The sequence below is a fragment of the Wohlfahrtiimonas chitiniclastica DSM 18708 genome (genome assembly GCF_000375345.1).
GTDB lineage: Bacteria > Pseudomonadota > Gammaproteobacteria > Cardiobacteriales > Wohlfahrtiimonadaceae > Wohlfahrtiimonas > Wohlfahrtiimonas chitiniclastica.
In genome coordinates this window covers 634385-691385 of sequence record NZ_AQXD01000001.1, presented here as the reverse complement: position 1 = coordinate 691385, position 57001 = coordinate 634385, and the positions used below count along the sequence as shown (strand labels likewise).

The window sequence follows — 57001 nt, the reverse complement described above, 5'->3', positions numbered from 1 at the left end:
ATAATCGGCAAGGCGCTCGCTCGCCACAATCAATGGGCGATCTGTTCTGTGGGCATCCACTGAAAACGCAGCGTCATGATAAGCGCCAAATGCCTCTTGGCTTGACACTAAAATGGTGACAGGATGATTGTTGGCATAATCCATCACAGTTGTGAGATCAATATGCTCAGGGCGATCACGGCGATATACATCGACATATTGTGCGATCGCGCCCATTGCTGTCGTGGCATTGGCCAATAAACGACGACCACCTTCACCGCTGTAAATGTTAATGGCTTTGCCGCCTAAATCGAAGGTGCTGAGTTTTTCTAAGAGTTTTTCAGATGTATACGGCGCATCCCCTTGAATGATGGGTGCACTCGTTAATGCTTCTAAACGCTTAGTGGTGCCTGCACCAATGGAAATACAGGGGATGTTTAATGAAAAATCCAAGCCAAAACGCACTGCATAATCTACTGCATTTGGGCTGGTGAATGCCCAATAATCAGCAGACTTAGCCGATTGTGTGCAGCCTTCAATGGCAGCGTTTGTATCATGCGGCTCTAAAATCACAAGGCAGGGCACATTGAGTGCATGTCCATGATGCTCTGTAATTTGCGTCACTAAAAACTCAGATTGATCCGCAGGGCGCGTAATCACAACGCCCAATTGTTGTAAATCAACAGACTGAGTAGTGATCACTTCTTCAGGCGCTGAGATGATTGGCGCAGCATTTTTTTTCAGTGCGGATTTTTTATTTTTTTTCGCCATAAATACTCCTTAAAAATTCATCCGCGCCTTTGCTGAGTAACTCTTCGGCTAAGCGATGACCTAAATTTTGCGCATCTAAAGGATCGCCCACCATTTCAGCATAGATGATTTCATTGGTGTCAATGTTACCCACTAAACCACGAATCCATAGCCCTTTTTCTGTGAGCTCTGCATAGCCTGCAATCGGTGCTTGGCAGCCGCCATTTAAGGTTGAGTTAAACGCACGTTCTGCGGCAACACACACAGCGGTGTCATCATCATTTAATAAGGAGATGATTTTGCGCACTGCTTCATTATGACGATTGCACTCAATGCCAATGGCGCCTTGGCCAACTGCTGGCAATGAGATGTCTTGAGAGATCTCTTCGCTGATGCGATGGTCAAACCCTAAACGTTTAAGGCCAGCGGTGGCTAAAATGATGGCATCAAATTCGCCGGCATCTAATTTCGCTAAACGGGTATTGACGTTGCCGCGTAAATCTTTGAGCTGTAAATCAGGGCGAAGCGCCATCAATTGCACACGACGGCGCAATGAGCAAGAACCCATTACAGCATTTTGTGGCAATGTTTTGATGGTGTAGTTGTGGTTGCTCACTAAAGCATCGCGTGGATCTTCACGCTTCATCACCACGGGGACAATTAAGTCCTCTGGCAACTCTTTTGCCATTGGTACGTCTTTCATGGAGTGAACAGCAATGTCTGCTCTGCCATCTAATAACGCAACTTCCAATTCTTTGATAAATAGACCTTTGCCGCCAATTTTACTGAGCGGAGAGGATAGCATTTGATCCCCTTTGGTGGTCATGCCTAGTAATTGAACATCCATCTCTGGGAAAAATTCTAGGATTTTACTTTTCACATGTTCAGCCTGCCATAGTGCGAGCGGACTTTCTCGAGTTGCAATTGTTAGGGTTTTTAAAGACATCTCACATTCTCTTCATATAAAAATGGTATAACCCACATAGAATACAATAATTGGAGCAAAACTTATAGCCTTAGTTATATAATGGCGTTTTAGGTATGATCAAGCGAATTTAAGGAGGCAACATGAAAAAATGGTTACTCACTTTAGCCGTTGTGATGACTGCAATTTTAGCATCGGGCTGTGCATCAAATGGCGTTGCGCCAAAAAGTGATGTCAATGTCATCGGTGGCAGCGGCAGTGGTCCGCAGATGTATGGCAGCATTCGCATGGGCGGCGCTTATCAATTATGATCGACAAGATACAAAGGACAAGCATGACAGTTCCCATCATCACCATCGATGGTCCAGGCGGCGTTGGTAAAGGTACGCTCGCATTAACACTTTCAAAAAAATTGGGTTGGCACTTATTAGACTCTGGCGCCATTTATCGGGCATATGCCATTTTTGCGATGGATCATCAGATTGATTTAGACGATGAAGCGGCTTTAGTGGCCATGAAAGATCAATTTTCCATGCGCGCAAACCCAACGGACAAGGGCGTTGAGATCTTTGTGAATGATGAGAATGTCACAGAGCGCTTACGCATGGAAACGACGGGCAGCAGTGCATCCATCATTGCTAAGCATCTTAAAGTGCGTGATGCGCTGTTTCATTATCAAAGGGATTGCGCCGTCATGCCAGGGCTCATTGCTGATGGGCGCGACATGGGCACAGTGGTTTTCAAAGAAGCGCCCCTTAAAATATTTTTGACAGCCACGGCTGAAGTTCGCGCCGATCGTCGATATAAACAGTTGATCAGCGTGAATGAATCTGTTAATATTGCGCAGATTTTGAGCGAGATTAAAGCGCGAGATGAACGTGATCAAAACCGATCAGCCTCTCCACTTGTGCCTGCTCAGGATGCTGTGATCATTGACACTTCAGATTGCACGCAAGAAGAAGTGTTTGGTCAGGTTTGGCAGTTGGCAAAAGATCGTCAATTGGTGGGCTAGCATCAGTCGGGTGGTGATAAGGAATTATTACCTGTTTTATTTTTTAAATTTTAACCGGTCAATTTGAATATTTTTAGATTTGAAAGATATTTAGAGCGATCATCTACAGAGTACATATTATTATGCTAAGTTTTGCTGAGTTATTTGAACAATCCATTCAAGAAAAACCAGAAGTTGGTTCTATCATTGAAGTTACCGTTGTTGCGATTAGTAAAGAATTCGTAATCGTTGATGCGGGTCTTAAAAGTGAAGGCCGTATCCCTGCTGAACAATTCCAAAACGAAAATGGTGATTTAGAAGTACAAGTTGGCGATAAAGTTGACGTTATTCTTGAGTCTGTTGACGATGGTATGGGTGAAACTCGCTTATCTCGTGAAAAAGCTAAGAAAGCAGAAATTTGGGCTCGCCTTGAAAAATCTCTTGAAGCTGACGAAATCATCAAAGGTGTTATTTCTGGCAAAGTTAAAGGTGGCTTTACTGTTGACATCGGTGAGATCAAAGCATTCTTACCAGGTTCTTTAGTAGATGTTCGCCCAGTTCGCGATGCTTCTTACTTAGAAGGCAAAGAATTAGAACTTAAATTAATTAAATTAGATCCTAAGCGCAACAACATCGTTGTATCTCGTAAAGCAGTGGTTGAGAAAGAATACTCAGCAGAACGCGAAGAGTTATTAGCGAACTTGAAAGAAGGCGATAAGATCAAAGGCGTTGTTAAGAACTTAACTGATTACGGTGCGTTCTTAGATTTAGGCGGTATCGATGGTTTGTTACACATCACAGATATGGCTTGGAAACGTGTTCGTCATCCTTCTGAAATCGTTGAAATCGGTCAAGAAATCGAAGTTGTATTGTTGAAATTCGACCGCGAACGTAACCGTGTTTCTTTAGGCTTGAAACAATTAGGTAACGATCCATGGCACGAATTATCAGTACGTTTCCCTGCTGGCGCGAAAGCAAAAGGTGCAGTGAGCAACATTACTGATTACGGTTGTTTCGTTGAAATCGAAGATGGTATCGAAGGTTTGGTTCACGTTTCAGAAATGGATTGGACAAACAAAAACGTTAACCCGGCTAAAGTTGTAACAATCGGCGAAGAAGTTGAAGTTGTGATTTTAGAAATCGACGAAGAACGTCGTCGTATCTCTTTAGGTATGAAACAAGTGACACCTAACCCATGGATCGAATTTGCTGACAAATACAGCAAAAATGATCGTGTGAAAGGTCAAATCAAATCCATCACTGATTTCGGTATCTTCATCGGTTTAGATGGCGGTATTGATGGTTTGGTTCACTTGTCTGACATCTCTTGGAACGAATCTGGCGAAGAAGCTGTTCGTAACTTCAAGCGTGGCGACGAAGTGGAAGCGGTTGTATTGGCTGTAGATGCAGAACGTGAGCGTATCTCTTTAGGCATCAAACAATTAGACCAAGACCCATTCTCTAACTTCTTAGCAGATCACGACAAAGGCAGCATCGTAACAGGTACTGTCATTGCAGTAGATGCTAAAGCTGCAACGATTGATTTAGGCGAAGGCGTTGAAGGTTCTTTACGCGCTGCTGACGTTTCTAACGAGAAAATCGAAGACGTTCGTAACGTATACAATGTTGGCGATAAAGTGGAAGCTAAATTCGTAAACGTTGATAAGAAAAACCGCACAATCGTTTTATCTGTGAAAGCAAAAGATCAAGCTGAAGATGCACGTGCAATCGCTGATTACTCTTCAAGCAAGAGCTCAGTGGGCGGTACTTTAGGTGATTTGTTGAAAGAGCAAATGAAACAACAGTAATCTAAAGCAATTTAGGTGAATGAATAAAAGCCATTACGAAATGTAATGGCTTTTTTTACTGATGTGGGACGCATTGGTAGTGCGATTGAGTGATTGAAAATGATTGGTTTGAATTAAAGAGTAACTTTATGATAAAGTTATGCCTTATTTCAGATTAAGTGGTGCCCAATCACTGAATCATGAGGGGATTTTAGAAGAATTGTGTACTAGAATAGTACTGTCAGTGTGTATAAAGAGGTTTATAGGAATGACTAAGTCTGAATTAATTGAAAAACTAAGCGCTAAATACCCACGTATTCCAGCGGCGGAAATTGAAAAAGGTGTGAAACTCATTTTAGAGCACATGAGCGACACATTGGTTTCAAACAACCGCATTGAAATCCGTGGCTTTGGTAGTTTTTCTTTGCGTTATCGTGAGCCAAAAATTGGCCGCAACCCTAAGACTGGGGATGCCGTTGAGTTGAGCGGTAAATACGCCACTCACTTTAAGCCTGGTAAGCTCTTAAGAGAACAGGTGAACGATAGCCGCAACAAATTTAAAATTCACTAAAATCAAGTCCCTTCTTACGAAGGGATTTTTTTATGGTATAACGTGTATTCGTTCGTTTGAGTCTGATAATTTCACTGAAAGAAGTAAAAAAATTCAGTATAATTATCGGATTTTGTTATGTTGTGAGTTTGTTTGAGGAAAACATGCCAATTTATCAATATAAATGTGACAATTGTGGTCACGAGTTTGAAGCATTACAGAAAATTTCTGCAGATCCATTGACTGAATGCCCAGAGTGCAAGGCGCCCCGTTTAGCGAAACAAGTGACAGCGCCAAACTTTCGTTTGAAAGGTTCAGGCTGGTATGAAACGGATTTTAAATCTAGCAACCAAAAGAATTTGGCCAGTCAAGATTCCGGCAGCTCTGCTCATCAGTGTGGTTCTAGCTGTTCTCACAAACATTAATTTAATTCAAAACGTTTAAAGGTAAACTTAATTATGATGCGTTCTCATTATGCGGGCTTAGTTTCAGAAGCTCTATTAGATCAAACAGTCACGTTGACCGGCTGGGTTCATCGCCGCCGTGACCATGGTGGTGTTATTTTCATCGATTTACGTGATCGTGAAGGGATTGTTCAAATCGTGATCGATCCAGAAGTAACCCCAGCGGATCAGTTTAAAGAAGCAGAACGCATTCGTAATGAATTTGTGATTCAAGTGGTGGGTAAAGTGCGCATGCGCCCTGAAGACATGTTCAATGACAAATTGGTGTCCGGTAAAATTGAAGTGATCGCCACAGCTTTGACCATTTTAAACAAAGCCGATGCGTTACCTTTCCAAGTCGATGATGAAAACACTTCTGAAGAAGTGCGCTTGAAATACCGCTATTTAGATTTGCGCGGTAAAAAAATGCAATACAACTTGATGCTCCGCTCTAAAGTGACGCGTGCAGTGCGTGATTACTTAGATGATGCGGGCTTTTTAGACATCGAAACGCCATTTTTAACCAAAGCCACACCAGAAGGCGCACGTGACTATTTAGTGCCATCACGCACATATCCAGGTGAATTCTTTGCCTTGCCACAAAGCCCTCAGCTCTTTAAACAAATTTTAATGATGAGTGGTTTTGACCGTTACTATCAAATCGTGCGTTGTTTCCGCGATGAAGATTTACGTGCCGATCGTCAGCCTGAATTTACGCAAATCGATATCGAAACTTCTTTCTTAGAAGAAAAAGACATCATGGCGATGGCAGAAGATATGATTCGTAAAGTGTTCAAAAAAGCCATCAATGTTGAGTTAGCAGAAGCATTCCCAGTGATGACATATGCCGATGCCATGTACAAATATGGTTCAGATAAACCAGATTTACGCATTCCGTTAGAATTCATTGATGTGACAGAAATCATGAAATCAACAGAATTTAAAGTGTTTAAAGATGCAGCAAACATGGCAAAAGGCCGCGTGGTTGCATTAAACATTCCAAATTCAGCGGATAAATTGTCTCGTAAAGACATCGATGAATTGACGAAATATGTGGGTCGTTATGGCGCACGTGGTTTAGCATACATCAAAGTGAACAATGTGGCTGAAGGCCGTGAAGGTTTGCAATCCCCAATCACTAAATTCTTAGATGATGCAACGATTGAGGCATTGTTAAAAGCAACGGATGCAAAAGACAATGACATCATTTTCTTTGGTGCAGATAAAGCAAAAGTGGTGAACGATGCCATCGGTGCACTTCGCATTAAATTGGGTGAAGATTTGAACTTGATGACCTGTGAATGGGCACCAATGTGGGTGATTGATTTCCCAATGTTTGAATACGATGAAGATGAAAAACGCTATGTGGCGGTTCACCATCCATTCACCACGCCAAAAGATGGCATTGAATCATTGAAAAATGATCCTGAAAATGCTGTGGCCAAAGCGTATGACATGGTGTTGAACGGCACTGAGTTAGGCGGTGGTTCTGTGCGTATTTATCAACCTGAAGTACAATATCAAGTATTTGATTTATTGGGAATTTCTAAAGAAGAAGCCGAAGAGAAATTCTCCTTCTTATTAGATGCATTAAAATATGGTGCGCCACCACATGCAGGTTTAGCGTTTGGCTTAGATCGTTTGATCATGCTCATGACGCACGCAAAATCCATCCGTGAAGTGATTGCATTCCCGAAAACACAAACAGCTTCTTGCTTGATGACTGATGCACCTTCAGTTGCCAATCCTAAGCAATTGAAAGAATTATCCATTGAAGTGAAATTACCTGAAGTGAAAAAAGAAGAAGCTTAATCGTCCGCTTTCATCACATCAAAATTAAAGCCATCGCAAGATGGCTTTTTTTATGGGCGCAATAGAGAAAATTAACTGCGATTGTGGGTGAGAATGTTTCACATTCAGCAGAATTCATGCATAATGGTGCACTTTATTGATTAGATAGGAACCAAGACATGGAAGGCCGTAAAATAGGTGTTTTGCTGGTGAATCTTGGCACACCGAAATCACCGACAGCAAAAGATGTTCGTCCATATTTGCGCGAATTTTTAAGTGATCCGCGCGTGATTGAAGTGCCTAAATTTATTTGGTTCTTCATTTTAAACGGTTTTATTTTGACCACGCGCCCAAAGGATTCGGCAGAAAAATATGCCACCGTTTGGACGGATCGGGGTTCACCGCTTTTATACATCACACAAGATCAAGCCACAGCCCTTGAAAAAGTCTTACCAGAGAATTATGACGTTGTCGTGGCGATGCGTTATGGTGAGCCATCGATCGAGCAGGGCTTAGATCAATTGATTGCTAAAAAAGTCGATAAAATCATCATTTTGCCGCTTTATCCGCAGTATTGTGCGGCGACAACGGCCACTGTGTTTGATGCGGTTGCCGATACCTTAAAAGCGCGCCGTTATTTCCCAGAAATTCAGATGCTCAGCGATTATTATGATCATCCTGTGTACATCGATGCGTGCCGCGCAAAAATTGAGGAAGGCTTAGGCGATACAGCGATTGATGAGCTTGTGTTATCCTATCACGGTATGCCAAAATCAACCTATGAGAAAGGTGATCCCTATTATGATCAATGTATGGCCACCACAAAACTCATTGAAAAGGCGTTGAATCGTCCTGACTTAAAAATCACCACGGTGTTTCAATCAAAATTTGGTAATGTGGAATGGTTAAAGCCCTATTCCTTTGAATATTTGCCAAGTTTGCCGGCTCAAGGCGTGAAAAGAGTTGCCGTGTTTTGCCCAGGCTTCAGTGCGGACTGCCTAGAAACCATTGAAGAAATGGGCGTTGAAAACAGAGACTACTTTATGGAGAAAGGGGGTGAATATTATCAGTTCATTCCATGCCTCAATACAGAAGCTCTGCACATTGAGATGATGAAGCAATTGATTGTGGATTCTCATTAATCTTCCATCAGGAGTAAACATAGATGAAAAAAATTAATGCTATTGTTGTAGGTTCCGGTAACGTGGGTTTAAAAGTTATCGATGTCTTATTACAAACGAAAGATTTTAATTTAGTGGGCGCCATTCGCCGTAGCGGTGAGCCAATTGCCCAATACCCAAATGTTGTGGTGAAAACATCTGTGGATCAGTTCAGTGAGAAGATTGATGTGGCATTTTTAGCCATTCCAACGCGCCAAGTGCCAACACAAGCGAAAGCCTATTTAGCCAAAGGCATTCATACGGTCGATAGCTATGACATTCATTCGAGCATTTTAGACGTGCGCAATGAACTGAATGAAGTGGCGCGTGCAAATAATGCTGTGGCCATCGTTTCTTCTGGCTGGGATCCTGGTACAGATTCCATCGTGCGTGCCATGTTGATGGCAATGGCGCCAAATGGCATGACATACACCAACTTTGGTCCAGGCATGAGCATGGGGCACACGGTTGCAGTCAAAGCCATTGAAGGCGTGAAAGATGCCTTATCCATGACCATGCCAACGGGCGCAGGCGTACATCGCCGCATGGTTTATGTGGAATTATCAGAAGGTGCAACCCCTGAAATCGTTGAAAATCTTATCAAAACGGATCCTTATTTCATTCATGATGAAACACATGTTAAATTTGTGGATGATGTGAATTTGTTAAAAGATGTGGGTCACGGCGTGGAATTGACGCGTAAAGGTGCATCAGGGACATCTGGCAATCAGAACTTTATGTTCAAAATGTCCATCGACAATCCTGCATTGACGGCACAAGTGATGGTTTCAAGTGGTCGTGCTGCCATGCGTCAAGAGAAAGGCGCATACACTTTGATTGAAATTCCAATGGTGGATTTCTTAGAAGGTGAGCGCGAAGATTGGATTAAGGCGCTCGTATAATGAAAGCGTGGATGGCGGTGGGTTTATTGTCGCTCTCATTATGGGGGCAAGGATATGCCAATGACACCGTCATTCACGGCAGTTACGCCAACGGCTGCTTTGCCGGTGGCGTCACCATTCCCATTCGCGGCATCGGTTATGAGCAAGTGCGCCCAAGTCGCGCGCGCAATTATGGCGATGCCGCTTTATTGTCTTTGATTGAACATTTAGGGCAGTTTGCCAAAACACAACAAACCACGGTGATTTTAGGCGACATGTCACAAGCCCATGGCGGTCGCATGCCGTATGGTCATGCAAGTCATCAAATTGGACTTGATGTGGACATTTGGTTTGAGCGCGTTGGTGTAGCAGGCTTAAAACCGAATGAAAAAGAGTCCTTAGACACCCCTTCTGTGGTCAATGCCAAAACTGGGCAAGTGGTCAATTGGCAGCCTTATTATCGTGATTTATTGCATCAAGCGGCATTGTATCCACAAACGGAACGCATTTTTGTCAATCCTGTGATCAAAGCCCATTTGTGCGCTACAGAAAAAGATCCCTCGTGGCTGTATAAAATTCGCCCTTGGTTTGGGCACGATTCTCATTTTCATGTGCGTTTAAAATGCCCAAAAAATCAACCCCATTGTGTGCCGCAAGCTCCCGTTGCCAAAACATCAGGCTGTGATGCGGATTTAAACAATTGGATCAAAGATCAGCAAGACATTGCCCTTGGCCGTAAAAAACCGAGTGGCAATAAAAAAGCACCGCAGAAACCTGCGATGCCTAAAGCTTGTGAAACAATTTTATTGAACCGTTGATTTAGCCAATAACTCTTTAACTAGACGCACGCGGCGTGCAATCTCTGTCCAATTGCCTTCATTGATCAAACGTTTTTCCACCATCCAGCTCATGCCGCAGGCAATCACGCGGTGAATGGCTAAATAATCTCTAAAGTTACTGTCATTGATGCCGCCCGTTGGAATCAACTGAATCTCTTGATAAGGCGCTAAAATCGCTTTAATCATCTCAATGCCGCCGGATGCTTCCGCAGGGAAGAACTTCATAGTCGTCACACCATAATTGAGCGCCATTTCAATCGCCGTTGGGCTATTGACGCCGGGGACAATCATCACGCCTAAATCTTGCGCCGTTTGAATGGTGCGTGGATTACAGCCTGGGCTCACTAAAAAGTCAGCATCCGATGTGTAGGCCAATTTTGCTTGCTCAGGATTGATGATGGTGCCCGCAGCGACTGTTAAATCAGGGTAATGGTCTTTGATGGCCTTTAAAATGTCTGAGGCATTTTTTGAGAGAAAGGTCACTTCAAGGATGGGTAACGCCTCTTTGATTAAAATGTCAGCAAGTTTTAAGCCATCTGAGATGCTGTCAATGACAGCCACAGGAATGACAGAGTTGTTTGGTAAAAGATCAGAGCGTTTTTTCATCATATTTCATCTCTTATTATGGGTTCGGTGAAACTTTCGATGTGTCATCGAAAGGGTATTTTTAATTGGGGATATTGTCCACATAAACTGTGGATAAACCTGTGGATAACTTTAATTTATGGCCCGCAGGGCGCATGGTTGAATCAGGTCAAGTATTTGTCTATAAAATGATCAAAACGAGAAATTTTGGGGTGTTTCTATGTTGACAGTCGTTTTGTGTGGGTCGCTTGACTTCCATATATTGTGTATGATTTCTAGCCTATAGAGCATTTAGAAATAAGTCAATAGGGTTTTTGTATAAATAGTATGCGAATTATAGGCGGATGCGTGAGGGGTTTTTTTTAAAGGCACCTCTGCTAGAATAGGCGCTTTATTGTCCTTAATTAGGTTGATGTTATGAATGATTTTGTCATTGTGATTCCGGCGCGTTTAAAGTCCACGCGTTTGCCGAATAAAATGATGTTACTGATTGGTGAGCAACCCGTGATTGAGCACACATGGCGCCAAGCGATGTCTGTGAAGGCTAAAAAAGTGATTGTGGCGACAGATGATCCCACGATTTATGATCACATGCGCAGCATCGGAGCGGAAGTTGTGATGACATCGAGTGATCATCCAACGGGAACGGATCGCTTAGCAGAAGTGGCGAACATCTGCGGTTTTCAAGATGAAGAAATCATTGTGAACTGGCAAGGGGATGAACCCTTTTTACCGTATGAATACATTCAAAAGGTGGCCACGAAATTGGCTTGTCATGAAAATGCTGCCATGAGTACATTGGCCACATCGATTGCCACTTGGGAAGACTTTTTAAACCCGAATGTGGTGAAAGTGGTGCACAATCATGTGGATGGTGCATTGTATTTTTCCCGTGCGCCCATTCCATATCCAAGAGGCGTTGAGCAAGGTGAAGGCGCATTGCCAGATGATTTAACGCCAGAGCGCCACATTGGCGTGTATGCATATCGTGCTTTTTTCTTAAAAGCGTATCCAAAATTACAGCCATCTCACTTAGAACAAGCCGAATCACTTGAGCAATTACGCGCATTATCCAATGGCTATCAAATTGTGGTGGAAAAAATGAACACGGTGCCACCTGTTGGCATTGATACAGAGGCAGAGCTTACCGCCGCGCGCGCATGGTATGTCAAAGAGAAGGGGCAATAAAATGTCGATCCAATATTTTTTACCACAACGATTGAGCTCATGGTGCATGCGTAAATTGACGCGCATTCGCACCCCTTGGTTTAAAAATCTGTTCATTAAAGTGTTCTCAAAGCTCTATGACATCAACTGGCAAGAGAGCGCCGTGAAAAAACCTGAAGAGTTTAAAACGTTTAATGAATTTTTCACGCGTTCATTAGAAAAAGGCGCACGCCCAATTGCAGATGCACCTTTAGTGTCACCTGCTGATGGTAAAATTGCCGCCTGTGGCAACTTAGAGGATACCCAATTCATTCGTGCCAAAGGGCATGATTTTACGGTGGAAAGCTTAATTGCTGATCCTGAGTTGGCACAAACTTTTAAAAATGGCAGCTTTGCGACGGTGTATTTATCTCCAAGGGATTATCACCGCGTGCACATGCCAGCTGCGGGCACGTTGCTGCGCACCATTCACATTCCGGGCAAGCTTTACAGTGTGTCATTGAAAACAGCCGGACAAATTCCCACATTGTTTGCAGAAAATGAGCGTTATGTCTCTGTGTTTGATACGGAATATGGCAAGATGATTGTCATTTTAGTGGGTGCGATCAATGTTTCAAGCATGGAAACCGTTTGGGCAGGGGAGATCACACCGCCTTATGGCAAAGTGTTGGCATATCAAAATTATGAAAATGGCATCACCTTAGAAAAAGGTGCAGAAATGGGGCGCTTTAACATGGGCTCGACGGCGATTGTGCTCCTTGAAAAGAATGATCGCGTTGCCTTAAATCCTGAGTTAAAAGAGGCAGCGCCTGTGCAAATGGGCGGGGCACTTTATAATCTTTGCAATTTGTCTCAAGATTGATTATAATTCAGCGCTTGTATTTTTAACAAAATACATTCCTTGTCTTACAGGTATCCTGAAGACTTTATTGTTAATAAATCCATAAGGAATTATGAATATGCGTCATTATGAAGTTGTATTCCTTGTTCATCCAGATCAAAGCGAACAAGTACCAGCGATGATTGAACGTTATCGTTCAGTTGTAACGAACGAAGGTGGCCAAATCCACCGTTTAGAAGATTGGGGTCGTCGTCAATTGGCTTACCCAATTCAAAAATTACACAAAGCTCATTATGTGTTAATGAACATTGAATGTAACGAATTGGCTCTTGAAGAATTACAAGGCATTTTCCGTTTCAATGATGCGATTTTACGTCACATGGTTATTCAAAAAGAAGAAGCTGTGACTGAGCCATCTGTATTAGTTAAGCCTCAGCGCGAAGACCGTTCTAATGAAGAGTCTGCTGAAGCGGGTGAATAATCTCATCATTCAATAAAGGAATTTAAATATGTCACGTTATTTTCGTCGTAAAAGATTCTGCCGTTTCACAGCAGAAAACGTAAAAGAAATTGATTATAAAGATATCAATACCTTAAAAAATTATATCACTGAAACTGGGAAAATCATCCCAAGTCGTGTTACTGGAACGCAAGCTCGTTATCAGCGTCAATTAGCAACTGCGATCAAACGCGCTCGCTACATTGCATTGCTTCCATATACTGATCAGCATTAATTTTAAGGAGCAATCATGCAAGTTATTTTATTAGAAAAAATCGGCAAGTTAGGTCAACTTGGTGATACTGTTGAAGTAAAATCTGGTTATGCTCGTAACTACTTATTACCATTAGGTAAAGCTACAGAAGCAACACCTGCGAATTTACAAAAATTAGAAGAGCGTCGTGCAGAATTAGAAGCAAAACAAGCGGCTATTTTGGCAGATGCAACTGAACGCGGCGAAAAATTAAGCGGCATCGTGATCACTATGTCTGTTAAAGCAGGAACAGAAGGCCGTTTATTCGGTGCTGTGACTAGCCAAGACATCGCTGAAGCGGTAACCAACGCTGGCGTTAAATTAGACAAACGCGAAGTTCGCATCGCTGACGGTTCTATCCGTAGCATCGGTGAACACGCTGTTGTATTAGCATTGCACCCAGATGTTGTTGTAGACATCCAAGTGAACGTAGTGGCTGAATAATTTCAACCCCTCAATGCATTAAAAAACCCGCTGATTGCGGGTTTTTTGTTGTCTTAGTGTTTGTGTGCAAAGGATCGCCATTCGATTAAACCATACACTGCATTGAACAGATAAATGCAATATTGTGCACCAATGACAGGATTAGGCTCAGGGCCAAAAAAGTTTAACCCCACCACAAACACATTCATGATGATCCAAAGGTACCAGTTAAAGTCATAACGCATCACCAGCAGCGTTTGTGCAGGTACCGCTAAACCAAAAATGATGCTATTGACGATGAGTTGCCCGAGGGTATTATCCACGCCCATCACTTTTGTGATCCAGATGCTCAAACCAAAAATGGCAAAAAAGGCAGAGATGACATAGAGCATTTGCATCCATGTTAGGCTACGCGTGATGACTTTATCATCTTGATCATGATGTTTGCGCCAATTGAAAATGCCATAGATGTGCGTGCTGAAGTTATACAGATGGGGCAATCCTGCGCCAATGTTACCGCCCAAAAAATTGCCCATGCTCTCACCAAAGGTGGCCAACAAGCCAAAATAGTTACCAAGCTGACTTCTGCGCGTAAATAAAATGACACAAATTAAGCCCGTGATCGCGCCAAAAAATGAGATGGCATAACGAAGATTGAGGGCTTTAAAAGGTTCTGTGTACAAAAATGCGCCAATCACCAAAATAAAACAGACAAACGGATAGGCCTTGTGCCGACCGATGGTTAAAATGAGCGAACGCATGTCTCCTCCTTACAGTGAGTTTTTCAATAATCCATCCACTAAATCAATGCATTGTAAATAGCGCTCATCGTATTGATCTGAGGTGATCTCGACATAGGGCACATTATTTTCCGCAAGTAATGACTTGAGTAAGCACTGAAACTCTTTGCGCACATGATTTGAGCCTAAATGGCGTAGGCCATCGGCCACCCAGGGCGTATTATTTTCCAATAAAATCACTAAATCAAAACGATAGGTGTCGATCATCGCTTGTACAAATGGATTCGATTTACCTTCATACTTCATACAAAAGGCTTGTGTGGTGATGAAGTCTGTATCAATAAAGGCGATCTTATTGGCATGTTTGACGGCAAAATCAATGTATTGCGCATGACCTAAGGCAATTTTGTCATAGTCCGAAAATTGTAAGGCACGTTCATCGCCGCCTAAATGTTTAAACACATATTCACGCCCATATTCCCATGCGCTTGTGGTGTTGAACATGTTGGCCAATTTATTGACCATCGTGCTTTTACCACTTGATTCACCGCCTAAAATGGCAATGGTTTTGACAAAAAATGGGCGCACTTCTGTGGGGATGTATTCCCAATGATGTAGGGGCGAGCGACGAATGTCTTCGCTGCAAATGTTCATAAAGGTGCGTTCAGGATCAATGATTTTAGTGGGCAACCCTAAATGTTTTTGGTAAAAATCCACATCACGGGTTTCACTGCTATAGATGACATTTGGGTCAATATTGTGGGATTGCAAAAACTCATCGACTTTATGTGCCCATTTAATTTGATCATCCATGGATTGAGTGAGGTTTTCTTCATCAATGTAATGGATGTGAATATTTTTTTGGTACTTAAAGGTTTGCAGTAACCAGCGCAAGCGATCTTTTAAAGAGGGTTGGCGACTCATGGCACTGTCTTTAAAGGTCTGTAAATCGCGCGCTTCGTTGTAGCGTAAAATGATGTGCAGTTCATCTAATTGACTGATGGCGCGCTGAATGAGGTAAACATGCCCTGTGTGCAATGGGTAAAATGCCCCAAAGATTAAACCCACAGTTTTGTCTTCTGTTTGTGGGTTAATGTTGAGGTATTGATACAGGGCATTGAGCTTTGTGGCGCTTGGGTTTTGCACTTTATTATTGAGTAACTGGCTTAAATAACCCTTGGTCATGTCGCAGTGGTCTGCCACATTCTGTAAGGTTAAACCTTTATCTTTGATGACTTTTTTCACATAGGCCATATTGATCATAGCACTGTCTCCTTAAACAATTATTATTAATTATACATATTTTGTTTAATATATAAAACCTTTATTCGCCGCGCACCAAGCCAATGAGGGCAGGATTGCTGATGATGTCCGCTAAGCAGTAGCCATCGAGCACTTGTAAAAAGCTTTTGAGGGCATCTTGCATGATGCGTTTAATGCGACATTGTGGCGTCACTTGGCATTGATTGGTACTCGAAAAGCACTCAATGAGAGGGAAATCTTCAAAATCCCGCACCAACTGACCAAGGTTAATGTTCAGAGGATTCTGTCCTAATTTTAAGCCGCCTTGATTGCCGCGGATGCTGGTTAAATAACCCTGCTTATTGAGTTTGGCAATCACTTTAGTTAAGTGGCTTCGGGAGATGGTGTAGTAGTTGGCAATCTCACTGATGTTGACGAGTCGATCTGGGTAGCTCGCCACATAAATCATAGTTTTAAAGGCGTAATCCGTTTGTTGTGTGAGTTGCATGGTTGTGTTCAGTCAATGGGAAATAAAAAATGATCCAGTGCAATGCACTGGATCTTGTGGAGGTGATCAATGGGTTATTTGACCGCATCTTTCACTTTGTCTTTGGCATCGTGGGCCGTTTCAACCACCGCGTCTTTGGCATCAAAGATGTGCTCTTTTGCCGTCTGTGTGGCATCTTTTGCGGCATCTTTTACGTCAGAGGCTTTCTCTTTTGCCTGCTCGATGGTTTGTTCAGCATGGGCTTTGGCATCCTTTTGAGCGTCATCGATGGCAACTTGTGCTTGCTCGATCTTATCTTGTGCAGCTTTTTTCACATCTTCAGACTTTTCTTTAGCGGCAGCGACTTCTTCTTTGGCCGTTTCATGGGCATGCTCAACGGCATCTTTCACTTTGTTGCCCGCTTCTTTTGCTTTGTGGGAAATCTCATCAACTTTTGCGTCAGCATCAATCACAAGACCTTTAAATTTCTCTTTTAAGGTCGAGATCTCATTTTTGCTCATGTGTTGATATAAATCTTTTAAATCTGTGCCTAAACGGTGCAATAAATTTTCACTTTCTGTGAAATGTTCCGTTTGGGTTTTCAGTTTTTCTTTGACACCCTCAAGTTCGGCTTTGAGTTTATCAATCACTTCATTGTTTGCAGACACGCCAGAGCGGGCCACGAAATAGCCGATCACAACACCGGCAATGCCACCTAAAATGAAAAACATCACTTCTGCACCCATCGTTCACTCCTTATATCATTTAAATTATTAAAAAATATCCAGCAAATTCATTATACTATTCATTGATCATTCATTGTACTGAATTTTGCGCCATTTAGGGCTTATTTTAATTAGCTGTTGAAAACTCCCTATGAACTCCATACAATGATCTGCTTTGTTTTTATAATTGTTTGTGTCTTTCCATGAAAATACTGATTTTAGGTGCAGGACAGGTCGGTTCTAACGCTGCCAATATTCTTTCGCAAGAGGCGAAACATGAGGTGACGATTGTCGATGTTGACTCGAACATTTTAGCGAATCTACAAGAACGCTACGACATTCGCACAGTGGTGGGCAATGCCTCATTGCCACATGTGCTCGATGAGGCCGGTGCAAAAGAGGCGGACATTGTCATTGCCGTGACCTCAAGCGATGAAGTGAACATGATCGCATGCCAGTTGTCACACACACTGTTTGATGTGCGTTTAAAAATTGCGCGCATTCGTTCTCAATCTTACATTGAATATGCAGACATCTTTGGCCATGAATTAGAAAAAGCGTTCAACATTGACGTGATCATCAGCCCTGAGATTTTAGTGAAAGAACGTTTAAAAAACATTATCAATTTACCGGGTGCTCAGCAAGTGCTGCGCTTTGATCGTGGGCGTGTGTTGATTGTCGCGGCTCAAGCAGAAGAGGGCGGGCGCTTAGTGGGTTTACCGATTAAGGATTTGCCTTCCCATTTGCCTGACATTGATGTGCGCATCGTGGCGATTTTCCGTAAAGATGAGCCTTTAGAGATCACCGGAGAAAGCGTCATTGAAGTGGGGGATGAAGTTTATTATTTATGCCCACAAAAACATGCCCGTTTAGTGATGGCTGAGATTCGCCCTTCGACAAAAATTGCCAAAAAAGTGATGATCGCAGGCGGCGGAAACATTGGTTATCGTCTTGCGAGTGCATTAGAAGATGATCTACGCGTGAAAATCATCGAAATTGATAAAGCAAACGCCGCGCGCTTAACGTCCCATTTGAAAAATGCATTGGTGCTCAATGGTGATTGCACCGATGAAGCGTTACTGTACGATGAAAACATTGATCAGATCGATGTGTATTGCGCGGTGACGGAAGATGAGCAAACCAATATTTTATCGAGCATGCTCGCTAAACGCTTAGGGGCTAAACGCGTCATTACGTTAATCAATCGCAGTGCCTTTGTGGATTTGGTGGAAAATGAGTCAAATATTGACATCGCCTTCTCTCCGCAACAAGTGACTTTAGGTGTATTATTGACGTACATTCGTAAGGGTGATGTGATTCAGTTGTACTCACTTGGCACCGGTGATTTAGAAGCGTTTGAGATTGTGGCACACGGTACGCCAGACACCTCTCGCATCATTGGTAAAGTGGTTGAAGAGATCGATTGGCCCGATGGCATTACGCTTGCGGGCATCATTCGCAATCAGCAGGTGATCGTCTCCCATAAGAATTCCATCATTGAAGAAAATGACCACATGATCTTTTTCATTTCAAATAAGCAAAGCATTCCAGAGTTGGAATCGCTGTGCCAAATCAAAGGCAGTCATGACTAATACACAAGGAGAGTTTAATGAGTAAAGTGAACAAAGTTGTTCTCGCCTATTCAGGCGGTTTAGATACATCTGTAATCTTAAAATGGTTACAAGATGAGTATGATTGTGAAGTGGTCACCTTCACAGCAGATTTAGGTCAAGGCGAAGAAGTGGAACCTGCACGCGCAAAAGCTCAAGCTTTAGGCGTGAAAGAGATCTACATTGATGACTTGCGTGAAGAATTTGCCCGTGATTTCATCTTCCCAATGTTCCGCGCGAACACCATCTATGAAGGTGAATATTTATTAGGGACGTCCATTGCGCGTCCATTGATCGCTAAGCGTTTAATTGAGATCGCCAATGAAACCAATGCCGATGCCATCTCTCATGGTGCAACGGGTAAAGGGAACGACCAAGTGCGTTTTGAATTGGGCGCTTATGCATTAAAACCAGACGTGAAAGTGATTGCGCCTTGGCGCGAATGGGATTTGATGTCTCGTGAAAAATTGCTCGATTATGCAGAAAAAAATAACATTCAGATTGATCGTGGTGGTAAAAAATCTCCATACTCAATGGATGCAAACTTATTGCACATCTCTTATGAAGGTTTGGCATTAGAAAACCCATGGAATGAGCCAGAAGTTGACATGTGGCGCTGGACAGTTTCTCCTGAAGAAGCACCGAATGAACCCACTTACATCGAATTGACCTTTGAAAAAGGTGACGTTGTGGCGATTGATGGCGTTGAGAAATCACCGGCAACTGTGATGGCTGAATTGAACAAAATCGCAGGCGCGAACGGCATTGGCCGCGTGGACATCGTTGAAAACCGCTATGTGGGCATGAAAGCTCGTGGTTGCTATGAAACACCAGCAGGGACTGTGATTTTAAAAGCACACCGTGCGATTGAATCCATCACTTTAGATCGTGAAGCGGCGCACTTGAAAGATGAATTGATGCCTCGTTATGCATCTTTAATCTATAACGGTTACTGGTGGAGCCCTGAGCGTGAAATGTTACAAGCGGCGATTGATAAATCCCAAGAACATGTTTCTGGCGTTGTGCGCTTAAAACTCTACAAAGGCAATGTGATCGTTGTGGGTCGTAAATCTGAAGCGTCTTTATTTGATGAAAACATCGCAACATTTGAAGATGATGCCGGTGCATACGATCAAAAAGATGCGGCAGGTTTCATTAAATTAAATGCCCTTCGTTTACGTACGGCAGCAAAACGTGCGCATAAAAATAAATAATGTTGACGCATTGATTGAAAAAGGACTGCTTAGCAGTCCTTTTTTTATGGCTCAATGGTTATTGCGTAGAATCTTTAGGTGCTTGGTTTTGCGTAAAGGCTTCTAAATTCTCAAGTTCTTGATCATCTAATTTAGGCACTTGGGTGCAAATGTGGATGTCTTGGGCAGCGAGCTCTTTACAGATGTTTTTTAAACTTTGATCCAATGATTGAATGTGATCAAGGAGTAAATTAATCGCTGTGGCTTCAGGATCAGGCGTTACAGCATCAACACCATAAGCGGTAAAGAGTTTGCTTGCAATCTCCGTTGAAAGCGTATTTTGCTTCACAATGCGCGCAGGAATGCCAACAGCGGTGGTATTTTCTGGGATGGGTTTGGTCACCACAGAGTTAGAGCCCACTTTAGCATTGTCCCCAAGGGTAATGGGCCCCAAAATTTTAGCGCCTGCGCCAATGATCACATTATTGCCAAGGGTTGGATGGCGTTTACCTTCATTGAGGCTCGTGCCGCCTAATGTCACACCATGATAGAGGGTACAATCATTGCCAATCTCTGTGGTTTCACCAATCACAACACCCATGCCGTGATCAATGAAAAAGCGACGACCAATTTTCGCACCCGGATGAATCTCAATGCCCGTTAAAAAACGCGTCACAGTCGATAACCAACGTGCTAATAGCTTACAGTGATGATGCCATAAGAAATGGGAAATGCGATGCCCCCACACAGCCCATAAGCCGGGATAGGCAAGCAATACTTCTAAGGTATTGCGCGCGGCAGGATCTTTATAGTGAATGGTTTGAATGTCTTCTTTCATGTGTTTGAACATGTTTAGCCCTCAATTTTGCGGTTAATGGCGGTGAGAATGCCGCGCAATAAATGGATTTCAGGTTCAGTTAAATCGCGTTTTTGAAAGAGGTTACGCACTTTTTTCATGATGTTTTTCGGTTCATTGGGGTCTAAAAATTCAGTTTGGCACAAGACCTCTTCTAAATGTTGATAAAACCCTTCGCGCATCTCGCCATTCGCTAAAGGATCAAGGTCAAACTGCTCAGTGATCATCGGAATTTCTAACGCTGTTTTATGGGCCTTATGGAGCTCATAACACACCACTTGAATGGCTGAGGCAATGTTGAGTGAGTTGTAGCGATTTTCAGTGGGAATCGTCATCATGCGTTGGCAAAGTTCGATCTCTTCATTGGTGAGGCCTGTGCGTTCTGTGCCAAAGACAAAGGCAATCTGTTGATCATCCGCCACTTGAATGTCACGCACAGCTTCAATGGCAGCTTCTTCGACAGTGTAGAGTTTCGATGAAATGTAACGCGGGCGCGCTGTGGTGGCATAAGCCACATGGCAATCTTTTAAGGCTTCTTCTAATGTCGGCACAACGACGGCTTGCTCTAATACATCGACAGCGCCGCTGGCAAGTGCTGTGGCTTCTTGGCTTGGGAAGTGTTTAGGATCCACTAAAGTTAAATGGTATAAACCCATCACGCGCATTGCACGCGCTGCTGCGCCAATGTTGCCTGAGTGAGAGGTGCGCACCATAACAATGCGAATGCGATTTAAAAGGGTATCGGGAAAAGGTTTTTTCATGATGATTGCTTTTTAAGAGAGGGATTTGCCCACATAAAGTCCCACAAAGACGCAGCCTAAGCTTAAAATCAGGCTGCTCATGCTGTAAAGGAGGGCAGTGCCAAATTTACCGGCTTCAATGAGCTGCCAATTTTCGAGGGAGAATGTGGAAAAAGTGGTGTAGCCACCGCATAATCCTGTGATGAAGAAATATTTGAGTAAAGAGGATTGCGCTGTTTTAGCTGTGAGCATCGCCATCAATACACCAATCAACAATGCCCCTAAAAGATTGATGGAGAAAGTTGCCAGAGGAAAAGCATGTGGCCAAATCCGCACAATGGCAACACCGCTCAAATGCCGTAAAATCGCACCTAAACCGCCGCCAATGCCGATGAGTGTAATGATGATGAGTTGATTCATGCTCAAGCTAAAATGGTAATCAATGCGCTATTGTATGAGTTATGGGCGCACTTTAAAAGCATCCTGTTTAAGATGTTTTCAAAATCTGACCATTTTCAATCTCAATGACCGCATCGCCAAAGGCTTTGGCATCTTCTCGATCATGAGTGATGAGGATCATCGGAATCTGTAAATCTGCTTGAATGTCGCTGAGCTCTTTACGCATGATGCCACGCAAATTGGTGTCAAGGGCAGAGAATGGCTCATCTAACAAAATGGCCATCGGATTGACAATCAACGCGCGAGCAAGGGCAACGCGCTGCTTTTGTCCGCCTGAGATTTCATCGGGATATTGAAACTGAATGCCTTCTAAATGAAAGAGCTCAAGCCAATATTGGACTTCTGGCGGTACATGGTGTTTGCGGCCATTGAAAATGGATTGATGCAGTGCAAAGCTGATGTTTTGTGCCACATTTAAATGTGGAAATAGGGCATAACTCTGAAAGAGATAAGCAAGTTTGCGTTCTTGGGGTTTGAGGTTGATTTTGTTATCGGCATCAAACAAAACACGATCTTGCAACACGATTTTACCCGCATCTGGCGTAATGAGCCCTGCAATGGTTTTTAATAAAACGCTTTTCCCAGAACCCGATGCCCCAATGATCACTAAGCGTTCCGCCTCAGTTTGATACTCAACATCAAGCACAAAGGTGCGTTTATAGGCGGTTAATGTTTTATGGATGGATAGATTAATGTTCATAGCGCCCCTACAATCTTGGTTTGCGAGGGTTAAGGAACGTTGCCGTCATTAAAATACAGATACACACAATCGATGTGATGAGCACTAAATAGTTCGCGGTATCATAATCAAAGGAGTTATAGGCACGATAAATGGCGATTGAAAGGGTTTGCGTCTTTTGTGTGGCACCGGCCACCATTAAGGTTGCGCCAAATTCGCCGAGGGCGCGGGCAAACGCCAATAAAACACCTGAAAGCACACCGCGCCAAGCGAGCGGCAAAGTGATGCGAAAAAAGATGGCAATTTTAGAGACCCCAAGCATGCTTGCGGCTTGTTCATATTCGCGGTTGACATCTTCAAAAGCAGCGCGTGCAGGCTTTAAAATCAATGGGAATGCCACAATGGTTGCGGCGATCACGGCAGCTTGCCAAGTGAAGATTAAGCGAATGCCAAACGTTGAAGACAACCATTGGCCAAACATGCTTTTCTGGCCAATGACTGTTAAGAGGTAATAGCCGAGCACTGTCGGAGGTAAAACCATCGGTAGGGTAAGGATGGTGTCGAGTAGATTTTTACCCCAAAAGTTTGCCCGAGCTAGGAAATATCCAATTAAAATGCCTAATAGGGAGCCGATTAACGTGGCAAAACCTGCCACCTTAAGCGTTAGGATTAAAATTGGATAAATTGAATCGATCATTCAGGCTTCGTGAATCCGTAATCTTCTAAAATCTTTTGGCTGTCTGCATTAAAGATATAGTCATAGAAACGGTCGCTGCCTTTTTTGCTATCTGTGGTTAAAGCAATTGGGTAAGTGATCGGTTGTTCTGTGGGCACTGTGAAGGCAACGCGCACCTCTTTTTTGAGGACTGCAGCATCGGTGCCATACACAAAGCCTGTGTCTGTTTCATTTTGTGCCACATACGCAAGCGATTGGCGCACGCTTTCAGTTTCAATGAATTTAGGCTCAAGTGTTTGCCATAATTTAGCGGCTTCTAACACATTTTTAGTGTAACGGCCAACTGGCACGCTTGCAGGGTTTGCAAGGGCGATTTTCGTCACATCTGCTTTGGTTAAATCTTCTAAATTTTTAGGATCTAATTTGCTGTCTGTGCTGACAATCACCACCAATGTATTTTGGACAAAGGTTTTGCGAGTGTCGGCTTTCACCAATTTCTTCTCAATGGCTTTATCCATGGTCACTTGGTCAGCTGAGGCAAAGATGTCCACAGGTGCGCCATTTTCCATTTGTTGTAATAATGCACCAGAACCTGCAAAGTTGAGCATCACTTTATCTTCAGGGTGCGCTTTTTCGTAGTTTTTAGCGATGTCTGTAAAGGCATTTGTTAAGCTTGCAGCCGCTGACACCATGATTTCTTCAGCAGAGGCTAAAGTGAAGAATGAAGCGATTAACGTTGTGGCAATTAAATGTTTTTTCATGCGTATTACTCCACAGTTAGGAATCTAAACAGATCGTAATATACATTGTTATATATCGAAATTCAATTTCACAGCGGCAATTAAGAAAGAATGATCCATCCAATGCCATCGGTTTGTGTGTAATTGACCACAAAATCTGTGATTTGATTGCTAAGGGAGCGCCCAAAGCCTACGGGCAATGTGGCGTTCGTTAATGGCCATTTAACACCGCTTGTGGTCACTGATTGTAGTGTCGTGATGGGCACAATGCTCAAGCGCTGATAATGTTCTTGGGCAATCGCAAGCGTGCAAGCATGATTGAGGGAATAAAGCTTTGTGTGGCCATCTGTATGAATGAAATGGAGATCCTTATGCGCGCAGGGCAGCATAAATAAGCCCATTTGATGATCAAGCAATCCACCGATGCCGCCAATTAAAATGCACTCTGTGATGTTCAGCGATTCAGCTTTTGAAAGGGCAAGTTCTGTATCTAAATAATCTTTGTCCGTCGGATGTGTCTCTTTATTAAGATGCTGATAGATGGCTTGATCTTCGCTTTGGCAAGAGTCAAAATCGCCCACCCATAAATTTGGCGTAACATCGAGCGCTTTGACATGTTCAATGCCACCATCTACCGCGATGATGTAATCATTCTTATTCAAAGAGAGGTTCAATTGTGCGTAATTGACGGGGCCAGGGAGCAAAAGAATCAAACGAGTGTACATTTTGTGCCTTTAGGTGCATGGAAGTCGAGGATATAAACGGGTATAATAGCGCGTTTTAGATGTTCATCACACAACTAGAGGTCAAAAATGAGCTTTAATTCTATTCCGGCTGCAAAAGATTTAAACAAAATCACTGAAGATTTTAACTGTATCATCGAAATCCCTGCTGAATCTGATCCTGTGAAATATGAGATCGAAGATGATTTAGTATGGGTTGATCGCTTTGTGGGCACAAACATGCGTTATCCTGCAAACTACGGTTACATTCCACAAACATTATGTGATGATGGCGATGCGTTAGACGTATTGGTTGTGACACCATTTCCATTAATCCACGGCTGTGTTGTGCGTGCACGTCCTTTAGGCGTGTTGAACATGACAGATGAATCTGGCGGTGATGCTAAATTAGTGGCAGTGCCAGTGTCTAAATTGTGCCCAATGTATGACAACATTCAATCCATCGATGATTTACCAGAATTATTGGTGAAACAAATCGAGTTCTTCTTCCAAAACTACAAAGGTTTAGAAAAAGGCAAATGGGTTAAATTAGATGGTTTTGGCACAAAAGAAGATGCTGAAAAAGAGATCTTAAAATCTTTAGAAATGTTCAACAGTAAAAAATAATGGTTGAATCATTCATCAGATGAAGAAAAAGCCTGTGAAAACAGGCTTTTTTATTGGGTTTGAATCATTCAACGATGGTCAATGAAGGCTTTTTAGTGGGTTTTTTACCCGTTGCTTTTTTAGCTGCGGATTTTTTAGCAGGTTTCTCGCTCTCTTCATTGGCAATGACGGCAAATGGCGAGGCTTTTTCTGCTTCCACTGGGAATGGATCATCTAACAAAGGTTCTGGCTGAAATTCAATGCCATGACCATTTTCACGGGCATAAATGGCAATCACAGCGCCAATGGGGACATTAATTTCCATCGGCACACCGCCAAAGCGGGCAGAAAACGTGATCCATTCATTGCCAAGCACCAAATTTGGGGTGGCAGAAGGCTCGATGTTTAAAATAATTTTACCTTCTGTCATGTAATCCTCAGGGACTTCAACATAAGGCAATGTGGCATCAACCGCAATGTAGGGTGTGACACCGTTGTCCACAATCCAATCATAAAATGCACGGATGATATAAGGCTTATTTGAAGTCATCATGGTGAATTACCCCTTTGATTTGTAATGATGAATCACACTCTCGCGGGCGAGAATGTTGCTGTTGTATTCAATGATTGCAGGCGCTTTTTCTGGAATGGCAATGTCAAAGGCTTGCAAATGCCAGAAGAAGGGCGCGAGCGATGCATCTATGATACTAAAATCATTGCTTTGAAAATAGATAAAACCCTCAAATAATGGGTTATAGCGCAATAATAGATCATGAATCGCTTTCATGGATTTCTTATCAGCTTCGCCTTTTTTGAGCACTTTTTCAAGTAGTGGATACCATTCATTGAGCACGCGCTTTAAAATCAAACGGAATTTACCACGATTGATGGGATCATGGGGCAACAAGGGTGGATGAGGGAAGCGTTCGTCTAAAAATTCTAAGACAATGCCAGGGTAATAGAGGGTGACTTCTTTTGTTTCTAAAGTTGGGAGAATTAATTGTGGGTTAATATCTAATAACTCTTCGGGCGGATTGCTGATGTCAACATAGACTGAATCGCTGAGTATATTTTTTTCTAATAATGTAATCGCGATACGATCCGCATCTAATGAAGGATTTTCTTGATAAAGCGTAAAGCCTGAACGACGTGTAGACATTTTATTCCTTTACCTCAAACAAAATAAAAACAATGGGCTATCCAAAGGATAGCCCACTTTATACTGCTTATTTTACATCTTTCCAGTATTCTCTATTCATGAAATAGGCACAAGCTGTAAAGATCACTAAGAAGAGAATGACCCATGGCCCGTATTGAGCACGCTTGATTTGCGCAGGCTCTGAAACATAGGACAAGAAGTTCACAATGTCACGAGTCGCCGCACGATACTCTTCAGGCGTCATTTTTCCGGGTGTGATGACTTCAGTGTCAATCACCACAGTCTCAGGTTTACATTCATTCTCATCGGCAACCTTACAACCTTCTGGCAAGCGCTCTTCAAAGACGGCTTTGGTTTCCCCTTGAAGTTCTGCCAACACATGTGGCATACCCACGCTTGGGAAGGCGATGTTGTTCACGCCAATGGGACGCGTATCATCTAAATAGAATGAGTTCAAATAGTGATAAATATAGTCCGCACCATTTTTACGTGGTTCAATCGAGCCATTTGGATCACCCGTACGTGCACGCACGATGGTGGATAAATCCGGTGGCGCTTTACCAAACCATAAGTTTGAGTCATTACGATTCATGGAGGATTTCATTAAATCGCCCACTTTCGTTGGCTGATACTCATTTTCACGGGTGGAGAAGCTGCCTGTATGAATGAGTTTATCTTTGACTGCATTGTCATCGGCCATGCCAATGTCACGGCCTGTCACGTTATAGCGTTGAAACTCTAATGAGTGACAACCGTGGCAGTATTGCATGAAGAGCTCAGCACCATTTTGTAAAGATACTTGATCTGTTACATCAATCTCAACTGGTGGTAAAGTCGTTGCAGAAGCTGCTGACATCAATGAGATTGACATTAATAAAATTTTTAATTTTTTCATTTCATTGTCACCCTTGTTGGTACTGGTTTGGTTTTATCAAGCTTGCTCCAAATTGGCATCAATAAGAAGAAAGCGAAATAATAAACCGTACAAAGTCTTGCCACCAATGTTCTACCTGCAGTTGCTTCCACAACACCTAAGTAACCCAATACTAAGAAGCAGATCACAAAGAGTGTTAAAAGAATTTTAGTCAATGGACCTTTATAGCGAATTGATTTCACAGGACTTCTGTCTAACCAAGGTAGAACAAAGAGTACTGCAATCGCGCCGCCCATGCCAATCACACCCCAGATTTGCGTACCGAACCATGATGGGATCGCACGTAAGATGGAGTAAAATGGCGTGAAGTACCAAACCGGTGCAATGTGTGATGGTGTTGCCAATGGGTTTGCTGGATCAAAGTTTGGTTTTTCTAAGAAATAACCACCCATTTCTGGCGCATAGAACACGATCAAAGCAAAGATGATTAAGAAGATGCCCACTGCAAATGTGTCATGCACAGAGTAGTAAGGGTGGAATGGGATGCCGTCTAAAGGCTTACCATTTTCATCTAAATGATCTTTGATTTCGATGCCATCTGGGTTGTTTGAACCCACATGGTGAAGGGCTAAGATGTGACCAATCACTAAGAAAACCAACACGAGTGGCAATGCAATCACGTGAAGGGCAAAGAAGCGAGACACAGTTGCCGCTGAAATGACGAAGTCACCGCGAATGAACTCAAGTAAAGTGTCGCCCACATAAGGGATCGCACCAAACAATGAGATGATCACTTGCGCGCCCCAGAAGGACATTTGACCATACGGTAATACGTAACCAATGAAGGCTTCAGCCATCAAGAGTAAGTAAATGAACATACCGAAGATCCACACAAGCTCACGTGGTTTACGGAAAGATCCATACATTAAACCACGGAACATGTGGATGTAGACCACCACGAAGAACATCGATGCGCCCACTTCATGCATGTAGCGTATCAGCCACATCCAATCCACATCACGCATGATGGCAGTTTCTACGGAAGCAAAGGCAATCGGCATGCCTGTTTCGCTTAAAGTGGCATCGGGAATGTAATGCATCACAAGCCAAATACCAGTGATGATTTGGTTCACTAAAACCACCATCGACAACACACCGAACACATACAAGAAGTTGAAGTTTTTCGGTGCGTAATATTCGGTCATGTGTTTGCGAGTGGCTTCGACAACCGGTAAACGGTTATCGATCCAGCCAACAATGCCGCGCTGTGAACTGTTTTCTTTAAATGCCATTATGCGCTCTCCTTATCTTTACCAATCAAGAGGCGATTGCCTTCTAAGAATTGGTAGTTAGGGACGATGAGATTAGTGGGCGCAGGTACGTTTTTATACACGCGACCAGCTAAGTCAAATTTCGAACCGTGACATGGGCAGAAGAAGCCACCGACCCAATTTTCAGCCGGTACCACGTTCGGGCGATAGGTTGGGGAACAGCCTAAATGAGTACAAATACCCACCAACACCAATACCTCTTTTTTCTCAGAGCGCCATGCATTTTTTGCATAGCTTGGTTGTTGATCCATATTTGACTCAGGGTCCACCAATTCGCTGGCAGGAATTTTCTCTAATAAAGAGAGCATTTCAGGTGTTCTGTTTAAAATCCAAACAGGTTTCCCTTGCCATTCCACGCGCAGTAATTCACCTGGCTTTAATTTAGATAGGTCCACTTCAACAGGCGCACCAGCGTTTTTTGCTTTTTCGCTAGGCATCCACGAAGCAATGAAAGGGTAGGCTAAGAACATAGCTCCTGCACCGCCTACGGCTGACGTTGCTAGCGTCAGAACACGTCGTCTTTTGAGATCGACATTGTTATTATCACTCATCACATTCTCCGATTTACTTATAATATATTGACAAAGAAAAGATTATTTTACGCGAGAGACATAATCGCCTGTGCGCGTATCAATCTTAACAATTTCATCAATTTGGATGAAAAGTGGTACACGCACAACAGCGCCTGTTTCTAACGTCGCAGGTTTGCCGCCTGTGCCCGCTGTATCACCTTTTAAACCTGGGTCAGTTTCTACAACTTTCAATTCAACAAAGTTAGGTGGTGTGATGGAAATCGGTACGCCATTCCAAAGGGTCACCACACAAAGATCTTGTTCTTTTAACCATTTTTTAACATCGCTTACAGCAGCGGCAGATGCGCTCACTTGTTCAAAAGACTCAGGGTTCATGAAGTGCCAGAATTCGCCATCTTCATACAAGTACTGCATGTCCATGTCCATTACGTCAGCCGCTTCAACTGTGTCGCCAGATTTGAATGTTTTTTCAATCACGCGACCTGTTTTGAGGTTTTTTAAACGCACACGGTTAAATGCTTGACCTTTACCAGGTTTTACCATTTCATTTTCGATAATGCTGCAAGGGTCATTATCGAGCATGATCTTTAAACCGCCTTTAAATTCGTTTGTGCTATAAGTTGCCATAAATATCTATTCTCATTCCAAGTTGTTTATAAAAACTTTGTCATTATACGATAAAAATACTCACAAAATCTTGCTAAAAGTTAACTATTTGTTAGGCAAATCGTTACTTATAGAGTTTGCATTCGTGGGTAAATTTAAGGTCATGTTCTGCAGCGAAGGCTTTGTGATAGTCTAAAATGTCTGTCACTTCCTCTTTTGAGCCGATGATCACAGGAATGCGTTGATGCAATTTAGACGGTTTGATGTCTAAAATACGTTCATAACCTGTGGTGGCAATGCCGCCTGCTTGTTCCACTAAAAATGAAATGGGGTTCGCCTCATACATTAAGCGTAAACGACCGCCTTTTGCGCGAATGCCTTCATCAATTGGGTAAGCAAACATGCCGCCGCGCATTAAAATGCGATGCACGTCCATCACCATAGCACCGACCCAACGCATTGTATAGCGCTTGCCTTTTTTGCCATCGACGCCCGCTTCGCGATCTTGTACGTATTGAAGCATGGGTTTTTCCCATTTCAATCGGTTAGCATGGTTGATGGAATATTCAGCAGAGGTTGCCGGAATTTGAATGTCTTTATGGGTTAAAATGAATTCACCAATGTCTGGATCTAGTGTAAAGGCGTGTGTACCGTGGCCAATTGAGATCACAATCATGGTGGCAGGGCCATACAAGCAGTAACCTGCACACACTTGTTTGACGCCTTCTTGTAAGAAATCTTCTTCTGTTGGATGTTCTTTATCAGAACGCATGATGGAGAAAATGGTGCCAATTGGACCATCTACATCAATGTTGCTTGAACCATCTAATGGATCAAACACGAGTAAATATTTGCCACGAGGTTTATCTTCAGGGATGGGGAAAACTTCTTCCATCTCTTCGCTGGCCATTGCAGAGATGTGACCGCGCCAGATGTTGTTTTTAATGAATAAGTCATTGGCGATGATGTCTAATTTCTTTTGTTGTTCGCCTTGACAGTTATCAGTTTCTGCATTGCCTAAGACATCCACCAATGCGCCTTTGCGCACAGCAGCTGAGATGGTTTTACAGGCTAGGGCAATGTCATTCATCAGTAGAGTGAAAGAGCCGGTGGCTTCAGGGTAGAGACGCTGCTCTTCGATCAAGTATTGAGACAGCGGGGTGCCAAGCTGCATTATATAAACTCCAAGTAATCAAAAAATGCGCACATAGTACTCGTTTTCGACAATAAATAAAAGTCTAATTGATCATGCTTTTGATGTGATCGCGAGAAAATCATGCATGAATGAAATAAATTAATATTTGGTGTTATAATTAATCATTGTTGATAATTTTATGGATAGGCGGAATATATGGGTTCAGAAGAATTAAAAAATGCTGGTTTAAAAGTTACCCTACCAAGGCTTAAAATTTTAAACATTTTAGTGTCAGCATCCTCAGAAGATCATTTAAGTGCAGAAGAGATTTACCAACGTTTGAATGAATCGGGTGAAGAAGTCGGTTTAGCCACGGTTTATCGCGTATTGACGCAATTTGAACAAGCCGGTTTAGTGCAACGCCATTTCTTTGATGGTGGCCAATCGGTGTTTGAATTAGACAATGGTGATCAGCACAGCCACATTGTGTGCGTTAAGTGCGGTTATGTCGATGAGTTTCACAAAGAAGAGTTTCGTGTGAAGAGTGAAGAGATCGCAAAAAACTTTGGCTATTTGTTCCAAGAAGCGAAAGTGACGATCTACGGCATTTGTAAAAGATGTCAATAAAGCCATTGTATGCTGCAGACGCCTAAGATCACACGCAAACAAGCGTTCAATTGGATTGGCATTTGGCTCGCCTTAGTGATTACCGCATGGTTTTGTCGGCCACTATTGCCTTACCAAGAATTGGGCACCGCAGCAGTCACATGGGAAATGTGGGTATCGGGTCAATACTGGATACCCACCTTAAATGGACAAGTGGTGGAAGAGTCCTATCTCCTTGTTCATTGGCTTGAGATGCTCATTTGGTCACTGTTTGGTGTCAGTGAGTTCTCCATCCGTTTTTTAGCGGCGATTTTCAGTTTAGGCACGCTGTTTTTAACGGCGTTGGCGGGTAAACAACTGTGGCCACAACTGCCAAAAGTGCGGGCAAATGCACCGCTCATTTTAATTGGCAGTTTGATGTGGTCAGTCTTTGCCACCGCTCACATTGAGCAAATCTTTGTGGCATTTTTTCTCTTGCTTTACATTAATTTTTTGATTCGAGCATGGCAATATTCCGCCATTTGGTGGCTAGGCGTTGCGTTTGCTTTATTGCTCGGTTTTTTTGTCACGGGTGTGGCATTTTTAATTTATGCATTGCCTGTACTTCTGGTGATGCCGCTTTGGTTAAAACATTATGGTAAAGGCGCGCTTTATGGTGCATGTGCCGTCATCAGTGCATTTGCCATCTTTTGGGTGTGGGGCTATGGTGTCAAACACCATTATCCGTTTTTATCATTGAGCAATATTCTTGGCTTATCCCGTTTATTGGCACAAATCAATGACCCGATGCCTTTTGGCATGACCTTTTTATCCCTAGTGATCATGCTTTTTCCTTGGGTATTTTGGTTGCCACTTTATCGTTCATTTGCAGCGGTGAATAAACAAGAGGCTGCGTTTAAATTCTGTGTGGCATGGTTGTGCTCGTCGCTGTTTGTGGTGTTGATCACCATGAAAACTTCCATTGTGCCATTGATCCCGCTGTATCCTGCATTTTGCTTGTTGGTTGCGCGCGCATATCAAGGCACTATTAATCGCCGCAAGGATGTGGCGTTAGTGGCAGCGGTGATTGCCATTATGGGGCTCATTTTGATGAGTTTTCCATATGCCCGTAAATTTGTTTCAGACACACATGCCATTGAATGGCTCTCCACGATTTCCCCAATGTGGGGCGTGGGTTTATTGATTTTCAGTGTAATGTTGCTCATTTTTGCCAAAGAGACACGTTTGATGACACTTGCTTTGACGAGTGTGGCATTGACGCTTGCCTTTAATTTTGGCGTGATCCGAAACGCCCGCGATTTTTATGATGTGCTGCCAGCTTCAGAGCGCATCAGTTGGTATCAGAACAATGGCTATGTGGTGGCCAATAATGGTCGTTATATGGGGCAATATCACTTTTTAGGACGCTTAGCAGAACCTTTGGTGGTGATCGATCATGACCTGGAGTTTGAGCGTTTTAAAGCCTTTGCGCCGAATGGCCGCATCATTGTGTATTTAGATAAAATGACACCGACGACCATGCAAATGGCGGAATATTACCAACCGTTTCGCAATCGCTATTTGGCAATTTTTTCGGTGGCGGATATTGATAATTTAAATCTACTGACTAGAAAAGAGAGCGATTGATGGCGATGTTGAGTTTTTTTAAACCAAAATGGCAGCATAAAAATCCAAAAGTAAGGCAGCACGCATTACAAACAGAAGCCTTAGCCGAAAGCATCATCTTATCGATGGCGCAATCTGACCCATCTTGTGATGTACGTATGTATGCATTTACGAAAATTGAGGGGATTGTTGAGCTCTACACACTTTTTTTACAAGAGCCGAATGCAGAGGCGCAATCTGTACTCTTAAAAGAGATTTGTCGTCGTTTTACGTTAGCAAATGGCGCTGAAGGTATTCATCACTTTATGACGCACACGGTGTGCCGTGATTTTCCGGTGGCGCGTTTATTGATGGCGTGTGAGGATGTCTCTTTAAAGCCCGCACTCATGCAATATGTGATTGCCAAAGAAGAGGCCACGCATCTGATTGAGCAAAACTATGCTTTGAGTGTTGATGAAATTGAAGCCATGGATGACATCGCCACATTAAAGCAATTTTTACAACAAAATTTAGGCAAAGATAAACAACGTACCGTTGCCCTTAAAAATCGCATTCAAGCGCTTGAAACCGCACAAATGCGCGCAGCTAAACAAGCTGAATTATTGCGTGATTATCAAGCCTTGGCAGAATCTGAGCCATTAGCGGCCCTCAATCAATTGAGTGATTTAGATGCTGCATGGCAAGCTTTATCCCTTGGGGATGCGCATCAAGCGTTTCGTAATGCGTATTTAGCGCGCCATCAAGCGATGAATGAACAACGCAGAACGCAATTGAATGCATGGAAACAGATCGTGGCAGAAAGCATGGAGTGCGATGACGTTGATCACTTAAAGCAATCCATCAAACAGCTTGATGTATTGATGAAAGATGATGTGTTCTCTTTAAAAGAACGCACAGAAATGCAGCAGCTCCAGGTGACATTACACAATAAAATTATGCAATTGCATGAACTTAACAATAAAGCGGCGATTGTTGTTGAACCTGTGATGAAAGCACAGCCTGACGTTCAAAAAGTGGTAGAAGTCACATTAGATTGGGCATATATGGACAATGCGCTTGTGGCATTAGAACAATTGATGGCATCCGGTGAGTTGCAAGCTGCAGCACATTTAGAAGAGAGTCTGTTAGAAAAATTACAAACAGCTTCATCGTCACGCCGCGCAGAACAATATCGTGCAGAGTTGAAAAGTTTGACAGAACCGATGCATGCACAATTAGATGTGGTGCGCTGGCGCACGCATCAAGCGTTATCGGCGTTGTGTGACGAAGCAGAAACCTTGTTAAGGAGTGAAACAAGTGATTTAGGGGCGCGTTTAAAAGCTTTACGCACGCAGTGGCAAGCGGCGCAAGTGGGCATTACTCATGTGCCGCGAAGTTTGCATCAGCGCTTTGAGAAAGCGTGCCATCAAATTCATCAAAATGTGATGAAAATGCGCGACAAAGATCAAGCAGCGCGTGCCATTTATCGCACAGAGGCGGAAGGCTTGTTAAGCGCCCTACAAACATGGATCGATGGCATTGATTGGCAAGCCCCGAACTGGGATCAATTGATGACAATGCGCCAGCAGTTTTTTAAAGAGTGGCATCGCTATTTGAATCAATATTCGACAGATGGCGTGTTGAGTTATGGTGCGCCGCTCTTTTTACATCGTGATAAACAGCAATTAGAAAAACAAATGCGTGCCATCATTGCGCCTTTAGAGCAAGCGATTGATGCAGAGCGTGCCGCGGAGAAAGCGCGCAGAGAAGGGATGATTGCTGAGTTAAATGCATTATTGTCTCAAGGTGATATTGTAAAAGCGGTGGCGCAGGCTAAAGCCTTTAATCGCGATTTTACGCCAACAGTGCGTGTCACGAATCAAGAGGAAAATCATATTTGGAAAATGATGCGCCTTGTCAATGATCAAATTTTTGCAGCACGTGATGCACAAATGAGTACGCAAACACGTGAAGCGCAGCGCAATGTGGCGAAAAAGCGCGAGATTTTAGCGCGTTTAGAGACATTATCGACAGCACATGAACTTGATCAAGTCAAAGCTGAATGGCAAAAAGTAGGGCGTGTGCCAAAGGCTGAGCACTCATCATTAGAACGCGCCTTTAAATCCGCAATTGCGGCGATTGAGCAGGCACAAAAGACTCGCATGGCGGATTTGCACGCACAAAAGCGCGCAGAATTGTTAAAAACGGCCGAAATGATTGGTGCATTAGAAACGGCAGCATTGTTCGGTTTACCGTTTGAGATTGAGCCTGTGCGCAATGTGCAACATCCGATGTTGAAAAAACGCGTACAAACGTTATTGAGTATTTTAGCTGGTCAGCGCACTGCGCAATTGCGTTTAGAGGCTTTATCCACTGAACGTGATCAAGTGGCGCTGCGTTTGGTGTTGCTGCGTGAAATTATGCTGGAGATTCCGGCAAGGGCAGAAGAGCGTGAAGCGCGCTTAGCGCTACAAATGGCGGTATTATCACAAGCCCTCAATCAAGATCGCACTCTAAAAGATACCCACAAGCAATTAGAACGCTTAGATGATGAATGGCTCAGCTCGGTGGTGGGCGAGGTCAATGCTGATCTCTATGACCGTTTCCGATAAATGAGTTTGATTCAAACCTGAGGTTTGGTAGAATTGCGAAGTTTAAATGATCCATCGATGATATTTTAGGAAAATAACCATTATGATGCAGTATATTCGCGAACGAGCGACGAGTAAATTTGCTAAGTTTTTATTTCTAGGGATTGGCATCTCATTTTTGGGCTTTGGTGGCTCAAGCATGATGGGCAGCCTTGGCGATCCTGCCGTTGCGAAAGTGAATGGTGAAAAAATTTCCACAAGTGTCTTAACGCAGGCGTATATGAATCATTTGCGTGAGCAAGGCGGCGTCACACCAGAAGGTGCGGCGGCTTTGATGGTGAAGAAGAATGTATTAAACGGGCTCATTCAAGAGCAAGTGATGCAGCAAGCCACAGAAAAAATGGGCATCATGGCATCGAATGAAGCGGTGCGCGATGCCATCCATAAAATGCCATTTTTACAAGAGAATGGACAATTCAGTAAACAGCGCTATCAATATTATTTACAACAACAAGGCTTAACGGCAGAGCAGTGGGAAAATTTATTGCGCCGTGATATGACCACGCAATTGTTGATCCGCGCGATTTCTGACTCTGTGATTGTGCCACAAGAGAGCATCGAAGCATTTGCAAAAATTGATCGTGAAAAACGTGATTTATCTGTCATCTCTGTGCCGCTTGCGCGCTTTGTGAAAGATGCAATTGTGACCGATGAGATGTTAGCGGCCTATTATGAGAGCCATAAACATGAATTTTCCACAGAACCGCGTGTGAAAATTGCTTATGTGACATTGCCTGAATTGACCAATGACGAGATCACAGTCACCACTGAAGAAGTGGCCGCTAAAAAAGCTGAAATTTTAGAAAAGCAAAAAGCGACAGAGAGCCGTAATTCTGATCAATTGATCATTCAATTCAGTACAGAAGATGAAAAGCAAGCAGCACTCGCAGCTTTGACCGCCATCAGCGATGCATTAAAAGCGGGCAATCTATCTTTTGAGGAAGCAAAAGCCGAAATTGAGCAAAACCCTGAAGGTTTATATTATCAAACAGGCAATTTACGCATCAATGGCACACAAGGCATTGAAACGGCACTCTTTGGTTTGACCATGGATGCGCCGTATTCTGCCCCAGTTGTGACGGACAATGCTGTACATGTGGTGCGTTTATTGGCGATCGATGGCGATGATGCCTTAAGTGATGAGGCATTGACTGCAAAAGCCACTGCAGCAGTTAAACAGAGCAAAGAAGCTGCCATGAAGGCTGAGTATGAACAGCGCTTTCAAGAAGTGGCAGAAAAAAATGCAGAGAGTTTAGATCTATTGGCGCAAGCGTTTAATACAACGCCTGTTGAAACAGATTGGTTGAGTTTGACGGAAAAAACGGGTGCGCTGAAAGATCAAGCAACCTTTGACATGATCAGTCAAGAGATGCAATTGGTGGGCGGTAAAAACTCTGAAGCCTATCAAGCAGACAATGGTGAAATTCGCATTGTGCGCGTACAAGCGTATGAAGCCGCGCGTCCTTTGACCTTTGATGAAGCAAAACCACAGATTGAAACAGCATTGGTGCGCTCTGAAGCTGAGAAAAAAGCCCGTGGCTTGATTGATGCCATCAATATTGAATTGGCAGAAGGTCAATCATTGGCTGATGTGGCGGCAAAACATGATGTTACGGTGAAAAACTATACAGATTTATCTGCGGTGAACATCAATGAAGCGGCAAACAACGATCCTGAAATTGCCGCCGTGCTTGAACAAGGTTTTTCGGTGGCGAGAACTTATCCGGCGGCCTTTGTGGCATTGAGCATCAATGATCATGTCGATGGCGTGATTGTCAATAACATTGAGCCTGGTAAACTCTCTGATTACACAGAAGAAGAATTGACCTTGATTGGCCAATATTTGCGTTCTGATATGGCCAATGCCGAAACCCTTTTATTCATGCAGGGCTTGTATGATCAAAGTCAGATCGACGTGTATCAAGTCCCATTTTTGACAGAGTAATATGCGAAATAGCACTTTATTGATTGGGGCGTATGCGGGGATTGCTGGTTTTTTCCTCTACATGACGCTGCACAATGATGGCGGTGAGCAGGACTATTTGTCCGATATTGTTTTGACAAAGGCCAATGATGCGCCTTTGTCAGAAATGCCGATGGCCACTCATTTAGTCATCGATGAGATTGATGTTTTAGACGTCAGTTTAAGTGATGATGAGTGGATCGATGAAGCAGAAGTGATGCTTGCCAGCAATGATCCGTCAGAAATTGCCAGAGGCCTTGGGATTTTAAATCGTTTAGCGAAAGACAATCAACCAAGGGCGAATGAGTTATTGGCCATCATGTACGATCAAGGCATTCGTTTGCCTAAGGATGCGACAAAAGCGTTTGATCATTATGAGCGTGCGGCGCTTCATGGTTCAGAAAATGCCAACATCTATCTGTTTAACCATTATTTAGATCATCCGACGCCATCGGATCAGCATTATCAAAAGGCACGTGATTGGTTCATTAAAGCGACTGAGTTTCAGCGCAACCCCATTGCCGATTATGGTTTGGCCTATATGTATGAAGTGGGTTTAGGTGTGCCGGTGGATTTAAACCAAGCCTTAAAATATTATCAAAATGCTGCCGATGAGAATTTCCCTCTAGCATATGAGCGTTTAGGTAATTTGTATCTTCAAGAGAATGATCGCAACCGCATCAGCGAAGCATTGTTGCTCTTTCAGCGTGCGGCGAATGAAGATTTACCGAGCGCTCAATATAAACTCGGCTACATGTATGAAGAGGGTTTAGGCACAAAGCAAGATTATGAAACGGCGCAATTTTGGTATCAAAAGGCGGCCAATAATCAATTTCCACTTGCGGAAGTGGCATTAGGCCATCTGTATGAACATGGCTTTGGGGTTGAAAAAGACAATCGCCGTGCTTATGATTACTACCGATCCGCCGCAGAAGCGGGCAACATTGAAGCGCAAAATTGTGTGGCGCGTGCCTTTGAGCGTGGCATTGGTGTGGATAAAGATTTAGAGCGTGCCATTTATTGGTATGGCGAGGCGGCACAAAAAAATGACAGTAATGCACAATATAATTTAGGCCGCATTTTTGAAGAGTATCCTGAGGTGATAAATCTTGAGGAAGCCAAAGCTTGGTATCAAAAAGCGGCCAAAGCAAATGTGACGGAAGCACAAACGGCGCTAGAGCGTCTCTCAAAAAAGTAGATGGTATGATTGAGCACAATTTTAATTTAGTCAATGTGAACACGTTTGGCATTGCAGCTCAAGCGGCTCATTATTATCGCATTGATGTGCTAGATGATTTAGCAGGATTGAGCGACTTAAAAACGCCGCTGTTTTATTTAGGCGGTGGTAGTAATGTATTGTTCACCGAAGATTATGTAGGCACTGTGGTGCATAATTGTATGCGCGGCATTGAGATCATTGAAGAGAATGATGCGTCAGTTTTAGTCAAAGCGTATGCAGGTGAGCCTTGGCATCCTTTTGTGGCGCATACTTTGTCTGAAGGTTGGCATGGATTAGAATGCTTGGCCTATATTCCCGGGCAAGTGGGCGCGACGCCTGTGCAAAACATTGGAGCTTATGGCATTGAGGCATGTCAATTCATTGAGCGTGTCCATGTGTACAACTTAAATACGCAATGCTTTGAAGCCTATGGCAACGATGAATGTGCTTTTGCGTATCGAGACAGCATTTTTAAATCTGCTTTGAAAGATCGTTTAATTGTGAGTGTGGATTTTCGTTTATCTAAATCACCGCATGTCTATGAGCGCTTTTATCCTGCCTTACAAGCACATTTACATGCACATGGGATTGATGAACCGGCATCGCTTGATATCTTTAATGCAGTGATTGCGGTGCGTCGCTCGAAATTGCCTGAAGTGAGTGAGCTTGGCAGTGCTGGCAGCTTTTTTAAGAACCCTGTGGTGGATCTTGCGAAAGCTGAGGCATTAAAAGCACAATATCCAGATTTGGTGATCTATCCTTATGGAGAACAATGTAAATTGTCCGCAGGTCAGCTCATCGATCGTTTAGGATTTAAAGGGCAATATGCAAACAATGTGGGCATGTATGAAAAGCAAGCCCTCATTTTAGTGAATTTAGGCGGTGCAACAGGGCAAGCGCTCTATGCACACAGTGTAAAAGTGATGCAAGCCGTTGAGGCGGCATTTGGTATTTGTTTAGAGCCTGAAGTGATCATTCTATAATGTTAGAATGATAGATGGGACACAACAGTTTTTATTAACCATAGGAAGAAGTGTATGAAACTTGTAAAATTATTGAAGTCTGTGGCACTGATGGTGGTGGTTTCGATGTGTTCAATGGTGTATGCAGCTGATACGCCAGAGCAGACCATTGAAAAAGCCTCTGCACAATTGATCAATGCCTTGAAAAAAGAGGAAACTGCCTTAAAGCAGAATCCAAAACGTTTGTATGGTTTTATTGAAAAAATGGCGGTGCCATATTTTGATTTTAACACCATGTCACAATGGGTGATGGGTCGTGCTTGGCGTGATGCAACGCCTGCTCAGCGTGATCGCTTTATGAATGAATTTAAAAAATTGTTGATCAATGCTTACGGTAGCGCATTGCTTGAATACACCGATGATAAAGTCAATGTATTCCCATTGCCACCAAATGCGAAAAACAAAAATGAAGTGACAGTGCGTTCAGAAATCACATCATCAAGCCATAAACCTGTAGCTGTGAACTATTCAATGATCAAATCTGGCGGTAAATGGTTGGTGTATGATGTTTCCATTGAAGGCGTGAGCATTGTGACGAGCTATCGTACGGAAATCCGTGAATTGGTGAATGCTAAAGGCATTGATGGTATGATTGAAACCTTAGCGCAAAAAAATAAATAGGACATCAACATGAGTGACTGCTTGAAAGCGACAGGACAAGGCGTTTATCAATTGATTGGCGAGTTTAATAAATTCACCATTCCTGAGTATGATCGTGTGATTCGTACGGCGTTTAAAAATGAGGCGCCTAGCCTGTTGTCGTTAAATTCTGTCAGTCGCTGCGACAGTGCGTTTGTGGCATTGCTGATCAGCTATAAGCATGATTACCCAAGCTTAGCGCTTGATGCCATTCCTGAGCAGCTCAGCAAATTATTGACGCTGTATCATGTGGCGAAGTGGTTCACTCATTGATGGTTAGATAGATGTATAAAAAGGGGATCGAAAGATCCTTTTTTTGTGGGAATTCATTACAAATAAGTTACCTAATTTAATGGGTGAGCATCTATTTCCTCGGGGATTTTTGAGACTCATTGTGAATTATGGTGCATAAATATGGCTTTAATGTCATTATTATGTAGTCTTTTTCGATGAGCAAAAAAAGATCCCATCGCGAAGATGGGATAAGGAGAGTGTGAGAGAATCGGGGTAAATCAGGGTAAACTATGGGTGTTGACGATGACCTTTGTGGCCTTTTCCGTCATGGTTCATGCGCGGACCTTTGCCATCGTGTGCTTTTAAATATTCAGCGCGTTGTTCTGGCGTTAATACTTGATACACCACATGCTTGTGTTGCAATTTTTGTACAGCGCGATCATCACGATGTTTTTGGTGCATTTTACGTGCTTGATCTGCATTAAAGGTTGGGTTTTCTAAGAGGTTTTTCATCTCTGCTTGATGAGCGGCATGTGTGGCTTCACGCTCTTTTTGCATGGATTCATGCAATGACTTCATTTGCGCGCTCTGTTCTTGCGTTAATTGCAAGCGATCGATGTTAGGTTCACGATCCGGTTTTGCCATCGCGGCGCTTGAAAGTGCAATCACGCCAATCACTGCTAAAGCTAACTTTTTCATATCAATGTCCTCATGTGAATGTTTTTAGATTGAGTACATGATAAGCCCGTGCTTGTAAAAGGCAGTCTAGAGAATGTAAAGCGGCGTAAATGTTTTTCGACAGTTGTAGAGAAGCCGCTATAATGGCCTAAGGAGGTAGTCATGGAACATATTTTATTGGTGGATGATGATTTACAACTGCAAGCGTTGATCTCGGAGTTATTGACCTTTGAGGGCTTTGCCGTCGATGTGTGTAACAACGGGGAAGAGTGCTTAGCTTATATGGCACACACAACGCCAGATGTATTGATTTTAGATGTGATGATGCCCAAAAAGAATGGCTGGGACACATTAAAAGAGGTGAGAAGCACGCATCCTTTATTGCCCGTATTGATGCTTTCAGCAAAAGGTGACAGCATTGATCGCGTGCTTGGGCTAGAGCTTGGCGCTGATGATTATATTGGCAAGCCTTTTGATGATCGTGAGTTGATTGCGCGCATCCGTGCATTATTGCGCCGTGCCAATGCAGAAGAGGCGCCGCAGGATCACAATGTGATTAAAGTGGATCAATTAGAGCTCAATCAAGCGCAGTTTCAAGCAAGCTTTGCCGGCAAACCAATCGATTTAACGTATACGGAATTCTCATTATTGTTGTATATGGTGAAAAACCGCGGCAAAGCCATCAGCCGAGATGAATTGAGCCGCGAAATTTTAGGAAAGCGTCATCAAGCGTTTGACCGCGTCATTGACATGCATGTGAGCAATCTGCGTAAGAAAATTCCCGATCGTGACAACGGCATGCCATGGTTTAAAACCATTCATGGTTTAGGTTATATGTTCATTGAATAAGGGGTGAGGCGTGCGTAAATTTTTCTCTTTGTTGAGTGTGCGGATCTTTTTTGTCTTTTTGATCTATTGCATTGCGGTGGTCTCCATCGCCATCATCATTCCAACGCTTGATCAAAGGCGCATTCGTGAAGTGCCAAGTGCTGAGCGGGAGAAGATTCAACAGCGCCTTGATCGCCAGTTACAGATGCGCCATGCTAAAAATGCAGGGCGCTTCATTGCCATTCCGAAAACCAATGATCCTGAATATTTAGCCTATTCCATCAGTAGTGTGGATAATCCTGAGTATCGTGAATTCATTACGGCGGTGACGGATGAAGATGTACCGCATCAACAAGTGATCAATTCGCAAATGATCATGGGGCCTTTTGAGGTGGAAGGGGCGCGTTATCAGTTTTATATGCTCTTTCCAAAATTACCGCAATCGTATTATGTGAGCATGATGTTTAAATCGCCTTCACTGTTACTGTTGTTGATGCTCTTTGCCAGTTTGCCTTTTATCTTTTTACTCACCTATTCGCTCTATCGTCCAATTAAGCGCTTAAAACAAGCGGCCGATCGGGTGGCGAAAGGCGATTGGGAAGTGGATCCTGCCCTTGAAAAAGGGACGGTGGAGTTCAGTTATCTTGGGCAAAGCTTTAATCAAATGGTCGAAGAGCTGCAAAAGGCAGAAGCAGAGAAGAATCGCCTTTTTGGGAACATGTCCCATGAGCTGAGAACACCTTTGACGCGCATTCGTTTAACCAATGGTATGTTGCGCCGTAAAACAGATGCATCCTTAGCGCCGGACATTGACCGAATTGAGCAAAACCTCATTTTAATTGAAGATCGTATTCAGGCGATGTTGTCATTGTCTCGTGAATTGATTTTGCGCCGTGAGCAACATGAATCGGTACCTTTAACGTCAGCATTGATTGAACTATTGGCAGAGGCGGCGTTTGAAGCCGATGCCAATGGCAAACAGCTTCATTATGATGACGTGCCAGAGATCAACGTGCTGTTAAATGTGGAAAACTTTCAAAGCGGGATTGAGAACATTTTGCGTAATGCCATCCATTATGCTAAAACGCGCATTGATGTTGCCTTTAAAGTGGTGAATGATCAATTGATCATCAGCGTGCATGATGATGGTCCCGGCGTTCAGCCAAAGGATTTAGGGCGCTTATTTGAGGCGTTTTATCGTGCGGAGAATGAAGAGGTGCCGGATTCAAATGGTGCCGGTTTAGGTTTAGCCATCGCAGGGCAAATGGTGAAGCATCATCACGGCACCATTGAGGCAAAAAATCATGCCGATGGCGGATTGATGATTACTTTGACGTTTCCTTTGTCATCGGGCTCGTAACGGCCCAAATGCCTACATATGGGCGCACATTCCAAAAGGGTGCGCCATAAATTTTTCCAAGGTAAGAGAGTTGTGATAATGTGCCATCAAGATAAAGGGCATCTTTGCAGCCAAGTTCCGCTTGAAAGAATTTGGCAAAGTAATAAAAATTAATGGGGCTTTGTGTGACGGCAAAATACGTGGTGTTGTTTTTAACACAAACGCCGCTGCGGTATTTTAAGCTGTCGGAAGATGGGAAGAATTTTGGGTGCAATTGACCATTGACCACAAGCATCGGGCCAGATTGTGTGGCATATAAAGGCTCATAGCGCTTTTGATTGCGAAGAAAATTTTCTGTTTCCAACACATGGCGCGATCCATCTTTATTGACAAAAAAAACGCCATTCGGGATCAATGAAAAGTTCCCGATGGCATTTGTGCGTGTGATCTGATTTAAGCCCTTTAAGAGCTCACCTTTTTCCATATGCCAACCAAGCGGCGATTGATCTTGTCCAAAAATGCCAGAGTTGATGGCAAACAGAAGCTGCTTTTTCTCTTTTTGCAGCGTCTTATTGAGGGTTGAAAAAGATTGATACGGCTGCTCAGTGGCTGGATTTTTCCAAAAAAGTTGTAATGAATCATGTTCGGAAACCTCAACCACTGCAAACTCCACATTGTGATACTTTTGCATCAACAACGATAAACTGTGGGCTTCTGGCATGAAGCACAGGGTTAACAATGGGGCAAGTAGGTGAGATTTCCGGATCTTCATTAACGTTTGGCTTGATGGATGGATTGTAATAAAGGTTTCAATAATTTAGGTGTGGCGAAAGCTGCATTTTCAGCGCTGATGTCCACTTCATTACCGCTAAAGTCAGTGGCTAAAGCGCCGCCTTCTTGGGCAATCAATACAGCCGCTAAATGATCACAAGGATCAAACGCATTCAACCAAGCGGCAGATGCTTTGCCTTCGATCATTTCGCAGATGCTCAATGCTTCATCGCCTAATACTCTAACACCTAAAGAGAGGTGATGTAAATGCGCGGTCATCATCACGTTTTCTTTACGCAATGAACGAGCATCTGTGAGTAAAAGGGCATCGCTGATGCGGCCGCTGTGGCGAGGTAAACGGATGCGAATGTCATTGAGTGTCGCACCTTCATTTTTCACAGCCATATAGGTTTTTTGTGACACAGGCGCATAAACATATGCTGCCATTAATTTGTCTTCAACCATATAAGCCACAGAAACAGCAAAGTCAGGATTGCCACCTAAGAAGTTTTGTTTGCCAACGATGCCGCTCACATACCAATAAGATTTATTGTCAGCTTTGCCATGAACGCCCGTGAGTTTTGTTTCGACCGTATGATCTGGATAAGCGTATAAAATCTCTTTGGCAATTTCAGTTTCGATTTGTGCGTAAAAGATGTCAAAACGTTCGGTCTCTTCGCGTTGTGCTTGGCTTAATTTAGCAGTTTGTTCAAAGATTTGATTGATTAAACGGCTAACTTTAGAAACACTTTTTTGTGCGATGGTTAATTGTGGATTCATAAAACTCTCAGATTAAAAATATTAAATAGCATGGTCTTTAGCGAGCAGCTCTGAAATGGAGCTGACCAAATTCGGACCACTTAAACGGAAATGAGAAGCATCAACCCATGATGTGCCTAAACGGTTGATGACTTCCTCTAAGTATTGTGAAGCTTCGGTAAAATTGTTGTTGGTTGTCACGATGTGAATGCCCGTTTCAGGATTCATGTCTTCAATCACAGTCAGCATCATTTGCACCATGGTGAGGGTGATTTGTTGACGATTGCGTCCTGAAGCGGTTTTGACGACATTCATGCCACTTCTGACAGCAAGTTCTGTGGCTTTTCGAATCCATTTGGCATCTTGTAAAATGCCCGCTTCAATGGTGAGCTTTAATGGCGTATCACCTGCGGTTTCACGCATGGTGTTCAAAAATTTCAAACATAAGCCCGCTTGACGATTGACCAAGGCTTGATAGGGAAAGACGAGGTCAATTTCATCAGTGCCAGCTTCGATGGCTTGTTTCATCTCTTGGGTGGCGTTGTAGGTATTAAAAGGGCCATTTGGATAGTTGATGATGCATGACAATGTCGGTGGATTGTCGCCTAATGCTTCACGAAGTGGGGCAATGTGTTGCGCAAAGGTTGTGATTGAGGCAATGGGCCCAATGGTTGTCACTTCTTGTGCCACTTTTTGGGCATCTAGGTTTAAAAATAGATAGGGCAGATCAATCAGCCCGATCATTTTTTGTGCCACTTTAATTTTTAAGGTTTCTGCTTCCATTATGCGTCTGCTTTCTTTTGAGGTTTAACAGGATTTTGCATCGGCCATGCGATTGCGAACCAAACTGCTGCTAAAAGAAATGCCAAGTAAAAGACATATTGTACGCCAAAATAACCGCTGATTGTAGCGCCAAGCATGCCACCAATGGATGTGCCTAAAAATTGTGATGAGGAAAAAACACCCATAATGGTACCGCGATAGTGTTGATCGGCTGCGCGAGACATGATGGAAGGTTGCATCGCTTCCATCACATTAAAGCCAAAGAAAAATAACAGTAAGCCCCAGAAAAATAGGGCATGACTGCCTTCTTCAGAAATGATTAAGCCTAAATACGCGAGTGCTAAAAATAAAATGGCCACTAAGAATAAAATGCGGTGACGATAAAAGCGTTCAGCAAGTCCTACGCAGGCAAACATGATGACGCATGAGATGAAAAATGTGCTCACATAATAAAGGGTGGCCGATCCGCCAGAGATTTCTAATTGAGAAAGGAGGCTTGGCATGGCAGCAAAGGTCATGGTCAATAATAGATGCAGCATGAATGCGCCAAAGTATAAACGCACCACATTGCCATTGCTAAAGGCGATGCGTGTGAGCTCAGAGATGCTTTCGCACTTAGTTTTCATTGCTTCTGTGGGCATCGGTGCATCAGGGATGAATTTAATGGTGGCATAGATGCCAAGCGCACCCATGAGTGCACAGACACCAAAAATGCCATAACCTTTGGCCACCATATAGATGATGGGGGCTAATGACACCGCGACACCAAAAGTTAAACCGATGCTCACGCCAATCATGGCCATCACTTTTGAGCGAATGTATTCACGGGTTAAGTCCGTGGCTAGTGCCAAGACAACGGCAGAAACAGCCCCCGCGCCTTGAATGATGCGCCCTAAAATGGCCACATAGACATGGCTTGCAAACATTAAAATGATGCTGCCCACAATGAATAAGCCAAGGCCGGCGATTAAGGCAGGTTTTCTGCCCATCTTATCGGACACCACACCAAAAATGGGTTGCAATAAGATTTGTGTGAGGGCATAACTTGCGAACACAAGTCCTGTTAAAAAGGGGGTAGAGCCCGTTAAGCTTTGGCTATAAAGGGTAAGTACCGGCAATATGATGAAAATGCCCAGCATCCTAATGGAGAAAAGCCCTGCTAATTTGAGGCTAAGACCGAGTTCCCCCGGTAATAATTTTGTACTGGTATTGACAGTCGCGTCTGACATTACTTTTCAACTCCTTAATTTGCAGAGGGATTATACGTTATTTTGGATCGCCAGTGCAGCTTGATACACATGATTTTTCGATAATTTTGTCACTTTTGTGGCAATGCTCACCGCTTGCTTTAAGGGCAATTCATCCAATAAGATGGTTAACAGCTCTGTTAAATCGATGCTTTCTGACTCTGTTGTGTCAACTTTTGCCCCTTCAATGACCACAACATACTCACCGCGTTGTTCATCTGAATGGGTTGTATAATAGTCGTGAAGATTTTTAAGGCTCTCTGAAAGATAACTTTCGTAGCGTTTGGTCATCTCGCGGCCAATGAAAGCATAGCGATCTTCGCCAAACACTGCCATGGCATCTTCAAGCATTTGTAGAATCCTGTGGCTCGATTCATAAAAGACCAAAGTGCGCGGATCTTTACGTACATCATTCATGCGTGCTTTGCGGCCTGCGGATTTTGCTGGTAAAAATCCTTCAAAGCTAAAACGATCTGTAGCAATGCCGGAAACGGATAATGCGGTGATCAATGCGCTGACGCCGGGAATGGGAATCACAGTTTGCATGGCTTCACGAAGGGCACGCACCACTTTAAAGCCAGGATCAGAGATGAGCGGCGTGCCCGCATCTGAAATGATGGCGCAATTTTGTCCATCATTTAATAAATTTAAGATCTCATCTATGCGGTCAGTTTCGTTGTGATCATGCAGGGAGCGCATTGGCGTTTGGATGTTAAAAAGCTGCATCAGTTTAGCGGAGTGTCGAGTATCTTCGGCAAAAATGACATCAACGCTTTTTAAAGTTTCGATGGCGCGCGGTGACCAATCATCAATATTTCCAATTGGTGTTGCAACAACGTAGCAAATTGACATAGAGTTCTCTGATTCTTGAATTTAAGGGTTACGATTATACAAGGAAATGACGCAATGAGCGAACCACAATTAACAGGTGATTGGGGCGAAGCATATGCCCGGGCACATTTAGAAGCCCATGGACTTCAATTTGTGATGAAAAATTATCGCTGCAAAATGGGCGAAATTGATCTCATCATGCAAACGGGCGGCGTTTTGGTGTTTGTGGAGGTGCGCGTGAGAAATACGCGCTTACATGGTGATCCTTTAGAGAGCATTACATTTGGTAAACAGCAAAAAGTTAGAAAAACGGCGGAGCGTTATTTACAACAAGTGAATCATCAAGGGGATGCGCGCATTGATGTGGTGGGGATTGACACTTCATTCTCCCCACCGCGCATCACTTGGATTGCCAATGCATTTTAATTTACATTAAGAAAATAACATTGAGCAAAATGTAAATGGGTAAGAGTGTACCAATGGCGATCAGCATATAACTGAAGAAGCTTGGCATGCGAATGCCTTGTTGCTCTGCAATGCTTTTGATCATGAAGTTTGGAGCATTGGCGATGTAGGTTAAAGGCCCTGTAAACACCGTTGCCATTGAAATGGTGAGCAATGTTGTTGGAATCACATTCATTAAGTAAGCGGCGCCTTGAGCATGATCACCGATGGCCATTTTAAAGAACACCAAATAGGTTGGGGCATTGTCTAAGAAAGCGGACAATGTGGCGGTGATCCAAAAGTAGATCACATTATTAGGTGCACCGCTTTCATCATGTGCAAAGCGCATTAAAAATGCTGTGACAGGGTGATCGGTCGATTGAAGGATCAGAATCACCGGTGTAATGGTAAGGAAAATGCCTAAAAAGAGTTTGGCAACTTCTAATATGGGTTCCCAGTTGAATTGATTATCAATGCGTAACTGCTTTGGCGTGAATTTAAAAGAGAGATAAATCACGATTAGAAAGAGTACATCACGAAAGACATTCTCAAGGGCAATGGTGGAATGAAACACTTCTAATTGAATGTTTGGATTCCAAAATCCGGAGATGATGATGCCAGCAAGCACCGCGGCGATTAATATAAAATTAAATTTTCCATTAATCACAAAATGATTATCTTTTAATTTTTGTGGTTTGATCTCTTCAAGGGCAAAGAGTTTGGTATCAATAAGGTAAAAGAGCATCAATAACATGCTTGATGTGATGATGACAGGCAATAACATGTATTGCAGTGTCCAAAAGAAACTCACGCCTTCTAAGAATCCTAAAAAGAGTGGCGGATCCCCAAGGGGCGTTAAGCCGCCGCCAATGTTGGCCACTAAGAAGATAAAGAAGATCACCACATGCACTTTATGGCGGCGATGTTGGTTTGCTTGCAGTATTGGGCGAATGAGTAACATTGAGGCGCCTGTTGTGCCCATAATGGACGCAAGTAAAGTACCGATCAGTAAAATCATCACATTTAAAGCAGGGCTTGGGGCAAAGTGACCGGTGATCTGAATGCCACTTGAAACCACATATAAGGTTAATAGCAATAAAATAAAGGGAATGTATTCGGAGATGAGTGTGTCCACCAGCACAGCGCCGCCGACACCCCAACCAAAATTAAGGATCAAAGGAATGAAAAAAATGATGCTCCAGCCCAATGTGATTTTCCCATAATGATTGAGCCAAAGTTTTGGGGCGATTAAAGGCAATAACGCAACAGACGCAATTAAGCCAATAAAGGGAATTGTGTAGAGCATCGATAAATGATTGCCATCAAATGTGTGGCTTGAGACATTCGATGCAAAGCTTGTGGTAAAGAATGTAGAGAAGATGACCAAGGCAACAAAAAAAATACGCATGAAAACCCTCAAAAAAATTATGAGTGTGGAAGGTAAATTGTGTGGTGTGATGGTATTTGCAGCAAATGGGCGAACGCCCTTTAGATTACTTACACATAATATGACATTTATCTATATTCTACACGATATGGCATTATTTTTTTAAAAAAATTATATAATGCAGGGCACTTCCTATTTTTGAGTATTATTTGATCTAATTTAAATGCTCACTGTCCATTTTATTTTATATACTTCAGTTTTTAAGTGATGACACGAGTGGTTTTCATTTAAGAACTTTTTTTAATTGTCTTAATTCATTAGAGTGTAAAAGGTTTTATGAAATACAAAGTCGTTTTTCGAGGAAAGGTTGATCGCACGGTTGATCAAAAGATGATCCTTGAAAATTTGTCTGATCTTTTTGATCAAACGACCGAAGAGGTTTATCAGAGGTTTTTTGCAAAAGGGGGTCAATCGATTGTGTTGATCACCGGTTTGTCTGAAGGTGATGCCATTGAATATCAAACAGCATTGGCAGAGGCGGGTTTAATTGCGGACATTGATTTAGATGTCGATGACCTAATGCCTGATTTATCAATGCCGGAGGTTACGCGAACACAAACCATTGCGCCTAACGCGAAACCTGCGGCGACTGATCATTCGCCGACACACACTGAGCGAAAATTAGCCGCAAAAGATTATTTGAAAGCGCCTGAAAAATTGACATTGATGCGCCACACAGATGATGTTTCTGCATTAGAGAGCAACCGTGTTGAGAAGATGAAGCGCATTGCCAAAACCCGTGCCAATCCCAATCATAATATTGAGATTGATGATCGTGACATTGCCCCAACGCCGCCTTTATTGCACAGCGGTGTGCGCATTGGGCGTTTGTATTTTCTGTACCGAATCACTTTGGCATTTGCCATTTTATTTGGTTGTCTCAATATTTTGCCGCTTTATCTATATGATGCGTTAGGCAGTGCAAGTTTCATCATCTCATTCTTCTTTATCTTCTTTGCCATTACATTTATGTTGATGATTGTCAGCCAGCGTTTTTGTGACATTGATAATTTATCCATTGGGAAGATGGCATTTGTGACGATTTTAATCTTCACGTTGATTTTTAGCCTATTTGTACAAAACTACTATGTGCTCAAAGATGCCCAAGTGCAGTTTGCGGAGCTTTTTGTCAGAGAACACAGTATGAGTGAGCAATACTTTGGCTTAAAGGCAGAATTGAAAGAGTATTTAGCACAAACGAACCAACGTCATTTTTTACAACAGATTGATGCCATCATTAAATGGGTGGTGTATGCGGGGATGATCATTGGGGCGATTTTGCTCTTTTCTATGCCAGGGATTGAAGGCAATAATCAATTTGGTGCGCCGCCACCTTCGCCGAACTTAATCAGCTTATTGATATTTGTGGTGTCGCTCTTTGCATTTTTGTATTGTGTGGCGTATCCCTTTAGCAGTAAAGCGCATAAATATCAGCATCGCTTATATCAAACGGAACTCTATGAATATTTAGGCGTGTTAAAACCTTTGCCAAATGCCTTCAATCGCGCCTACAAAGCATACCTTGAGAAAAACTCAACAAAAGCTCAGTAATTCCATTATAATTGTAAGCTGTTATTTGAATTTAGGAGAGGAATCATATAGAGTTCTCTCCTCTTTACTTTGGTAGACATTAACTGCATGAAGAACATTAGAAACTTTTCCATTATTGCCCATATTGATCATGGTAAATCCACGATCGCCGATCGTTTTATCCAAATTTGTGATGGCTTGAGCGAACGAGAAATGGAGGCTCAAGTGTTAGACTCCATGGACATTGAGCGTGAACGTGGCATTACGATTAAAGCACACTCTGTGTCATTGGACTATAAAGCTAAAAATGGGGAAGTTTACCATTTGAACTTCATTGATACGCCAGGACACGTGGACTTCTCTTATGAAGTGTCTCGCTCACTTTTTGCCTGTGAGGGGGCGCTTTTGGTGGTGGATGCGGCTCAAGGCGTTGAAGCACAATCGGTGGCCAACTGCTATACGGCGATTGATCATGGGCTAGAAGTTGTCCCTGTCTTAAATAAGATTGACTTACCAGCAGCAGATCCGATGAAAGTTGCTGCTGAAATTGAAGACATCATTGGCATTGAAGCGATGGATGCCGTGACGTGTTCTGCTAAAACAGGTATGGGGGTTGAAGATGTACTCGAAACATTGGTACAAAAAATCCCTGCACCAAAAGGTGATCCAAATGCGCCATTAAAAGCATTGATCATTGACTCATGGTTTGACCCTTATGTGGGCGTAATCTCTTTGGTGCGCATCTTTGAAGGAACCCTTCGCGTGCGTGACAAAATGCAAGTGATGAGCACAAAGCGTAACTATCAAGTGAGCCATGTGGGTGTGTTTACACCTAAGCGTTTAGATAAAACAGAATTGTCCGCAGGGCAAGTGGGTTTTGTGATCGCCGGGATTAAAGACATTGATGGCGTGCCAGTCGGTGACACCTTAACATTAGAAAACAATCCGGCCACAGAAGCTGTGCCAGGCTTCCAAAAAGTACAATCGCGCGTATTCTCCGGTCTGTTTCCTGTGGATTCATCAGATTATGAAAATTTACGCGAAGCGTTACAAAAATTACGTTTAAATGATGCATCTTTAAACTTTGAACCTGAATCTTCTCAAGCGTTGGGGTTTGGTTTCCGTTGTGGCTTCTTAGGCATGCTACACATGGAGATCATTCAAGAGCGTTTAGAACGTGAATATGATTTAGACTTAATCACAACTGCGCCAACCGTAATTTATGAATTAGAAAAAACGGATGGTGAAGTGGTATTGATTGATAACCCGAATGATTTACCTGCGCCAAATAAAATCAGTGAAATCCGTGAGCCGATCATTCGTGCAAATATTTTGACGCCACAAGAGTACTTAGGCAACATCATCACATTGTGTGTGGAAAAGCGCGGCGTACAAAAGAACATTGTGTATGCAGGCTCCCAGGTGCAATTGCAATTTGAATTGCCGATGAGTGAAGTGGTGCTTGACTTCTTTGACCGCTTAAAATCAGTGTCTCGTGGTTATGCTTCTTTCGACTATGAATTTGTGCGCTATGAAGCGGCCAATCTTGCGAAAGTGGACATCCTCATCAATGGTGAAACGGTTGATGCGTTAGCGCTCATTGTGCATAAAGACAATGCGGTGTATCGTGGTCGCGATTTGGTGGAAAAAATGAAAGAGTTGATTCCACGCCAGATGTTTGACATTGCCATTCAGGCGGCGATTGGTGCGCAAATCATTGCAAGAAGCACTGTCAAAGCGATGCGTAAAGACGTATTGGCGAAATGTTACGGCGGTGACGTGAGCCGTAAGCGCAAATTACTCGAGAAACAAAAAGCGGGTAAAAAACGCATGAAGCAAGTGGGTAACGTGGAAATTCCACAATCTGCCTTCTTAGCTGTATTGCAAGTTGATAAATAGACAAAGGATATTACGATGTTTTCCCAATTCACGCATTACTTGGCGATTGCCATTGTGTTTGCAGTGCCTGTGACGGGTTTAATTCTGCTCATTGATCGCTTATATTTTAAGAAAAAGCGCACAAAGGATACAAAATTGCCGGCACTGGTGGATTGGGCAGCATTTTTGTTTCCGGTTGTTCTCTTTTTGACGGTGCTGCGTACATTCATCGCAGAGCCGTTCATCATCCCAAGTGGCTCAATGCAACCGACATTATATGCCGGTGACATGATTGTGGCCAATCGCTGGTCATTTGGTTTGCGTTACCCGATCACCAATGAGCGCATTTTCAGCAAGGCCGGCGAAGGCGTTGAGCGCGGTGACATTGCCGTGTTTAAATACCCAAAAGATGAGCGCATCAATTACATCAAGCGCATTGTGGGTTTACCAGGTGATGTGGTGGATTATAAAGACAAAATGCTCACCATCAATGGTGTGCCTGTTAAATATGAATATGTCGGGCCAGCCATTGAGCCTGAATCAGATTTGATCTTTACAGAATACCTGCCATCTAAAGATGGCATCGTTGAGCATGGCGTGCAGCAGTTGCCATACTTGACGCGTGCAGATGCCGGGTTGGACATCCTGCGCCCATTTCCATTTAAAGTGCCAGATGGACAATACTTGGCTTTTGGCGATAACCGCGATAATAGTTTAGACAGCCGTTATTGGGGCTTTGTCAATGATAATCAATTGGTGGGTAAAGCCAATTTTATTTGGATGAATTACAAATGTGTGACGCAATTGAAAGATTGTGACCACATTTTCACAGTATTGAAATAGTTATGATTGATCGACTACAAGAAAAACTCGGATACCAATTTACGAACATCGCTTTGTTAAAACAAGCGTTGGTTCACCGCTCAGTTTCCCGCGTTCACAATGAACGTTTAGAGTTTTTGGGAGATGGCTGCTTAAATTTCACAATTGCCCATGCGTTGTATGAACGTTTTCCGGATGCTAAAGAGGGTGAATTATCAAACATTCGTGCCCACTTAGTGAAGGAAGAGACGCTGCACACCATTGCAAAATCCTTAGATCTACAAAAACATTTGGTGATCAGCTATGGTGAGCGTAAAAACGATGGTGCAAAACGCGCAAGCATTTTAGCAGACACGGTGGAAGCCATCATTGCTGCGGTCTTTTTAGACAGCAACTTTGAAAGCGCTAAAGCCATGATTTTACGCCTATATGAAGCGGAGTTACACACCATTAATGAGCGCTCTTTCCAATGCATCACAGAATCTGTGAAGGATCCAAAGAGCCGTTTACAAGAGCATTTGCAAGCCATCAATAAATCGATACCAGAGTATGAGATCGTGGCCATTGAAGGACAAGACCACGCTCAAAGCTTTAAAGTGGCGTGTCATGCTCAATCATTTACAACCATTGCAGAAGGAACAAGCAAAAAAAGGGCAGAGCAGAATGCCGCCCAGTTGATGCTTGATAAGTTACTATGAATCAAAACCAACACTCAGGCTACGTTTCCATCATTGGCCGACCGAATGTGGGCAAATCCACATTGATGAATCGTTTGATTGGTCAAAAAGTGAGCATTACATCCAGTAAGCCACAAACCACGCGTCACGCCATTACGGGTATTTATACGGATCATTATTGCCAAGCGATCTTCATTGATACACCAGGATTGCACGTGGCTGAGCATTCAGCATTGAACCGCCATTTAAATAAAACCGCCACCAGTTCACTTGAAATGGCGGATGTGATTTTATTTATGGTGGAAGCTTTAAAATTCACCGATGATGATGCCTTGGCATTAAAGCGCTTAAAATACATTGATAAGCCTGTGATTTTAGTGGTCAATAAAATTGATCATGTGAAAGATAAGGAAACCTTGTTCCCATTTTTATCTGAAATGATGAGTAAATATCAGTTTGCGGAATGCATTCCGATCTCTGCATTAGATGAAAAACAGATGAAATTGGTAATCAAATCTTTAACGCATTATCTGCCTGAACAGCCATTTTTGTTCAGTGAAGATGAAATCACTACAGCATCGAGTGCGTTCTTAGCGAGTGAAGTGTTGCGTGAAAAATTAACGCGCCGCTTAAATCAAGAGATTCCGTATGCATTGACAGTGGAAGTGGAAAGCTTTGAAGTGGAACCAGAGATCATTCGCATCAATGCCATTGTATGGGTTGAGCGCGAAAGTCAAAAAGGCATCGTGATTGGTAAAAGCGGTGTGACACTCAAAGAAGCAAGCACACAAGCGCGCCAAGATTTAGAAAAATTGTTTGAGAAAAAAGTATTTTTAAAAGCGTTTGTGAAAGTGCGTCAAGGTTGGTCAGATGATGAACGTTCACTCAATGCATTAGGTTATATGGGTACAGAGTTGTAATATGCAAAAACCAATGATGGGTGCTTGTTGGATGATGGCCACAGGTATTGCCTTTGCTGCCATCAATGTGATCACGCCGTACATCAGTCAGCAGTATCCCATCAGCTCAAGTTGGATTGCTTTTTTTCAATACAGCTTTGCCTTCTGTTTTTTACTGCCCACATTTTTAAAAGCTGGGTTGAAAACAGTGGCGAAAACAGAGCGTTTTTGGATTCACTTTTTACGCATTTTAGCCGCAATTGTTGGGGTTCAGCTGTGGGTGAAAGCACTGAACCTTCAATTTCCGATTGGGGAAGGCGTTGCTTTGCTGATGACATCGCCATTATTTGCCAGCATCGGTGCATTCCTATTTTTGAAAGAAAAAGCCACGTCGGTGCGTATTTTAGTGACATTGATGGGGTTTGTGGGTGCAATCCTAATTTTAAACCCCAGTTATGCCGCCATGAATTACGTGGCATTTTTACCATTGGCTGCGGCTTTCTTTTGGGCTATTTATTCATTATTGATTAAATACTTAGCCGATAAAGATCATCCTTTAACCCTTCTTTTTTATCTCTATCTCATCATGTTTCCAATTAACTTAGTATTGGCGCTGACGGATAATTTCACGCATGCGCTGAAAGTGGAGCATTTGGTGTGGGATGTGGGATTGATGGGCTATTTATTGGTGTTGGGTTTTTTAACCATGATTGCACAATTTACCTTAGTCAAAGCGTATCATGTGGCGGATGCCATTTACATTCAACCCTTTGATTATCTAAAACTGCCGTTAAATACGCTCTTAGGCTTTGTCTTTTTTGGCTGGACGGTGGGCACCCAATTTTGGCTGGGCGCGATCATTATGGTGGCTGCTCTCCTTTACATCACTTATTTTGAGTCTAAATAATTTATGCTAAGTTATCGTCATGGCTTTCATGCGGGCAATCATGCAGATGCCCTCAAGCACTTTGTGCTGTTTTCTGTTTTAAACTATTACAATCAAAAAGATAAACCATATTGGTACATTGATACGCATTCTGGTGCGGGGCTTTATGATACCCATCATCCTTTTGCGGAAAAAACGGGTGAATATGAAGCGGGCATTGGCACATTGCAACAAGCGGATGATCTGCCAAAAGCCTTGGATGATTTTTTATTGTTCATCAATCAATT

General features: G+C 43.0%; 63 protein-coding genes (2 of these 63 cut by a window edge). 35 read left to right on the top strand and 28 right to left on the bottom strand.

Annotated features, from left to right (window positions below):
- Positions 1-750, bottom strand: the 5' end (the start) of a protein-coding gene (locus B143_RS0103260) for a uroporphyrinogen-III C-methyltransferase (RefSeq protein ID WP_018122185.1). It extends 1557 nt beyond the left edge of the window; 750 of the gene's 2307 nt are visible here — the first part of the coding sequence; it begins with the start codon at positions 748-750; its stop codon lies beyond the left edge, outside the window.
- Positions 734-1675 carry a hydroxymethylbilane synthase gene (hemC, locus tag B143_RS0103255; protein ID WP_018122184.1) on the bottom strand — a complete coding sequence of 314 codons (942 nt, stop codon included), beginning with the start codon at positions 1673-1675 and terminating at the stop codon, positions 734-736. The genes B143_RS0103260 and hemC overlap by 17 nt, the downstream gene beginning before the upstream one ends.
- A gap of 122 nt (positions 1676-1797) precedes the next feature.
- Between hemC and B143_RS09970 the strand changes: the two genes are divergently transcribed.
- From B143_RS09970 to B143_RS0103210, 9 genes are all read left to right on the top strand, one after another.
- Positions 1798-1965 (top strand): hypothetical protein, encoded by a 168-nt coding sequence (locus tag B143_RS09970; RefSeq protein ID WP_008314548.1) that lies wholly within the window; start codon positions 1798-1800, stop codon positions 1963-1965.
- Positions 1966-1988: 23 nt separating this feature from the next.
- Complete coding sequence (cmk, locus tag B143_RS0103245; RefSeq protein ID WP_018122183.1) at positions 1989-2666, top strand: (d)CMP kinase; 678 nt, start codon at positions 1989-1991, stop codon at positions 2664-2666.
- Positions 2667-2785: 119 nt separating this feature from the next.
- Complete coding sequence (gene rpsA, locus B143_RS0103240; protein ID WP_169328682.1) at positions 2786-4453, top strand: 30S ribosomal protein S1; 1668 nt, start codon at positions 2786-2788, stop codon at positions 4451-4453.
- Positions 4454-4700: 247 nt separating this feature from the next.
- On the top strand, positions 4701-5003 hold the full coding sequence (gene ihfB / locus B143_RS0103235) for an integration host factor subunit beta (protein ID WP_008314552.1): 303 nt from the start codon (positions 4701-4703) through the stop codon (positions 5001-5003).
- A 143-nt stretch (positions 5004-5146) separates the two neighbouring features.
- Positions 5147-5407, top strand: coding sequence for an FmdB family zinc ribbon protein (locus B143_RS0103230; protein ID WP_008314554.1), 261 nt, complete (start codon positions 5147-5149; stop codon positions 5405-5407).
- A 33-nt stretch (positions 5408-5440) separates the two neighbouring features.
- Positions 5441-7237 (top strand): aspartate--tRNA ligase, encoded by a 1797-nt coding sequence (gene aspS, locus B143_RS0103225; protein WP_018122182.1) that lies wholly within the window; start codon positions 5441-5443, stop codon positions 7235-7237.
- Between the two features lie 158 nt (positions 7238-7395).
- On the top strand, positions 7396-8358 hold the full coding sequence (gene hemH, locus B143_RS0103220) for a ferrochelatase (protein WP_018122181.1): 963 nt from the start codon (positions 7396-7398) through the stop codon (positions 8356-8358).
- A gap of 23 nt (positions 8359-8381) precedes the next feature.
- Positions 8382-9278 (top strand): diaminopimelate dehydrogenase, encoded by an 897-nt coding sequence (locus B143_RS0103215; protein WP_018122180.1) that lies wholly within the window; start codon positions 8382-8384, stop codon positions 9276-9278.
- Positions 9278-10075 carry a penicillin-insensitive murein endopeptidase gene (locus B143_RS0103210; protein WP_018122179.1) on the top strand — a complete coding sequence of 266 codons (798 nt, stop codon included), beginning with the start codon at positions 9278-9280 and terminating at the stop codon, positions 10073-10075. The genes B143_RS0103215 and B143_RS0103210 overlap by 1 nt, the downstream gene beginning before the upstream one ends.
- On the opposite strand, the gene eda is transcribed toward B143_RS0103210, so the two are convergent.
- On the bottom strand, positions 10061-10705 hold the full coding sequence (eda, locus tag B143_RS0103205) for a bifunctional 4-hydroxy-2-oxoglutarate aldolase/2-dehydro-3-deoxy-phosphogluconate aldolase (protein WP_018122178.1): 645 nt from the start codon (positions 10703-10705) through the stop codon (positions 10061-10063). The two genes, B143_RS0103210 and eda, sit on opposite strands and share 15 nt — an antisense overlap.
- Before the next feature lie 393 nt (positions 10706-11098).
- On the opposite strand from eda, the gene kdsB reads away from it, so the two are divergent.
- The 5 genes from kdsB to rplI all read left to right on the top strand — a co-directional run bounded on the left by kdsB (position 11099) and on the right by rplI (position 13885).
- Positions 11099-11869, top strand: a complete 771-nt coding sequence (gene kdsB / locus B143_RS0103200) for a 3-deoxy-manno-octulosonate cytidylyltransferase (protein ID WP_018122177.1) — start codon at positions 11099-11101, stop codon at positions 11867-11869.
- 1 nt (position 11870) lies between these two features.
- Entirely contained in the window at positions 11871-12710 is an 840-nt protein-coding gene (gene asd, locus B143_RS0103195) for an archaetidylserine decarboxylase (protein WP_018122176.1), read from the top strand.
- Positions 12711-12807: 97 nt separating this feature from the next.
- Positions 12808-13170, top strand: a complete 363-nt coding sequence (gene rpsF, locus B143_RS0103190) for a 30S ribosomal protein S6 (protein WP_008314572.1) — start codon at positions 12808-12810, stop codon at positions 13168-13170.
- Between the two features lie 28 nt (positions 13171-13198).
- Positions 13199-13423 (top strand): 30S ribosomal protein S18, encoded by a 225-nt coding sequence (rpsR, locus tag B143_RS0103185; RefSeq protein WP_008314575.1) that lies wholly within the window; start codon positions 13199-13201, stop codon positions 13421-13423.
- A gap of 15 nt (positions 13424-13438) precedes the next feature.
- Complete coding sequence (gene rplI, locus B143_RS0103180) at positions 13439-13885, top strand: 50S ribosomal protein L9 (protein WP_008314578.1); 447 nt, start codon at positions 13439-13441, stop codon at positions 13883-13885.
- Positions 13886-13938: 53 nt separating this feature from the next.
- On the opposite strand, the gene pnuC is transcribed toward rplI, so the two are convergent.
- From pnuC to B143_RS0103160, 4 genes are all read right to left on the bottom strand, one after another.
- The gene (gene pnuC / locus B143_RS0103175) at positions 13939-14625 is read right to left on the bottom strand and encodes a nicotinamide riboside transporter PnuC (RefSeq protein ID WP_018122175.1); all 687 of its coding nucleotides are present in this window, start codon (positions 14623-14625) and stop codon (positions 13939-13941) included.
- A 9-nt stretch (positions 14626-14634) separates the two neighbouring features.
- Positions 14635-15867, bottom strand: a complete 1233-nt coding sequence (nadR, locus tag B143_RS0103170; protein WP_018122174.1) for a multifunctional transcriptional regulator/nicotinamide-nucleotide adenylyltransferase/ribosylnicotinamide kinase NadR — start codon at positions 15865-15867, stop codon at positions 14635-14637.
- 61 nt (positions 15868-15928) lie between these two features.
- Entirely contained in the window at positions 15929-16354 is a 426-nt protein-coding gene (locus tag B143_RS0103165; protein WP_008314586.1) for an Rrf2 family transcriptional regulator, read from the bottom strand.
- A gap of 74 nt (positions 16355-16428) precedes the next feature.
- Entirely contained in the window at positions 16429-17079 is a 651-nt protein-coding gene (locus tag B143_RS0103160) for a ZapG family protein (RefSeq protein WP_018122173.1), read from the bottom strand.
- Between the two features lie 182 nt (positions 17080-17261).
- Here B143_RS0103160 and trkA point away from each other — a divergent pair, with 182 nt between their 5' ends.
- Positions 17262-18650: a Trk system potassium transporter TrkA gene (gene trkA, locus B143_RS0103155; protein WP_018122172.1), complete on the top strand. Its 1389-nt coding sequence runs from the start codon at positions 17262-17264 to the stop codon at positions 18648-18650.
- A gap of 17 nt (positions 18651-18667) precedes the next feature.
- Positions 18668-19882, top strand: a complete 1215-nt coding sequence (locus B143_RS0103150) for an argininosuccinate synthase (RefSeq protein ID WP_008314590.1) — start codon at positions 18668-18670, stop codon at positions 19880-19882.
- 58 nt (positions 19883-19940) lie between these two features.
- On the opposite strand, the gene cysE is transcribed toward B143_RS0103150, so the two are convergent.
- From cysE to B143_RS0103115, 7 genes are all read right to left on the bottom strand, one after another.
- Positions 19941-20711: a serine O-acetyltransferase gene (cysE, locus tag B143_RS0103145; protein WP_018122171.1), complete on the bottom strand. Its 771-nt coding sequence runs from the start codon at positions 20709-20711 to the stop codon at positions 19941-19943.
- Between the two features lie 2 nt (positions 20712-20713).
- Positions 20714-21478, bottom strand: coding sequence for an RNA methyltransferase (locus tag B143_RS0103140; protein ID WP_018122170.1), 765 nt, complete (start codon positions 21476-21478; stop codon positions 20714-20716).
- Between the two features lie 12 nt (positions 21479-21490).
- Positions 21491-21877 (bottom strand): fluoride efflux transporter CrcB, encoded by a 387-nt coding sequence (gene crcB / locus B143_RS0103135; protein WP_018122169.1) that lies wholly within the window; start codon positions 21875-21877, stop codon positions 21491-21493.
- 67 nt (positions 21878-21944) lie between these two features.
- Entirely contained in the window at positions 21945-22616 is a 672-nt protein-coding gene (locus tag B143_RS0103130) for an ATP-binding cassette domain-containing protein (RefSeq protein WP_018122168.1), read from the bottom strand.
- Positions 22617-22623: 7 nt separating this feature from the next.
- Positions 22624-23292 (bottom strand): molybdate ABC transporter permease subunit, encoded by a 669-nt coding sequence (modB, locus tag B143_RS0103125; protein ID WP_018122167.1) that lies wholly within the window; start codon positions 23290-23292, stop codon positions 22624-22626.
- Positions 23289-24032 (bottom strand): molybdate ABC transporter substrate-binding protein, encoded by a 744-nt coding sequence (gene modA, locus B143_RS0103120; RefSeq protein WP_018122166.1) that lies wholly within the window; start codon positions 24030-24032, stop codon positions 23289-23291. The genes modB and modA overlap by 4 nt, the downstream gene beginning before the upstream one ends.
- A gap of 80 nt (positions 24033-24112) precedes the next feature.
- Positions 24113-24736, bottom strand: a complete 624-nt coding sequence (locus tag B143_RS0103115; RefSeq protein WP_018122165.1) for a thiamine diphosphokinase — start codon at positions 24734-24736, stop codon at positions 24113-24115.
- Positions 24737-24823: 87 nt separating this feature from the next.
- Between B143_RS0103115 and ppa the strand changes: the two genes are divergently transcribed.
- A complete protein-coding gene (ppa, locus tag B143_RS0103110; RefSeq protein ID WP_008314599.1) occupies positions 24824-25360 on the top strand; it encodes an inorganic diphosphatase in 537 nt (178 codons plus the stop codon).
- Between the two features lie 64 nt (positions 25361-25424).
- On the opposite strand, the gene B143_RS0103105 is transcribed toward ppa, so the two are convergent.
- From B143_RS0103105 to B143_RS0103075, 7 genes are all read right to left on the bottom strand, one after another.
- A complete protein-coding gene (locus B143_RS0103105) occupies positions 25425-25892 on the bottom strand; it encodes a ClpXP protease specificity-enhancing factor (RefSeq protein WP_018122164.1) in 468 nt (155 codons plus the stop codon).
- A 6-nt stretch (positions 25893-25898) separates the two neighbouring features.
- Positions 25899-26498 (bottom strand): glutathione binding-like protein, encoded by a 600-nt coding sequence (locus B143_RS0103100; protein WP_008314601.1) that lies wholly within the window; start codon positions 26496-26498, stop codon positions 25899-25901.
- A 67-nt stretch (positions 26499-26565) separates the two neighbouring features.
- Positions 26566-27393, bottom strand: coding sequence for a cytochrome c1 (locus B143_RS0103095; protein WP_008314602.1), 828 nt, complete (start codon positions 27391-27393; stop codon positions 26566-26568).
- Positions 27390-28664, bottom strand: a complete 1275-nt coding sequence (locus tag B143_RS0103090; protein ID WP_018122163.1) for a cytochrome b — start codon at positions 28662-28664, stop codon at positions 27390-27392. The genes B143_RS0103095 and B143_RS0103090 overlap by 4 nt, the downstream gene beginning before the upstream one ends.
- Positions 28664-29254 carry a ubiquinol-cytochrome c reductase iron-sulfur subunit gene (gene petA / locus B143_RS0103085; RefSeq protein ID WP_026165685.1) on the bottom strand — a complete coding sequence of 197 codons (591 nt, stop codon included), beginning with the start codon at positions 29252-29254 and terminating at the stop codon, positions 28664-28666. Before petA ends, B143_RS0103090 begins: the two co-directional genes overlap by 1 nt.
- Positions 29255-29296: 42 nt before the next feature.
- A complete protein-coding gene (gene efp / locus B143_RS0103080; RefSeq protein ID WP_008314605.1) occupies positions 29297-29863 on the bottom strand; it encodes an elongation factor P in 567 nt (188 codons plus the stop codon).
- Between the two features lie 103 nt (positions 29864-29966).
- Positions 29967-31016: a class 1 fructose-bisphosphatase gene (locus tag B143_RS0103075; RefSeq protein WP_018122162.1), complete on the bottom strand. Its 1050-nt coding sequence runs from the start codon at positions 31014-31016 to the stop codon at positions 29967-29969.
- 177 nt (positions 31017-31193) lie between these two features.
- On the opposite strand from B143_RS0103075, the gene fur reads away from it, so the two are divergent.
- From fur to B143_RS0103035, 8 genes are all read left to right on the top strand, one after another.
- Complete coding sequence (fur, locus tag B143_RS0103070; RefSeq protein WP_008314607.1) at positions 31194-31604, top strand: ferric iron uptake transcriptional regulator; 411 nt, start codon at positions 31194-31196, stop codon at positions 31602-31604.
- Positions 31605-31613: 9 nt separating this feature from the next.
- Positions 31614-33209, top strand: coding sequence for an ArnT family glycosyltransferase (locus B143_RS0103065; RefSeq protein ID WP_018122161.1), 1596 nt, complete (start codon positions 31614-31616; stop codon positions 33207-33209).
- Positions 33209-35779, top strand: a complete 2571-nt coding sequence (locus tag B143_RS0103060; protein WP_018122160.1) for a DUF349 domain-containing protein — start codon at positions 33209-33211, stop codon at positions 35777-35779. The genes B143_RS0103065 and B143_RS0103060 overlap by 1 nt, the downstream gene beginning before the upstream one ends.
- Before the next feature lie 82 nt (positions 35780-35861).
- Entirely contained in the window at positions 35862-37763 is a 1902-nt protein-coding gene (locus B143_RS0103055) for a SurA N-terminal domain-containing protein (RefSeq protein ID WP_018122159.1), read from the top strand.
- Between the two features lies 1 nt (position 37764).
- On the top strand, positions 37765-38979 hold the full coding sequence (locus B143_RS0103050) for an SEL1-like repeat protein (protein ID WP_018122158.1): 1215 nt from the start codon (positions 37765-37767) through the stop codon (positions 38977-38979).
- Between the two features lie 5 nt (positions 38980-38984).
- Positions 38985-39983: a UDP-N-acetylmuramate dehydrogenase gene (murB, locus tag B143_RS0103045; RefSeq protein WP_018122157.1), complete on the top strand. Its 999-nt coding sequence runs from the start codon at positions 38985-38987 to the stop codon at positions 39981-39983.
- 54 nt (positions 39984-40037) lie between these two features.
- The gene (locus tag B143_RS0103040; protein WP_008314613.1) at positions 40038-40643 is read left to right on the top strand and encodes an MlaC/ttg2D family ABC transporter substrate-binding protein; all 606 of its coding nucleotides are present in this window, start codon (positions 40038-40040) and stop codon (positions 40641-40643) included.
- Positions 40644-40652: 9 nt separating this feature from the next.
- Complete coding sequence (locus B143_RS0103035; protein ID WP_018122156.1) at positions 40653-40934, top strand: STAS domain-containing protein; 282 nt, start codon at positions 40653-40655, stop codon at positions 40932-40934.
- A 249-nt stretch (positions 40935-41183) separates the two neighbouring features.
- Here the strand turns inward: B143_RS0103035 and B143_RS0103030 are convergent, their stop codons facing one another.
- Positions 41184-41594, bottom strand: coding sequence for a Spy/CpxP family protein refolding chaperone (locus B143_RS0103030; RefSeq protein WP_018122155.1), 411 nt, complete (start codon positions 41592-41594; stop codon positions 41184-41186).
- 141 nt (positions 41595-41735) lie between these two features.
- Between B143_RS0103030 and B143_RS0103025 the strand changes: the two genes are divergently transcribed.
- A complete protein-coding gene (locus B143_RS0103025) occupies positions 41736-42422 on the top strand; it encodes a response regulator (protein WP_008314617.1) in 687 nt (228 codons plus the stop codon).
- A 10-nt stretch (positions 42423-42432) separates the two neighbouring features.
- Positions 42433-43761 (top strand): ATP-binding protein, encoded by a 1329-nt coding sequence (locus B143_RS0103020; RefSeq protein ID WP_018122154.1) that lies wholly within the window; start codon positions 42433-42435, stop codon positions 43759-43761.
- Here the strand turns inward: B143_RS0103020 and B143_RS0103015 are convergent.
- From B143_RS0103015 to rsmI, 5 genes are read right to left on the bottom strand one after another with little or no spacing between them, the layout of a single operon-like run.
- A complete protein-coding gene (locus B143_RS0103015; RefSeq protein ID WP_018122153.1) occupies positions 43727-44461 on the bottom strand; it encodes a phosphodiester glycosidase family protein in 735 nt (244 codons plus the stop codon). The two genes, B143_RS0103020 and B143_RS0103015, sit on opposite strands and share 35 nt — an antisense overlap.
- A 50-nt stretch (positions 44462-44511) precedes the next feature.
- Positions 44512-45291, bottom strand: a complete 780-nt coding sequence (locus tag B143_RS0103010) for an inositol monophosphatase family protein (RefSeq protein WP_018122152.1) — start codon at positions 45289-45291, stop codon at positions 44512-44514.
- A 21-nt stretch (positions 45292-45312) separates the two neighbouring features.
- Positions 45313-46053, bottom strand: a complete 741-nt coding sequence (locus tag B143_RS0103005; protein ID WP_018122151.1) for a beta/alpha barrel domain-containing protein — start codon at positions 46051-46053, stop codon at positions 45313-45315.
- Positions 46053-47282 (bottom strand): MFS transporter, encoded by a 1230-nt coding sequence (locus tag B143_RS0103000; protein WP_018122150.1) that lies wholly within the window; start codon positions 47280-47282, stop codon positions 46053-46055. Before B143_RS0103000 ends, B143_RS0103005 begins: the two co-directional genes overlap by 1 nt.
- A 30-nt stretch (positions 47283-47312) precedes the next feature.
- Positions 47313-48152 (bottom strand): 16S rRNA (cytidine(1402)-2'-O)-methyltransferase, encoded by an 840-nt coding sequence (rsmI, locus tag B143_RS0102995; protein ID WP_018122149.1) that lies wholly within the window; start codon positions 48150-48152, stop codon positions 47313-47315.
- Positions 48153-48206: 54 nt separating this feature from the next.
- Between rsmI and B143_RS0102990 the strand changes: the two genes are divergently transcribed.
- Entirely contained in the window at positions 48207-48557 is a 351-nt protein-coding gene (locus tag B143_RS0102990) for a YraN family protein (RefSeq protein ID WP_018122148.1), read from the top strand.
- 1 nt (position 48558) lies between these two features.
- On the opposite strand, the gene B143_RS0102985 is transcribed toward B143_RS0102990, so the two are convergent.
- Positions 48559-49983, bottom strand: a complete 1425-nt coding sequence (locus B143_RS0102985; protein ID WP_018122147.1) for a sodium:proton antiporter — start codon at positions 49981-49983, stop codon at positions 48559-48561.
- Between the two features lie 369 nt (positions 49984-50352).
- On the opposite strand from B143_RS0102985, the gene B143_RS0102980 reads away from it, so the two are divergent.
- The 7 genes from B143_RS0102980 to B143_RS0102950 all read left to right on the top strand — a co-directional run.
- A complete protein-coding gene (locus B143_RS0102980) occupies positions 50353-51573 on the top strand; it encodes a hypothetical protein (RefSeq protein WP_018122146.1) in 1221 nt (406 codons plus the stop codon).
- An 87-nt stretch (positions 51574-51660) separates the two neighbouring features.
- Positions 51661-53451, top strand: a complete 1791-nt coding sequence (gene lepA / locus B143_RS0102975) for a translation elongation factor 4 (protein WP_018122145.1) — start codon at positions 51661-51663, stop codon at positions 53449-53451.
- A gap of 15 nt (positions 53452-53466) precedes the next feature.
- Positions 53467-54273: a signal peptidase I gene (lepB, locus tag B143_RS0102970; RefSeq protein WP_018122144.1), complete on the top strand. Its 807-nt coding sequence runs from the start codon at positions 53467-53469 to the stop codon at positions 54271-54273.
- 2 nt (positions 54274-54275) lie between these two features.
- Positions 54276-54950, top strand: coding sequence for a ribonuclease III (gene rnc, locus B143_RS0102965; RefSeq protein WP_008314644.1), 675 nt, complete (start codon positions 54276-54278; stop codon positions 54948-54950).
- Entirely contained in the window at positions 54947-55849 is a 903-nt protein-coding gene (gene era / locus B143_RS0102960; protein WP_008314646.1) for a GTPase Era, read from the top strand. The genes rnc and era overlap by 4 nt, the downstream gene beginning before the upstream one ends.
- A 1-nt stretch (position 55850) precedes the next feature.
- A complete protein-coding gene (locus B143_RS0102955) occupies positions 55851-56735 on the top strand; it encodes a DMT family transporter (RefSeq protein WP_018122143.1) in 885 nt (294 codons plus the stop codon).
- 3 nt (positions 56736-56738) lie between these two features.
- A protein-coding gene (locus B143_RS0102950; protein WP_018122142.1) for a 23S rRNA (adenine(2030)-N(6))-methyltransferase RlmJ crosses the window boundary here: on the top strand, positions 56739-57001 show its start. It continues 580 nt past the right edge of the window; only the first 263 of its 843 coding nucleotides appear in the window; its start codon is at positions 56739-56741; the stop codon falls past the right edge of the window.

Coding starts and splice junctions, on each gene's coding strand:
- nadR (WP_018122174.1), bottom strand. CDS start 15,867: ATGATCAATATGGCCTATGTGAAAAAAGTCATCAAAGATAAAGGTTTA.
- modB (WP_018122167.1), bottom strand. CDS start 23,292: ATGATCGATTCAATTTATCCAATTTTAATCCTAACGCTTAAGGTGGCA.
- B143_RS0103065 (WP_018122161.1), top strand. CDS start 31,614: ATGCTGCAGACGCCTAAGATCACACGCAAACAAGCGTTCAATTGGATT.
- B143_RS0103005 (WP_018122151.1), bottom strand. CDS start 46,053: ATGGAAGCAGAAACCTTAAAAATTAAAGTGGCACAAAAAATGATCGGG.
- B143_RS0102990 (WP_018122148.1), top strand. CDS start 48,207: ATGAGCGAACCACAATTAACAGGTGATTGGGGCGAAGCATATGCCCGG.
- rplI (WP_008314578.1), top strand. CDS start 13,439: ATGCAAGTTATTTTATTAGAAAAAATCGGCAAGTTAGGTCAACTTGGT.
- era (WP_008314646.1), top strand. CDS start 54,947: ATGAATCAAAACCAACACTCAGGCTACGTTTCCATCATTGGCCGACCG.
- trkA (WP_018122172.1), top strand. CDS start 17,262: ATGAAAATACTGATTTTAGGTGCAGGACAGGTCGGTTCTAACGCTGCC.
- ppa (WP_008314599.1), top strand. CDS start 24,824: ATGAGCTTTAATTCTATTCCGGCTGCAAAAGATTTAAACAAAATCACT.
- lepA (WP_018122145.1), top strand. CDS start 51,661: ATGAAGAACATTAGAAACTTTTCCATTATTGCCCATATTGATCATGGT.
- hemH (WP_018122181.1), top strand. CDS start 7,396: ATGGAAGGCCGTAAAATAGGTGTTTTGCTGGTGAATCTTGGCACACCG.
- cysE (WP_018122171.1), bottom strand. CDS start 20,711: ATGTTCAAACACATGAAAGAAGACATTCAAACCATTCACTATAAAGAT.
- B143_RS0103095 (WP_008314602.1), bottom strand. CDS start 27,393: ATGAAAAAATTAAAAATTTTATTAATGTCAATCTCATTGATGTCAGCA.
- kdsB (WP_018122177.1), top strand. CDS start 11,099: ATGAATGATTTTGTCATTGTGATTCCGGCGCGTTTAAAGTCCACGCGT.
- B143_RS0103140 (WP_018122170.1), bottom strand. CDS start 21,478: ATGAAAAAACCTTTTCCCGATACCCTTTTAAATCGCATTCGCATTGTT.
- efp (WP_008314605.1), bottom strand. CDS start 29,863: ATGGCAACTTATAGCACAAACGAATTTAAAGGCGGTTTAAAGATCATG.
- pnuC (WP_018122175.1), bottom strand. CDS start 14,625: ATGCGTTCGCTCATTTTAACCATCGGTCGGCACAAGGCCTATCCGTTT.
- B143_RS0103160 (WP_018122173.1), bottom strand. CDS start 17,079: ATGGGTGCAGAAGTGATGTTTTTCATTTTAGGTGGCATTGCCGGTGTT.
- B143_RS0103030 (WP_018122155.1), bottom strand. CDS start 41,594: ATGAAAAAGTTAGCTTTAGCAGTGATTGGCGTGATTGCACTTTCAAGC.
- asd (WP_018122176.1), top strand. CDS start 11,871: ATGTCGATCCAATATTTTTTACCACAACGATTGAGCTCATGGTGCATG.
- B143_RS0103100 (WP_008314601.1), bottom strand. CDS start 26,498: ATGTCTACACGTCGTTCAGGCTTTACGCTTTATCAAGAAAATCCTTCA.
- B143_RS0102985 (WP_018122147.1), bottom strand. CDS start 49,983: ATGCGTATTTTTTTTGTTGCCTTGGTCATCTTCTCTACATTCTTTACC.
- B143_RS0103150 (WP_008314590.1), top strand. CDS start 18,668: ATGAGTAAAGTGAACAAAGTTGTTCTCGCCTATTCAGGCGGTTTAGAT.
- aspS (WP_018122182.1), top strand. CDS start 5,441: ATGATGCGTTCTCATTATGCGGGCTTAGTTTCAGAAGCTCTATTAGAT.
- crcB (WP_018122169.1), bottom strand. CDS start 21,877: ATGAATCAACTCATCATCATTACACTCATCGGCATTGGCGGCGGTTTA.
- B143_RS0103165 (WP_008314586.1), bottom strand. CDS start 16,354: ATGCAACTCACACAACAAACGGATTACGCCTTTAAAACTATGATTTAT.
- rnc (WP_008314644.1), top strand. CDS start 54,276: ATGATTGATCGACTACAAGAAAAACTCGGATACCAATTTACGAACATC.
- B143_RS0103040 (WP_008314613.1), top strand. CDS start 40,038: ATGAAACTTGTAAAATTATTGAAGTCTGTGGCACTGATGGTGGTGGTT.
- rsmI (WP_018122149.1), bottom strand. CDS start 48,152: ATGTCAATTTGCTACGTTGTTGCAACACCAATTGGAAATATTGATGAT.
- B143_RS0103000 (WP_018122150.1), bottom strand. CDS start 47,282: ATGTCAGACGCGACTGTCAATACCAGTACAAAATTATTACCGGGGGAA.
- rpsR (WP_008314575.1), top strand. CDS start 13,199: ATGTCACGTTATTTTCGTCGTAAAAGATTCTGCCGTTTCACAGCAGAA.
- B143_RS0103130 (WP_018122168.1), bottom strand. CDS start 22,616: ATGAACATTAATCTATCCATCCATAAAACATTAACCGCCTATAAACGC.
- B143_RS0103115 (WP_018122165.1), bottom strand. CDS start 24,736: ATGTACACTCGTTTGATTCTTTTGCTCCCTGGCCCCGTCAATTACGCA.
- fur (WP_008314607.1), top strand. CDS start 31,194: ATGGGTTCAGAAGAATTAAAAAATGCTGGTTTAAAAGTTACCCTACCA.
- hemC (WP_018122184.1), bottom strand. CDS start 1,675: ATGTCTTTAAAAACCCTAACAATTGCAACTCGAGAAAGTCCGCTCGCA.
- B143_RS0103090 (WP_018122163.1), bottom strand. CDS start 28,664: ATGGCATTTAAAGAAAACAGTTCACAGCGCGGCATTGTTGGCTGGATC.
- B143_RS0102980 (WP_018122146.1), top strand. CDS start 50,353: ATGATCCTTGAAAATTTGTCTGATCTTTTTGATCAAACGACCGAAGAG.
- B143_RS0103105 (WP_018122164.1), bottom strand. CDS start 25,892: ATGATGACTTCAAATAAGCCTTATATCATCCGTGCATTTTATGATTGG.
- cmk (WP_018122183.1), top strand. CDS start 1,989: ATGACAGTTCCCATCATCACCATCGATGGTCCAGGCGGCGTTGGTAAA.
- B143_RS0103075 (WP_018122162.1), bottom strand. CDS start 31,016: ATGCAGCTTGGCACCCCGCTGTCTCAATACTTGATCGAAGAGCAGCGT.
- B143_RS0103025 (WP_008314617.1), top strand. CDS start 41,736: ATGGAACATATTTTATTGGTGGATGATGATTTACAACTGCAAGCGTTG.
- ihfB (WP_008314552.1), top strand. CDS start 4,701: ATGACTAAGTCTGAATTAATTGAAAAACTAAGCGCTAAATACCCACGT.
- murB (WP_018122157.1), top strand. CDS start 38,985: ATGATTGAGCACAATTTTAATTTAGTCAATGTGAACACGTTTGGCATT.
- B143_RS0103215 (WP_018122180.1), top strand. CDS start 8,382: ATGAAAAAAATTAATGCTATTGTTGTAGGTTCCGGTAACGTGGGTTTA.
- B143_RS0103210 (WP_018122179.1), top strand. CDS start 9,278: ATGAAAGCGTGGATGGCGGTGGGTTTATTGTCGCTCTCATTATGGGGG.
- eda (WP_018122178.1), bottom strand. CDS start 10,705: ATGATGAAAAAACGCTCTGATCTTTTACCAAACAACTCTGTCATTCCT.
- B143_RS0103060 (WP_018122160.1), top strand. CDS start 33,209: ATGGCGATGTTGAGTTTTTTTAAACCAAAATGGCAGCATAAAAATCCA.
- rpsF (WP_008314572.1), top strand. CDS start 12,808: ATGCGTCATTATGAAGTTGTATTCCTTGTTCATCCAGATCAAAGCGAA.
- lepB (WP_018122144.1), top strand. CDS start 53,467: ATGTTTTCCCAATTCACGCATTACTTGGCGATTGCCATTGTGTTTGCA.
- B143_RS0103015 (WP_018122153.1), bottom strand. CDS start 44,461: ATGCCAGAAGCCCACAGTTTATCGTTGTTGATGCAAAAGTATCACAAT.
- B143_RS0103050 (WP_018122158.1), top strand. CDS start 37,765: ATGCGAAATAGCACTTTATTGATTGGGGCGTATGCGGGGATTGCTGGT.
- B143_RS0103035 (WP_018122156.1), top strand. CDS start 40,653: ATGAGTGACTGCTTGAAAGCGACAGGACAAGGCGTTTATCAATTGATT.
- petA (WP_026165685.1), bottom strand. CDS start 29,254: ATGAGTGATAATAACAATGTCGATCTCAAAAGACGACGTGTTCTGACG.
- B143_RS0103055 (WP_018122159.1), top strand. CDS start 35,862: ATGATGCAGTATATTCGCGAACGAGCGACGAGTAAATTTGCTAAGTTT.
- B143_RS0102955 (WP_018122143.1), top strand. CDS start 55,851: ATGCAAAAACCAATGATGGGTGCTTGTTGGATGATGGCCACAGGTATT.
- modA (WP_018122166.1), bottom strand. CDS start 24,032: ATGAAAAAACATTTAATTGCCACAACGTTAATCGCTTCATTCTTCACT.
- B143_RS0103010 (WP_018122152.1), bottom strand. CDS start 45,291: ATGAATCCACAATTAACCATCGCACAAAAAAGTGTTTCTAAAGTTAGC.
- B143_RS0103230 (WP_008314554.1), top strand. CDS start 5,147: ATGCCAATTTATCAATATAAATGTGACAATTGTGGTCACGAGTTTGAA.
- B143_RS09970 (WP_008314548.1), top strand. CDS start 1,798: ATGAAAAAATGGTTACTCACTTTAGCCGTTGTGATGACTGCAATTTTA.